General features: G+C 65.8%; 33 protein-coding genes and 1 pseudogene. 19 read left to right on the forward strand and 15 right to left on the reverse strand.

The window, feature by feature from the left end; genetic code table 11:
* Positions 1-109 precede the first annotated feature (109 nt).
* From ccoP to ccoN, 4 genes are read right to left on the reverse strand one after another with little or no spacing between them, the layout of a single operon-like run.
* Positions 110-1,051: a cytochrome-c oxidase, cbb3-type subunit III gene (gene ccoP, locus DMX06_RS22290; protein ID WP_110739383.1), complete on the reverse strand. Its 942-nt coding sequence runs from the start codon at positions 1,049-1,051 to the stop codon at positions 110-112.
* Complete coding sequence (locus tag DMX06_RS22295; RefSeq protein ID WP_023632287.1) at positions 1,048-1,242, reverse strand: cbb3-type cytochrome oxidase subunit 3; 195 nt, start codon at positions 1,240-1,242, stop codon at positions 1,048-1,050. Before DMX06_RS22295 ends, ccoP begins: the two co-directional genes overlap by 4 nt.
* A gap of 5 nt (positions 1,243-1,247) precedes the next feature.
* Positions 1,248-1,856: a cytochrome-c oxidase, cbb3-type subunit II gene (ccoO, locus tag DMX06_RS22300; protein ID WP_110739384.1), complete on the reverse strand. Its 609-nt coding sequence runs from the start codon at positions 1,854-1,856 to the stop codon at positions 1,248-1,250.
* Between the two features lie 13 nt (positions 1,857-1,869).
* The gene (ccoN, locus tag DMX06_RS22305) at positions 1,870-3,294 is read right to left on the reverse strand and encodes a cytochrome-c oxidase, cbb3-type subunit I (protein ID WP_050706570.1); all 1,425 of its coding nucleotides are present in this window, start codon (positions 3,292-3,294) and stop codon (positions 1,870-1,872) included.
* 49 nt (positions 3,295-3,343) lie between these two features.
* On the opposite strand from ccoN, the gene DMX06_RS22310 reads away from it, so the two are divergent.
* The gene (locus DMX06_RS22310; RefSeq protein WP_110739410.1) at positions 3,344-4,036 is read left to right on the forward strand and encodes an alpha/beta family hydrolase; all 693 of its coding nucleotides are present in this window, start codon (positions 3,344-3,346) and stop codon (positions 4,034-4,036) included.
* A 102-nt stretch (positions 4,037-4,138) separates the two neighbouring features.
* On the opposite strand, the gene ppnP is transcribed toward DMX06_RS22310, so the two are convergent.
* Together ppnP and DMX06_RS22325 are read right to left on the reverse strand one after the other, a co-directional pair.
* Positions 4,139-4,423 (reverse strand): pyrimidine/purine nucleoside phosphorylase, encoded by a 285-nt coding sequence (gene ppnP / locus DMX06_RS22320; protein ID WP_038705716.1) that lies wholly within the window; start codon positions 4,421-4,423, stop codon positions 4,139-4,141.
* A 73-nt stretch (positions 4,424-4,496) separates the two neighbouring features.
* Positions 4,497-5,048 carry an exonuclease domain-containing protein gene (locus tag DMX06_RS22325; RefSeq protein WP_110739385.1) on the reverse strand — a complete coding sequence of 184 codons (552 nt, stop codon included), beginning with the start codon at positions 5,046-5,048 and terminating at the stop codon, positions 4,497-4,499.
* Positions 5,049-5,236: 188 nt separating this feature from the next.
* Here DMX06_RS22325 and DMX06_RS22330 point away from each other — a divergent pair, with 188 nt between their 5' ends.
* On the forward strand, positions 5,237-6,037 hold the full coding sequence (locus DMX06_RS22330) for a substrate-binding periplasmic protein (protein ID WP_110739386.1): 801 nt from the start codon (positions 5,237-5,239) through the stop codon (positions 6,035-6,037).
* 187 nt (positions 6,038-6,224) lie between these two features.
* Here the strand turns inward: DMX06_RS22330 and DMX06_RS22340 are convergent, their stop codons facing one another.
* Positions 6,225-6,752: an RNA polymerase factor sigma-70 gene (locus tag DMX06_RS22340; RefSeq protein WP_110739387.1), complete on the reverse strand. Its 528-nt coding sequence runs from the start codon at positions 6,750-6,752 to the stop codon at positions 6,225-6,227.
* Positions 6,753-7,071: 319 nt separating this feature from the next.
* Between DMX06_RS22340 and DMX06_RS22345 the strand changes: the two genes are divergently transcribed.
* The 3 genes from DMX06_RS22345 to DMX06_RS22355 all read left to right on the forward strand — a co-directional run bounded on the left by DMX06_RS22345 (position 7,072) and on the right by DMX06_RS22355 (position 25,117).
* A complete protein-coding gene (locus tag DMX06_RS22345) occupies positions 7,072-20,019 on the forward strand; it encodes a non-ribosomal peptide synthetase (RefSeq protein ID WP_110739388.1) in 12,948 nt (4,315 codons plus the stop codon).
* A gap of 150 nt (positions 20,020-20,169) precedes the next feature.
* Positions 20,170-24,807, forward strand: a complete 4,638-nt coding sequence (locus DMX06_RS22350) for an RHS repeat-associated core domain-containing protein (protein ID WP_110739389.1) — start codon at positions 20,170-20,172, stop codon at positions 24,805-24,807.
* Positions 24,808-24,820: 13 nt separating this feature from the next.
* Complete coding sequence (locus DMX06_RS22355; RefSeq protein WP_110739390.1) at positions 24,821-25,117, forward strand: hypothetical protein; 297 nt, start codon at positions 24,821-24,823, stop codon at positions 25,115-25,117.
* Between the two features lie 101 nt (positions 25,118-25,218).
* On the opposite strand, the gene dsbG is transcribed toward DMX06_RS22355, so the two are convergent.
* Genes dsbG through dsbD form a run of 3 tightly spaced genes read right to left on the reverse strand, consistent with a single transcriptional unit; the run spans position 25,219 to position 28,527 of the window.
* Positions 25,219-25,977 carry a thiol:disulfide interchange protein DsbG gene (gene dsbG / locus DMX06_RS22360; RefSeq protein WP_110739391.1) on the reverse strand — a complete coding sequence of 253 codons (759 nt, stop codon included), beginning with the start codon at positions 25,975-25,977 and terminating at the stop codon, positions 25,219-25,221.
* A gap of 1 nt (position 25,978) precedes the next feature.
* A complete protein-coding gene (locus DMX06_RS22365) occupies positions 25,979-26,809 on the reverse strand; it encodes a TlpA family protein disulfide reductase (RefSeq protein ID WP_110739392.1) in 831 nt (276 codons plus the stop codon).
* A complete protein-coding gene (gene dsbD, locus DMX06_RS22370) occupies positions 26,809-28,527 on the reverse strand; it encodes a protein-disulfide reductase DsbD (RefSeq protein ID WP_110739393.1) in 1,719 nt (572 codons plus the stop codon). The genes DMX06_RS22365 and dsbD overlap by 1 nt, the downstream gene beginning before the upstream one ends.
* A 237-nt stretch (positions 28,528-28,764) precedes the next feature.
* Here dsbD and DMX06_RS22375 point away from each other — a divergent pair, with 237 nt between their 5' ends.
* The 3 genes from DMX06_RS22375 (at position 28,765) to DMX06_RS22385 (ending at position 32,393) form a co-directional block, all read left to right on the forward strand.
* Positions 28,765-29,448, forward strand: a complete 684-nt coding sequence (locus DMX06_RS22375) for a response regulator (RefSeq protein WP_110739394.1) — start codon at positions 28,765-28,767, stop codon at positions 29,446-29,448.
* Positions 29,445-30,764, forward strand: coding sequence for an ATP-binding protein (locus tag DMX06_RS22380; RefSeq protein WP_110739395.1), 1,320 nt, complete (start codon positions 29,445-29,447; stop codon positions 30,762-30,764). The genes DMX06_RS22375 and DMX06_RS22380 overlap by 4 nt, the downstream gene beginning before the upstream one ends.
* Positions 30,765-30,992: 228 nt before the next feature.
* Positions 30,993-32,393 (forward strand): aspartate aminotransferase family protein, encoded by a 1,401-nt coding sequence (locus DMX06_RS22385; RefSeq protein ID WP_110739396.1) that lies wholly within the window; start codon positions 30,993-30,995, stop codon positions 32,391-32,393.
* Positions 32,394-32,561: 168 nt separating this feature from the next.
* Here the strand turns inward: DMX06_RS22385 and DMX06_RS22390 are convergent, their stop codons facing one another.
* Positions 32,562-33,494, reverse strand: coding sequence for a siderophore-interacting protein (locus DMX06_RS22390; protein WP_110739397.1), 933 nt, complete (start codon positions 33,492-33,494; stop codon positions 32,562-32,564).
* 135 nt (positions 33,495-33,629) lie between these two features.
* Here DMX06_RS22390 and pvdP point away from each other — a divergent pair, with 135 nt between their 5' ends.
* Positions 33,630-35,252, forward strand: a complete 1,623-nt coding sequence (pvdP, locus tag DMX06_RS22395; RefSeq protein ID WP_110739398.1) for a pyoverdine maturation tyrosinase PvdP — start codon at positions 33,630-33,632, stop codon at positions 35,250-35,252.
* Between the two features lie 92 nt (positions 35,253-35,344).
* Here pvdP and DMX06_RS22400 read toward each other — a convergent pair whose 3' ends face one another.
* Genes DMX06_RS22400 through DMX06_RS22410 form a run of 3 tightly spaced genes read right to left on the reverse strand, consistent with a single transcriptional unit; the run spans position 35,345 to position 39,893 of the window.
* Complete coding sequence (locus DMX06_RS22400) at positions 35,345-36,748, reverse strand: efflux transporter outer membrane subunit (protein ID WP_110739399.1); 1,404 nt, start codon at positions 36,746-36,748, stop codon at positions 35,345-35,347.
* A gap of 3 nt (positions 36,749-36,751) precedes the next feature.
* Positions 36,752-38,713: a MacB family efflux pump subunit gene (locus tag DMX06_RS22405; protein WP_110739400.1), complete on the reverse strand. Its 1,962-nt coding sequence runs from the start codon at positions 38,711-38,713 to the stop codon at positions 36,752-36,754.
* A gap of 1 nt (position 38,714) precedes the next feature.
* Positions 38,715-39,893, reverse strand: coding sequence for an efflux RND transporter periplasmic adaptor subunit (locus DMX06_RS22410; RefSeq protein ID WP_110739401.1), 1,179 nt, complete (start codon positions 39,891-39,893; stop codon positions 38,715-38,717).
* A 212-nt stretch (positions 39,894-40,105) separates the two neighbouring features.
* Here DMX06_RS22410 and DMX06_RS22415 point away from each other — a divergent pair, with 212 nt between their 5' ends.
* From DMX06_RS22415 to DMX06_RS22435, 5 genes and pseudogenes are all read left to right on the forward strand, one after another.
* Entirely contained in the window at positions 40,106-40,582 is a 477-nt protein-coding gene (locus DMX06_RS22415) for a sigma-70 family RNA polymerase sigma factor (protein ID WP_110739402.1), read from the forward strand.
* A 171-nt stretch (positions 40,583-40,753) separates the two neighbouring features.
* Positions 40,754-41,239, forward strand: a complete 486-nt coding sequence (locus DMX06_RS22420) for a histidine kinase (protein ID WP_110739403.1) — start codon at positions 40,754-40,756, stop codon at positions 41,237-41,239.
* Between the two features lie 53 nt (positions 41,240-41,292).
* Complete coding sequence (locus DMX06_RS22425; RefSeq protein ID WP_110739404.1) at positions 41,293-42,618, forward strand: MFS transporter; 1,326 nt, start codon at positions 41,293-41,295, stop codon at positions 42,616-42,618.
* Positions 42,602-42,895 (forward strand): annotated as a pseudogene (locus tag DMX06_RS22430) (type II TA system antitoxin MqsA family protein); the annotation flags it as partial. The gene DMX06_RS22425 and the pseudogene DMX06_RS22430, both read left to right, overlap by 17 nt.
* A 149-nt stretch (positions 42,896-43,044) precedes the next feature.
* Positions 43,045-44,694: a hypothetical protein gene (locus DMX06_RS22435; RefSeq protein ID WP_146232231.1), complete on the forward strand. Its 1,650-nt coding sequence runs from the start codon at positions 43,045-43,047 to the stop codon at positions 44,692-44,694.
* 70 nt (positions 44,695-44,764) lie between these two features.
* Here DMX06_RS22435 and DMX06_RS22440 read toward each other — a convergent pair whose 3' ends face one another.
* A complete protein-coding gene (locus DMX06_RS22440) occupies positions 44,765-46,429 on the reverse strand; it encodes an electron transfer flavoprotein-ubiquinone oxidoreductase (RefSeq protein ID WP_110739407.1) in 1,665 nt (554 codons plus the stop codon).
* A 543-nt stretch (positions 46,430-46,972) separates the two neighbouring features.
* Here DMX06_RS22440 and DMX06_RS22445 point away from each other — a divergent pair.
* The 5 genes from DMX06_RS22445 to DMX06_RS22465 all read left to right on the forward strand — a co-directional run bounded on the left by DMX06_RS22445 (position 46,973) and on the right by DMX06_RS22465 (position 50,730).
* Positions 46,973-47,722, forward strand: a complete 750-nt coding sequence (locus DMX06_RS22445; protein ID WP_028692905.1) for an electron transfer flavoprotein subunit beta/FixA family protein — start codon at positions 46,973-46,975, stop codon at positions 47,720-47,722.
* Positions 47,723-48,652 (forward strand): electron transfer flavoprotein subunit alpha/FixB family protein, encoded by a 930-nt coding sequence (locus tag DMX06_RS22450; protein ID WP_110739408.1) that lies wholly within the window; start codon positions 47,723-47,725, stop codon positions 48,650-48,652.
* 87 nt (positions 48,653-48,739) lie between these two features.
* Positions 48,740-49,561 carry a substrate-binding periplasmic protein gene (locus DMX06_RS22455; protein WP_110739409.1) on the forward strand — a complete coding sequence of 274 codons (822 nt, stop codon included), beginning with the start codon at positions 48,740-48,742 and terminating at the stop codon, positions 49,559-49,561.
* Between the two features lie 9 nt (positions 49,562-49,570).
* Positions 49,571-49,924 carry a DUF4398 domain-containing protein gene (locus tag DMX06_RS22460; protein WP_050704797.1) on the forward strand — a complete coding sequence of 118 codons (354 nt, stop codon included), beginning with the start codon at positions 49,571-49,573 and terminating at the stop codon, positions 49,922-49,924.
* The gene (locus DMX06_RS22465; RefSeq protein ID WP_028692909.1) at positions 49,921-50,730 is read left to right on the forward strand and encodes an OmpA family protein; all 810 of its coding nucleotides are present in this window, start codon (positions 49,921-49,923) and stop codon (positions 50,728-50,730) included. The genes DMX06_RS22460 and DMX06_RS22465 overlap by 4 nt, the downstream gene beginning before the upstream one ends.
* Positions 50,731-51,099: the final 369 nt, after the last annotated feature.

The raw sequence follows: 51,099 nt of genomic DNA on the forward strand, positions 1-51,099 counted from the left end.
AGGGGGGAGAAGGGATCGTGGGAGCGGGCTTGCCCCGCGATGGCGCCGGCCCGGGCGATGAGGTCGTCAGGCCTGGCGCTATCGCGGGACAAGCCCGCTCCCACGAGTGTTACTTGGCAGTCACTGTTTCAGCGGCCTGCTCCTGCGACAGGCTATACACATAGGCCGCCAGCAGATGGACCTTGTCGTTGCCCTGGATGTCGTGCTGCGCCGGCATCTGGCCCTGACGGCCATAACGGATGGTCTGCTGCAACTGGGCGAAGCTCGAGCCGTAGATGAACGCCTGCGGATGGGTCAGGTTCGGCGCGCCCATGGCCGGGGTGCCCTTGCCTTCAGGCCCGTGGCAGGCCACGCAGTTGGTGGCGAAGATTTCCTGGCCCTTGGCCGGGTCGGCCTTGACGCCTTCGGGCAGGCTGCGGCCATCGAGGTTGGTCAGCACGAAGGCCGCCACATCGGCCACGCCCTGCTCGCCGATCACCGTGGCCCAGCCCGGCATGATGCCGTGGCGGCCGTTCATGATCGAGGCCTTGATGGTCTCCGGCTCGCCGCCCCAGCGCCAGTCGCTGTCGGTCAGGTTGGGGAAGCCGTAGGAGCCCTTGGCGTCGGAGCCGTGGCACACCGAGCAGTTGGAGGCGAACAGCCGGCTGCCCATTTTCAGTGCCTGCGGGTCCTTGGCCACTTCCTCCACCGGCATGGCGGCGTACTTGGCGAAGATCGGGCCGAACTTGGCGTCGGCCTTGTCCATCTCTTTTTGCCACTCGTCCACCTGGGTCCAGCCATTCTCGTAGCCAGGCAGGATGCCTTTCCAGTTGCCCAGGCCCGGGTAGAGGATCAGGTAGCCGACCGAGAACACCAGGGTGCCGACGAACAGCCAGAACCACCATTTCGGCAGCGGGTTGTCGTACTCCTCGATGCCGTCGAAGCTGTGGCCCATGGTCTGGTCGGTGGTGTCGCTGCTCTGGCCCTTGCGGGTGGCGAGCAGCAGCCAGGTCAGGCCGATCAGGCTGCCGATGGTCAGTACGCTGATGTACGTACTCCAGAAGGTGGTCATTGCCGGGTACTCCTCATTGCAGCAGGTTCCTGCCCGGCGGGGGGCAGGCGGTCGTCGACGAAGGGCAGCAGGCGCGCTTCGGCGAAATCACGGTCGCGGCGACGGTTGAACACCCAGAGCGACAGGCCGATGAAGGCGATCATCACCACCAGGGTGCCCAGGCCGCGGATCATGCCGATGTCCATTTCCATCGCACTCACCTCTTGTTCTTGATCGCGGTGCCGAGCACCTGCAGGTAGGCCACCAGCGCGTCCATCTCGGTCTTGCCCTTGACCGCGTCCTTGGCACCGGCGATGTCGTCGTCGGTGTACGGCACGCCGAGGCCGCGCAGGACGCGCATCTTGACGTCGGTGTGGCTGTTGTCGACCTGCGCGGCCACCAGCCACGGATACGACGGCATCTTCGATTCCGGCACCACGTTGCGCGGGTTGTACAGGTGCGCGCGGTGCCAGTCGTCCGAGTAGCGGCCGCCGACGCGGGCCAGGTCCGGGCCGGTACGCTTGGAACCCCACAGGAACGGGTGGTCCCACACGCTCTCGCCGGCCACCGAATAATGGCCATAACGCTCGGTTTCGGCGCGGAACGGCCGGACCATCTGCGAGTGGCAGCCCACGCAGCCTTCGCGGATGTAGATGTCGCGGCCTTCGAGCTGCAGGGCGGTATAGGGCTTCATGCCCTCGACCGGCTTGTTGGTGACGTCCTGGAAGAACAGCGGGACGATCTGGGTCAGGCCGCCGATGCTGACGGCGAACACCATCAGCAGGGCCATCAGGCCTATGTTTTTCTCAACGACTTCATGGTTCATCAGGCTCTACTCCTCAAGCCAGCTGGGCGTTGGCGGTGGCTTGCTCGGCGGCCGGGGCGCGCACGGTACGCCAGGTGTTCCAGGCCATCAGGAACATGCCGCTGAGGAAGATCACGCCGCCGACGAAGCGCACGACGAAGCCTGGGTGGCTGGCCACCAGGGTTTCGACGAACGAGTAGGTCAGCGTGCCGTCGCTGTTGACCGCGCGCCACATCAGGCCCTGGGCGATGCCGTTGACCCACATCGAGGCGATGTAGAGCACGGTGCCGATGGTGGCCAGCCAGAAGTGCGCGTTGATCAGCCCGAGGCTGTACATGCGTTCCTTGCCGAACACTTTCGGGATGGTGTGGTACAGCGCGCCGATCGAGATCATCGCCACCCAGCCGAGGGCGCCGGCGTGCACGTGGCCGATGGTCCAGTCGGTGTAGTGGGACAGGGCGTTGACCGTCTTGATGGCCATCATCGGGCCTTCGAAGGTGGACATGCCGTAGAACGCCAGCGAGACGACCAGGAAGCGCAGGATCGGGTCGCTGCGCAGCTTATGCCAGGCGCCCGAGAGGGTCATCATGCCGTTGATCATGCCACCCCAGCTCGGCGCCAGGAGGATCAGCGACATGATCATGCCCAGCGATTGCGCCCAGTCCGGTAGCGCGGTGTAGTGCAGGTGGTGGGGGCCGGCCCAGATGTACAGGGTGATCAGCGCCCAGAAATGCACGATCGACAGGCGATACGAGTACACCGGACGCTCGGCCTGCTTGGGCACGTAGTAGTACATCATCCCCAGGAAGCCGGCGGTCAGGAAGAAGCCCACGGCGTTATGGCCGTACCACCACTGCACCATGGCATCGGTGGCGCCGGCATACAGTGAGTAGGACTTGGTCAGGCTGACCGGCACTTCCAGGTTGTTGACGATGTGCAGGATCGCCACGGTGAGGATGAAGGCGCCGAAGAACCAGTTGCCCACGTAGATGTGCTTGGTGTTGCGCTTCATCAGCGTACCGAAGAACACCACGGCATAGGCCACCCAGACGATGGTGATCAGGATGTCGATCGGCCATTCCAGTTCGGCGTATTCCTTGGTGCTGGTGTAGCCCAGCGGCAGGCTGATCGCCGCCAGCAGGATCACCAGCTGCCAGCCCCAGAAGGTGAACGCGGCCAGGCGAGGCGCGAACAGGGTGGTCTGGCAGGTGCGTTGCACCGAATAATAGGAGGTGGCGAACAGGGCACAGCCGCCGAAGGCGAAGATCACCGCGTTGGTGTGCAAGGGTCGCAGGCGGCCGAAGCTGGTCCACGGCAGGTCGAGGTTGAAGGCGGGCCAGGCGAGCTGGGCGGCAATGAAGACGCCGAGCCCCATCCCGACGATGCCCCACACCACCGTCATGATGGCGAATTGGCGGACCACCTGATAGTTGTAGGCGGTACTGCTGGTTGTGTTCATGTATGGGTTCCCATCCACGGTTATAGGCAGGCTAAACAGCGAGGCAAGCATGATTAATGGGCAAAGTGCCGGTATTGACGGGGATCAATGGGCGAAGATCGAAAATGTCCCAGGCTTGCGCTGCGATCCTCCGAAAATGGCAGAGGATCGCGGCATTTCCAGTTGCCTGATCCTGGCCCACGGCGCCGGTGCGCCAATGGACAGCGGGTTCATGGAGGACATGGCGCAAAGGCTGGCGGGGCAAGGGGTAGGGGTGGTGCGCTTCGAATTTCCCTACATGGCCGAGCGGCGTTTAAACGGTGGCAAGCGACCGCCCAATCCGCAGAAGGTGTTGCTCGAATGCTGGCGGACTGTATACGACCAGATGCGACAATTAGTCGCAGGGCGATTGGCCATTGGCGGCAAGTCCATGGGCGGGCGCATGGCCAGCCTGCTGGCGGACGAACTGGGCGCCGATGCGCTGGTGTGCCTGGGGTATCCGTTCTATGCGGTGGGCAAGCCTGAGAAGCCGCGGGTGGAGCACCTGGCCGGGCTACGCACGCGAACGTTGATCGTGCAGGGCGAGCGGGATGCCCTGGGCAATCGTGAGGCGGTGGCGGGGTATGAGCTGTCGCCGGCGATCGAGGTGAACTGGCTGGCGGCGGCCGATCATGACCTCAAGCCGTTGAAGGCGTCGGGGTTCAGCCATGAGCAGCACATGCAGGCGGCGGCGCAGCGGGTGGCGGCTTTCCTGAAAGATTGATGCAGCCTTCTTCGCGGGTAAACCCGCTCCCACAGGGACGGTGCAATGCTCGAACCCTGTGGGAGCGGGTTTACCCGCGAAGAGGCCGGTGCAGGCTATCGCTTAGTCGCGATACTCGCACAGGTAAGCGGTATCCACGGCCACCTTCAGCTGGAACTTGCTGTCGGCGGCCACGTTGAACTTGTCGCCAGCGTTGAAGGTTTCCCAGTTGTCGCTGCCCGGCAGCTTCACGCTCAGGGCGCCGGAGACCACGTGCATGATCTCGCGCTTGGCAGTGCCGAACTCGTATTCGCCCGGGGCCATCACGCCCACGGTGGCCGGACCTTCCTTGCCTTCGAAGGCGATCGACTTGACGGTGCCATCGAAGTACTCATTGACCTTGAACATCGGGCGACTCCTGAAAAAGGACTGAAAAAAGGGCTGGCCAGTATGCCCAAGGCCCGCCCCTGCGTCATCTGTTTCAGGCGCTGCCCGGCGGCAGGCTCAGGGGCAGCAGGCGCGCGGTGTTGCGGGCGTCTTCCAGGGCCCGGTGCTGTTGCCCGGCGAACTGCAGGCCGGCCAGTTGCAGGGCGCTGTTCAGGCCTGCCGGGCGCTGCAGGTGGCGGGCCTTGGCGAAGCGCTGCTTGAGGTTGATGTGCGGTAGTTGCTCCAGCAGGCTGCGCACATGGTGCGCCTGCCATTCCTGCAGCAGCTGCTTGCGGTCGTAGTCGCCCCAGCTGACCCAGGCCTGCAGCTGCGCCTGGTGGTGGTCCAGCCAGCGTTCGAACGCGGCCCAGACCTCGGGGAAGGGCGCAGCGGCATCGACCTCGGCCTGGCCGATGTGGGTCAGCTCGCGACAGAAGGGGGTCAGCTGCGGCCGCCGCCGAGGCCGCACGAAGCGCTGGAAGTGGTCGACCTCGCGCCCATCGCGGGTGACCAGGCTTGCGCCGATTTCAATGATTTCCATCTCCGTGACCGGCCAGCCGCCGTCGTCGGTGGTGGCTTCCAGGTCGATCACCAACCAGTGACCCATGCCAGGCTCCCTATCAATGCAGAAAAACCGGCGCGCTTGCCGGGGCGCGTGCGCAGGCCAGTAGAGCGTAGCCAAACTCGAGGCCCACGACATCCCCTGGCACTTTGGCATATTCGGCGGTTGTGCCCGTGCGGGAAAACGCCTAGCTTAGGCGCATTCAGGCCCTTACCCGTGATGAGTGTCCCGACTTGATTCCACTGCCCAGTGCCAAGCTGTCGTCCTCCCTGTTGCTGTTCGCGACGGTTTTGCTGAGTGCCGGGGCGCAGGCCGAGGTGGTGCGGGAAGTGAAGATCGGGGCGGCGCATTTCCCGCCCTATACGGTGCGTCCGGAACAGGGAGCCGATACCGGCCTGCTGCCGCAGCTGGTGGAGTCGCTCAACCGCTCGCAGTCCCTGTACCGTTTCGTCCTGGTGCCTACCTCGATTCCCCGGCGTTTCGGCGATTTCCAGCAGGGTCGCACCGACATGGCGATCTTCGAGAATCCGCAGTGGGGCTGGCAGGAGATCGAGTACAAGGCGGTGGACATGGGACTGGAGGATGCCGAGATCTTCGTCAGCCGTCAGCAGGCCGGGCGTGACCAGCATTACTTCGACGACCTCGAGGGCAAGCGACTGGCGCTGTTCAATGGCTACCACTATGCCTTTGCCGATTTCAACGCGGACCCGGCCTGGTTGAAGAAGCGCTATCGCGCCACGCTGACCTATTCCCACGACAGCAACCTGAACATGGTCGAGCGCGGGCGTGCCGACATCGCCCTGGTCACCCGCTCGTACCTCAGCGACTTCCTCCAGCGCAACCCGGACAGCGCCGGCCAGTTGTTGGCGTCGCAACGGGTCGACCAGGTCTACCATCACTACGCGCTGCTACGCCCCGGGGCTTCCATCAGCCCCGAGGCCTTCGCCGGCCTGTTGCGTCGGTTGCGGGAGAATGGCGAGCTGCTGCGCATCTTCCAGCCCTACAAGATCACCGTCGAAGCACCGCACGACTAAATTTCGGCGAAGTTGCCGCGTATTCAGTAATGAGCGTGCAGGATTCTGCAGTGCCCGAGGCAAAGGCGTGCTCCTGTGGGAGCGGCTTCAGCCGCGAACACCGGCGCAGCCGGTGCCAGGCGCCGCGTTGGATTCTTCGCGGGTAAACCCGCTCCCACAGGGTCCAGCAGAATCGATGGAGAACAGCTCAGCCCAGGCGACTGCTCTTGCGGCAATGGATCAGCGCATCGCGGATCATGAAGTTGACCAGCGTCGGCGACACCCCCAGCTCCTTGGCGATGTCCTTCTGTGGCACGCCATGCAGGCGGTACATCTCGAAGGCGTAGCGGGTGCGCTTGGGCAGCTCGTCGAGGGCGTCGGCGATGTGTTCAAGGGTGGCGAGATTGAGGTGGGTGGCCTCGGGCGAGGCGTTCTGGATGACCACGTTCATCCCTTCCTCTTCGCTACCGGTGTACTTCAGCTCCATGGCCTGCTTGCGGTAGTGATCGATGGCCAGGTTGCGCACGATCTGGAACAGGTAGCTGAGCTGGGCCTTGAAGGAAGAGGTGATCTGCGGGGCGGCACTGAGCCTGAAGAAGGCGTCCTGCACCACATCCTCGGCGCGGGAGCGGCAACCGGTGATGCGCGCCGCGATCTTCACCAGGATGCTGCGGTTGTCGACGAATGCCTGGAGTAATGGTGAATCGCACTTACTTGTGGATAGTTGTTCCGCCATGGAAATCACCTTGTCTCGAAGAGGAGTGGGAGCGCACCCCTGAGGGAGGCTTCCTACGACGTGCGACAAACTATGCGTAATGATAATGATTGTCAAATACGAAAGTTAATGAGTTTTGATCAATTTTGGTTCTAAGCTCCAGGCTGTGAACTGCTTCACTCCATCCCTCTGCGCCCGGCCTTCCCGGGCCGTCCGACGGGCCTAATTTCTTCCCCGGCCCATCCGTTCCCCTGTGTACATCTCGGCTGCCGAACACTGCCCGCCTGTCGTGCGCGGGCCAGTCAGGCGCGACTCACCCAGACACTGGCAGGAACATTCCATGACGGACGCCTTCGAACTCCCGCACTCGCTGGTCCAGGCCCTGGCGCAGCGCGCCGCCCAGACCCCTGAGCGCATTGCCTTGCGCTTCCTGGCCGACGCGCCCGGCGAGCAGGCGGTGCTCAGCTACCGGGACCTCGACCAGCGCGCGCGGACCATCGCCGCGGCGTTGCAGGCCCGGGCCGGGTTCGGCGAGCGCGCCGTGCTGCTGTTCCCCAGCGGCCCGGACTATGTCGCGGCCTTCTTCGGCTGCCTGTATGCCGGGGTGATCGCCGTGCCGGCGTATCCGCCGGAGTCTTCGCGTCAGCATCACCAGGAGCGCCTGCTGTCGATCATCGACGACGCCGAGCCGCGCCTGCTGCTGACGGTAGAAGCGCTGTGTGACAGTTTGCAGGGCCTCGAAGCCCTGGCAGGGGCCAACGCCCCGGGCCTGCTGGCAGTGGATCGCCTGGACCCGCAGTTGGCCGGGCAGTGGCGCGAGCCTGAGCTCAAAGGCAATGACATCGCCTTCCTGCAGTACACCTCCGGCTCCACCGCGCTGCCCAAGGGCGTGCAGGTCAGCCATGGCAACCTGGTGGCCAACGAGCAACTGATCCGCCAGGGCTTCGGCATCGACCTGAACCCGGACGACGTGATCGTCAGCTGGCTGCCGCTGTACCACGACATGGGCCTGATCGGCGGCCTGTTGCAGCCGATCTTCAGTGGCGTGCCCTGCGTGCTGATGTCGCCGGGCTACTTCCTCGCCCGGCCGCTGCGCTGGCTGCAGGCGATCAGCGAATACGGCGGCACCATCAGCGGCGGCCCGGACTTCGCCTACCGCCTGTGCAGCGAGCGGGTCAGCGAGGCCGCAATCGCCGGCCTGGACCTGAGCCGCTGGCGCGTGGCCTATTCCGGTTCCGAGCCGATCCGCCAGGACAGCCTCGACACCTTCGCCGAAAAGTTTGCCGCCTGCGGCTTCGACGCCAGCAGCTTCTTCGCCAGCTACGGCCTGGCCGAGGCCACCCTGTTCGTCAGCGGCAGCCGCCGTGGCCAGGGCATCGGCGCCCTGGAGCTGGATGCCGAGGCCTTCGCCGCCAACCGTGCCGAGCCGGGCAAGGGCAGCGTGCTTATGAGCTGTGGCTATCCGCAGCCGGGCCACGCGGTGCGCATCGTCGAGCCGCAACAGCTGCAGGTGCTGGCTGACAACCAGGTGGGCGAGATCTGGGCCGGTGGCCCGAGCATCGCCCTGGGTTATTGGCGCAACCCCGAGGCCAGCGCCCGTACCTTCGTCGAGATGGACGGCCAGACCTGGCTGCGTACCGGCGACCTGGGCTTCATGCGCGATGGCGAGGTGTTCGTCACCGGGCGCCTGAAGGACATGCTCATCGTCCGCGGCCAGAACATCTACCCGCAGGATCTGGAAAAGACCCTGGAGCGCGAGCTCGAGGTGCTGCGCAAGGGCCGGGTGGCGGTGTTCGCGGTCGACGACCAGGGCGAGGAGGGCATCGGCGTGGCGGTGGAGATCAGCCGCAACGTGCAGAAGGCGCACACGCCCGAGGCGCTGATCAACACCCTGCGCCGGGTCATCGCCGATGCCTGCCGCCAGGCGCCGGCCGTGGTCCTGCTGCTCAACCCCGGCGCGCTGCCCAAGACCTCCAGCGGCAAGCTGCAGCGCTCGGCCTGCCGTCTGCGCATGAACGACGGCAGCCTGGATATCTACGCGCGGTTCCCGACGGCGCAAACGGCGCAGGAAAATGGCGTGGCCGCTGACGACCTGCAGGCACGGATCGCCGGCATCTGGCGTGAGCTGCTCAAGGTCGAATCGGTGGCGGCGGACGATCACTTCCTGCTGCTGGGCGGCAACTCCATCGCCGCCACCCAGGTGACCGCGCGCCTGGGCGACGAGCTGGGCCTGCAACTGAGCCTGCGCATCCTGTTCGAAGCACCGACCCTGGCCGAGTACAGCGCCGCCGTGGCGGCCATCCTCGCCGAAGGCGGCAGCGCCGCCGGCGTCATCCACAACCAGGACCGCGACCAGGCATTGCCGCAGTCCCTGGCGCAGAATCGCCTGTGGCTGTTGTGGCAACTGGAGCCGCAGTCCGCCGCCTACAACATCCCCGCCGGCCTGCACCTGCGCGGCGAGCTGGACGAAGCGGCGCTGCAGGCGAGCTTCCAGGCCCTGGTCGCCCGCCACGAATCCTTGCGCACGCTGTTCGACGAGGTCGATGGCCTGGCCGTGCAGCGCATCCTGCCGGAGCAGTCGTTCACCCTGCGCCATCTGGACCTCGAAGGGCTGTCGCCCGCCGAGGTGGCCGCGCGCCGTGAGGACGAGGCGCAGCAGCCGTTCGACCTGCGCCAGGGCCCGCTGCTGCGGGTGACCCTGGCGCGCCTGGACGACGAAGAGCACCAGCTGTGGGTGACCCTGCACCACATCGTCGCCGACGGCTGGTCGCTGAATATCCTGCTGGATGAGTTCGCCCGCCTGTACGCCGCCCAAGGCCAGGCCGTGCAACTGCCCGAACTGACGCTGGGCTACGCCGACTACGGCCAGTGGCAGCGCCAGTGGCTGGCCGACGGCGAGAGCGCCCGTCAGCTCGACTACTGGAAGAACACATTAGGTGACGAACTGCCGGTGCTCGACCTGTGCACCGACCAGCCTCGCGCCAGCCAGCAGCACACCTGCGCCGCGCGCCACAGCCTCAAGGTGCCGGCGGCGCTGACCAGCGCCCTCAAGGACCTGGCCCGCGACCAGCAGGCCAGTCTGTTCATGGTCCTGCTGGCCGGCTGGCAGGCCCTGCTGCACCGCTACAGCGGCCAGGGCGACATCCGCGTCGGCGTGCCCAACGCCAACCGACCACGTCTGGAAACCCAGGGCATGGTGGGCTTTTTCATCAACACCCAGGTGCTGCGCGCCGAGCTCGACGGCCGCCTGCCGTTCACCGGCCTGCTGGCCCAGGCGCGCCAGGCCACCCTGGAGGCCCAGGCCCATCAGGACCTGCCGTTCGAGCAACTGCTCGAAGCGCTGCCGCAGGCCCGTGAACAGGGCTTGTTCCAGGTCATGTTCAACCACCAGCAGCGTGATCTTTCGGCCCTGCGCCGTTTGCCCGGCCTGCTGGCCGAAGAGCTGCCGTGGCACAGCCGCGAGGCCAAGTTCGACCTGCAGCTGCACAGCGAGGAAGACCACCAGGGCCGCCTGACGCTGGCCTTCGACTACGCCGCCGGATTGTTCGAGGCGGCCACCGTCAAGCGCCTGGCCAGCCATCTGCTGGCCTTGCTCGAGCAGGTCTGCGCCGAGCCGCAGCTAGCCCTCGGCGAGGTGCGCCTGCTCGACGAGCAGGGCCGCGGGCAACTGCTCGGCTGGGGGCAGGCACCGATGGCGAGCGCGCCGCGGCTGTTGGTCGAGCAACTCAATGAACAGGCCCGCCTGACCCCCGAACGCACCGCGCTGGTGTGGGAGGGCGGCCAGCTCAGCTATGCCGAGCTGCACCAGCAGGCCAACCGCCTGGCCCACTACCTGCGCGACAAGGGCGTCGGCCCGGACACCTGCGTGGCCATCGCCCTCGAGCGTTCGCCGCAACTGCTGGTCGGCCTGCTGGCCATTCTCAAGGCCGGCGGCGCCTATGTGCCGCTGGACACCGACTACCCGGCCGAGCGCCTGGCCTACATGCTGGCCGACTGCAAGGCCGGCCTGCTGCTCAGCCACGCCAGCCTGCTCGACAAGTTGCCGCAGGTGGACGGCGTCAGCGCCATCGCCCTCGACCAGTTGCACCTGGACAGCTGGCCAAGCCAGGCCCCTGGCCTGCACCTGCACGGCGACAACCTTGCCTACGTGATCTACACCTCCGGCTCCACCGGCCAGCCCAAGGGCGTGGGCAACACCCACGCGGCCCTGGCCGAACGCCTGCAGTGGATGCAAGCCACCTACGCGCTGGACGCCAGCGATGTGCTGATGCAGAAAGCGCCGATCAGCTTCGACGTGTCGGTGTGGGAGTGCTTCTGGCCGTTGGTCACCGGTTGCCAGCTGGTGCTGGCCGGCCCCGGCGAGCACCGTGACCCGCAGCGTATCGCCCAGCTGATCCAGCAACACGGGGTGACCACGCTGCACTTCGTGCCGCCGCTGCTGCAGGTCTTTGTCCAGGAGCCGCTGGCCGCCGGCTGCACCAGCCTGCGCCGGCTGTTCTCCGGTGGCGAGGCGCTGTCCGCGGCCTTGCGTGACCGCGTGCTGCAACTGCTGCCGCACGTGCAACTGCACAACCGCTACGGCCCGACCGAAACTGCCATCAACGTCACCCACTGGCACTGCCAGGCGAGTGACGGCGAGCGCTCGCCCATCGGCCGTCCGCTGGGTAACGTGCTGTGCCGGGTGCTGGACGACGAATTCGAGTTGAGCGCGCCGGGCGTGCCCGGCGAGCTGTGCCTGGGGGGCGCGGGCCTGGCCCGTGGCTACCTCGGCCGCCCGGGGCTGACCGCCGAGCGTTTCGTGCCCCAGCCCGATGGCGACGGCGCGCGCCTGTACCGCAGTGGCGACCGTGCCCGCTGGCATGTGCAGAGCCAGGCCCTGGAGTACCTGGGCCGCCTCGACCAGCAGGTGAAGGTGCGCGGTTTCCGCGTCGAGCCCGAGGAAGTGCAGGCGGTGCTGCTGGCCCAGCTGGGTGTTGCCCAGGCCCTGGTGCTGATTCACCAGGACGCCGTTGGCGCCCAGCTGGTGGGTTACTACAGTGGCATCGAGCAGAGCGACGCGCTGCTGGCCGCGCTGGCCGAGCGCCTGCCGGCCTACATGGTGCCGGCGCAGCTCATTCACCTGGCGCAGATGCCCCTGGGGCCGAGCGGGAAGGTCGATCGCAAGGCGCTGCCGGCACCGGTCTGGCAGCAACGTGAACATGTCGAGCCGCAGAGCGCGCTGCAGCAGCAGGTTGCGGCGATCTGGCGCGAGGTGCTGAACCTGCCGCAGGTCGGCCTGCAGGACGATTTCTTCGCCCTCGGCGGCCACTCGCTGCTGGCCACCCAGATCGTCTCGCGCACCCGCCAGGCGCTGGATGTCGAGCTGCCGCTCAAGGCCCTGTTCGACGCCAGCGAACTGGGCGCGTTCTGCGCCGAGATCGCCCGCCTGCAGGACAGCGGCGAGCGCAACCGCCAAGGCGCCATCGCCCGCATCGACCGCCGCCAGGCCGTGCCGCTGTCGTACTCGCAGCAGCGCATGTGGTTCCTCTGGCAGATGGATCCGCACAGCCCCGCCTACAACGTCGGCGGCATGGCCCGCTTACAGGGGCCGCTGCATGTGGACGCCTTCGAACGTGCCCTGCAGGCGCTGATCGTGCGCCATGAAACCCTGCGCACCACCTTCCCCAGCATCGACGGCAAGCCCTACCAGTGCGTAGCCGACGACAGCCACCTGCAACTGCACTGGCACGACTACAGCGCCCTGGCCGATCAGGCCCGCCAACAACGGCTGCAGCAACTGGCCGACGACCAGGCGCACCAGCCGTTCGACCTGGAGCGCGGCCCGCTGCTGCGCGCTTGCCTGGTCAAGGCCGGCGAGCGCGAGCACTACTTCGTCCTGACCCTGCATCACATCGTCACCGAAGGCTGGGCCATGGACATCTTCGCCCGTGAACTGGGCGAGCTGTATGAAGCCTTCGTCGACGAGCGCGAGTCGCCACTGGCGCCGCTGCCGGTGCAGTACCTCGACTACAGCGTGTGGCAGCGCCAGTGGCTGGAAAGCGGCGAGGGCGCTCGCCAGTTGGCCTACTGGAAAGACCGCCTGGGCGACGAGCACCCGGTGCTGGCGCTGCCGGCCGACCGTCCGCGCCCGGCGGTGCAGAGCCACCGCGGCGAGCTCTACCGCTTCGACCTGGATCCTGCGCTGGTCAAGCGCGTGCATGCCTTCAACAGCCAGCGCGGCCTGACCCTGTTCATGACCATGACCGCCACCCTGGCCGCGCTGCTGCACCGCTACAGCGGCCAGCGCGACCTGCGCATCGGCGCGCCGGTGGCCAACCGCATCCGTCCGGAAAGCGAAGGGCTGATCGGCGCCTTCCTCAACACCCAGGTGCTGCGCTGCGAGCTGGACGGGCAGATGAGCGCCGGCGCGTTGCTCGACCAGGTGCGCCAGACCATCATCGACGGCCAGTCGCACCAGGACCTGCCGTTCGAGCAACTGGTCGAGGCCCTTCAGCCGCCGCGTTCGAGCGCCTACAACCCGCTGTTCCAGGTGATGTGCAACGTGCAGCGCTGGGCCTTCCAGCAGAGCCGTGAGCTGGTGGGCATGCAGGTGGACTACCTGCTCAACGACGCCAGCGCCACCAAGTTCGACCTGTACCTGGAGGTCACCGACCTCGACGGCCGCCTGGGCTGCTGCTTCACCTACAGCCGCGACCTGTTCGACGAACCGCGTATCGCCCGCATGGCCGAGCACTGGCAGCAGCTGCTGGTGGCGCTGATCGACGACCCGCAACAGCGCCTGTGCGAACTGCCGATGCTCGCCGAGGCCGAGCAGCAGGTGCTGATCGGCCAACTCCAGGGCGAGCAGGACTTCGAGCTGAACCAGACGCTGCACGGGCTGTTCGCCGCCCAGGCCGAGCGCACCCCGCAGGCCCTGGCCCTGACCTTTGCCGGCCAGCACCTGAGCTACGCCGAGCTCGACCAGCAGGCCAACCGCCTGGCCCGCGCCCTGCGCGAGCGTGGCGTCGGCCCGCAGGTGCGGGTGGGCCTGGCGCTGGAGCGCTCGCTGGAGATGGTGGTGGGCCTGCTGGCCATTCTCAAGGCCGGTGGCGCCTACGTGCCGCTGGACCCGGAATACCCGCTCGACCGCCTGCGCTACATGATCGAGGACAGCCGCCTTGGTCTGCTGATCGGTCAGCGCGACTTGCTCGACACCCTGGGCGAACTGCCGCCGGGTGTCGCGCGCTGGAGCCTGGAAGACGATGCCGCGAGCCTGTCCGCCTACAGCGATGCCGCCCTGGACAACCTCAACCTGTCGCAGCACCAGGCTTATCTGATCTACACCTCCGGCTCCACCGGCAAGCCCAAGGGCGTGGTGGTCAGCCACGGTGAAATCGCCATGCACTGCAAGGCGGTGATCGCCGAGTTCGGCATGCGCAGCGACGACTGCGAGCTGCATTTCTATTCGATCAACTTCGACGCCGCCAGCGAACGCCTGCTGGTGCCGCTGCTGTGCGGCGCCCGCGTGGTGCTGCGCGCCCAGGGCCAATGGGGCGCCGAGGAAATCTGCCAACTGGTACGCGAACAGCAGGTCAGCGTGCTCGGCTTCACCCCGAGCTACGGCAGCCAGTTGGCCCAGTACCTGGCCGGGCAGGGCGAGCAATTGCCGGTGCGCCTGGTGATCACCGGCGGCGAAGCGTTGACCGGCGAACACCTGCAGCGCATCCGCCAGGCGTTTGCTCCGCAACAATTCTTCAACGCCTACGGCCCGACCGAGACCGTGGTCATGCCGCTGGCGTGCCTGGCGCCGGACACGCTGCCCGTCGATGCCGGCAGCGTGCCGATCGGCCGGGTGATCGGCGCCCGCACCGCCTATATCCTCGACGACGACCTGGCCCTGTTGCCGCAGGGTGGCATCGGTGAGCTGTACGTGGGCGGCGCGGGCCTGGCCCAGGGTTACCACGACCGTCCGGGTCTGAGCGCCGAGCGCTTCGTCGCCGACCCGTTCAGCCATGACGGTGGCCGCCTGTACCGCACCGGCGACCTGGTGCGGCTGCGCGCCGATGGCCTGGTGGAATATGTCGGTCGTGCCGACCAGCAGGTGAAGATCCGCGGCTTCCGTATCGAGCTGGGCGAGATCGAGAGCCGACTGCAGGAGCACGCCGATGTTGAAGAGGCGGTGGTCCTGGCCCTCGACCTGCCGGGCGGCAAGCAGCTGGTGGGCTACCTGGTGTGCCCACAGGCGAGCGCCGACGGCGAGGCCCAGGCCCTGCTGCGCGAGGCGGTCAAGGCCGATGCCCGCCAGCACCTGCCGGACTACATGGTACCGGCGCACCTGGTGCTGCTCGACAGCCTGCCGCTGATGGGCAACGGCAAGCTCGACCGTCGCGCGCTGCCGGCGCCGGACCTGGAGCAGGCGCGCCAACACTACCAGGCCCCGGCCAACGAGCTGGAAAGCCAGCTGGCGCAGGTCTGGCGCGAAGTGCTCAACCTGCCGCGTATCGGCGTGCAGGACAACTTCTTCGAACTGGGCGGCGACTCGATCCTGTCGATCCAGGTGGTCAGCCGTGCCCGTCAGCTGGGGCTGCAGTTCACCCCGCGCGACCTGTTCCAGCACCAGACCATCCAGACCCTGGCGGCGGTGGTGACCCACAGCGCGACGCCGAGCAGCATCGAGCAGGGCGCGCGCGAGGGCCACAGCGGCCTGACGCCGATCCAGCACTGGTTCTTCGACAGCGAAGTGCCGCAACCGCAGCACTGGAACCAGGCGGTGCTGCTGCAGGCGCGCCAGCCATTGCAGGCTGAGGCGCTGGAGCAGGCCCTGGCCGCGCTGGTCGAGCACCATGACAGCCTGCGGCTGCGCTTCGACCAGGCCAACGGCCGCTGGCAGGGCGAGTACGCCCAGCCGAGCGCGCAGCCGTTGCTGTGGACCGCGACCGTGACCGACTTCGAAGACTGCCAGGCGCTCTATACCGATGTGCAGCGCAGCCTCGACCTTGCCGAGGGGCCGCTGCTGCGCGCCTTGCTGGTCAGCGATGACCAGGGCACCCAGCGTCTGCTGCTGGCGATCCATCACCTGGTTGTCGATGGCGTGTCCTGGCGCGTCCTGCTGGAAGACTTGCAGGCGCTGTACCGCGGTGAATCGCTGGCTGCCAAGACCCATGCCATGGGCGACTGGGCGGCACGCCTGGCCAGCTATGCCGGCAGCGATTCGCTGCGCGACGAACTGGACTGGTGGGAAGGCCAATTGGGTAGCGCCCGCCGCGAACTGCCCTGCGACCATCCCCAGGGCGGCAACCGGCACCGCCATGCCCGCAGCATCGCCATCGAACTGAACGTCGAACAGACCCGTCAGTTGCTGCAACAGGCGCCGGCGGCCTACCACACCCAGGTCAACGACCTGCTGCTGACCGCCCTGGCGCGCACCCTGTGCCAGTGGAGCGGCGACCAACAAGTGCTGGTGCAACTGGAAGGCCATGGCCGCGACGGCTTGTTCGAGGACATGGACCTGACCCGCAGCGTCGGTTGGTTCACCAACGCCTACCCGCTGAGCCTGAGCCCGCAGATGGGCGAGGGCGAGTCGGCCCGTGCCGATTCGATCAAGCGCATCAAGGAGCAGCTGCGCCAGGTACCGCACAAGGGGCTGGGCTATGGCGTGCTGCGCTACCTGGCCGACCAGGCCGGGCGCGAGCGCATGGCCGCGTTGCCCCAGGCACGCATCACCTTCAACTACCTGGGCCAGTTCGACCAGCAGTTCGACCAGGCGGCGCTGTTCCAGCCGCTGGATGCCCCCGCGGGCCTGGCCCATGACCTCGACGCGCCGCTGCCGAACTGGCTGAGCGTCGATGGGCAGGTGTACGGTGGCGCGCTGCAACTGCGCTGGAGCTTCAGCGCCGAGCGCTACGACGAAGCGACCATTGCCCGCCTGGCCGAAGCCTACCGCCAGGAACTGCTGGCCCTGGTCGGCCACTGCCTGGTGGACGGCAACGGCAGCTTCACGCCGTCGGACTTCCCGCTCGCGCAACTGACCCAGGAGCAGATCGACGCGCTGCCGATCCCGGCCGCCGAGATCGAGGACGTCTACCCGCTGACGCCGATGCAGGAAGGCCTGTTGCTGCACACCCTGCTCGAGCCGGGCACCGGCATCTACTACATGCAGGACCGCTACCGCATCAACAGTGCCCTCGACCCCGAGCGCTTCGCCCAGGCCTGGCAGGCCGTGGTGGCGCGCCACGAGGCGTTGCGTGCGTCGTTCAGCTGGAACGCCGGCGAAGCGATGCTGCAGATCATCCACAAGCCGGGCAAGACCCCGGTGGACTACCAGGACTGGCGCGGCCTCGACGAGACCGCCCAGGAAGCGCGCCTGCAGGCCCTGCACAAGCAGGAACGCGAGGCTGGCTTCGAACTGCTGCGCGAAGCGCCGTTCCACCTGCGCCTGGTGCGCGTGGACGACGCACGCTACTGGTTCATGATGAGCAACCACCACATTCTCATCGATGCCTGGTGCCGCTCGCTGCTGATGAACGACTTCTTCGAGATCTACCAGGCCCTGGGCGAAGGGCGCCAGGCCCAGTTGCCGGTGCCGCCGCGCTACCGCGACTACATCGGCTGGCTGCAGCGCCAGGACCTCGACGAGGCGCGCCAGTGGTGGCAGGCCAACCTGGCCGGCTTCGAACGGGCCACGGCGATCCCCAGCGACCGACCGCTGCGCCACGATCACGCCGGTGACGGCATGGTAGTGGGTGATTGCTACACCCGCCTCGAAGTGAGCGAGGGCGCGCGCCTGCGCGAACTGGCCCAGGCCCACCAGCTGACGGTCAACACCTTCGCCCAGGCGGCCTGGGCGCTGACCCTGGCGCGCTACAGCGGCGACCGCGACGTGGTGTTCGGCGTCACCGTGGCCGGGCGCCCGGTGAGCCTGCCGCAGATGCAGCGCACGGTCGGTCTGTTCATCAACAGCATCGCCCTGCGCGTGCAGATGCCGCAGCCCGGCGAGCGGCGCAGCGTGCGTGAATGGCTGCAAGGCCTGCTCGACCGCAACATGCAGTTGCGCGAGTACGAGTACCTGCCGCTGGTGGCGATCCAGGAGTGCAGCGAGCTGCCCAAGGGACAGCCACTGTTCGACAGCCTGTTCGTGTTCGAGAATGCCCCGGTGGAGACCGCCGTGCTCGACCACGCCCAGCACCTGGACGCCAGCTCCGACTCGGGCCGCACCCACACCAACTTCCCGCTGACCGCGGTGTGCTACCCGGGCGATGACCTGGGCCTGCACCTGTCGTTCGACCAGCGCTACTTCGACTACCCGACCGTCGAGCGCCTGCTCGCCGAGTTCAAGCGCCTGCTGCTGGCGCTGGTCGAGGGCTTCGATGGCGAGGTGGATGAGCTGGCACTGCTGGGCGCCGACGAGCAGCGCTTCCTGCTCGAGGACTGCAACCGCACCGAGCATAGCTACGCCCTGGAGCAGAGTTACGTCGAGCTGTTCGAGGCGCGGGTCGCCGCGCACCCGCAGCGCACCGTCGCCCGCTGCCTGGAGGCGTCCTACGACTATGCAGGGCTGAACGTGGCGGCCAACCGCCTCGGCCATGCTCTGGTCGAGGCCGGCGTGGCCATCGACCAGCCGGTGGCGCTGCTGGCCGAGCGCGGCCTGGCGCTGCTGGGCATGATTGTCGGCAGCTTCAAGGCCGGCGCCGGCTACCTGCCGCTGGATCCGGGCCTGCCGTCGGCGCGCCTGCAACGCATCGTCGAGCTCAGCCGCACGCCGGTGCTGGTGTGCAGCGCGGCCTGCGCCGAGCAGGCGAGCCAGCTGCTCGACGAAGTGGCGGTCGCGGCGCGGCCGAAGCTGCTGGTCTGGGAAAAGGTGCAGGCGAGCAACGTGGCCAGCCACAACCCTGGCATCCACAGCGCGCCGGACAACCTTGCCTACGTGATCTACACCTCTGGCTCTACCGGCCTGCCCAAGGGCGTGATGGTCGAGCAGCGCGGCATGCTCAACAACCAGCTGAGCAAGGTGCCGTACCTGGCCCTGGACGAGCAGGACGTGATCGCCCAGACCGCCTCGCAGAGCTTCGACATCTCGGTGTGGCAGTTCCTCGCAGCGCCGCTGTTCGGGGCCAAGGTGCAGATCGTGCCGAACGCCATCGCCCACGACCCGCAGGGCCTGCTGAACCATGTGCAGGCCGCCGGCATCACCGTGCTGGAAAGCGTGCCGTCGCTGATCCAGGGCATGCTGGCCAACGACCATCAGGCTCTGGACGGCCTGCGCTGGATGCTGCCGACCGGTGAGGCGATGCCGCCCGAGCTGGCCGCGCAGTGGCTGCAGCGCTATCCGGCCATCGGCCTGGTCAACGCCTATGGCCCGGCGGAGTGTTCGGATGACGTGGCGTTCTTCCGCGTCGATGCCGCTTCGACCCAGGGCAGCTACCTGCCGATCGGCACGCCGACCGACAACAACCGCCTGTACCTGCTCGGCGAGGACCAGACCCTGGTGCCACTGGGCGCGGTGGGCGAGCTGTGCGTCGCCGGAACGGGCGTGGGCCGTGGCTATGTCGGCGACCCGCTGCGCACGGCGCAGGCTTTCATCCCGCACCCGTACGGTGCGCCGGGCGAGCGCCTGTACCGCACCGGCGACCTGGCTCGCCGTCGTCCGGACGGCGTGCTGGAGTACGTGGGGCGTATCGACCACCAGGTGAAGATCCGCGGCTACCGCATCGAACTGGGCGAGATCGAGGCACGCCTGCACGAGCAAACCGAACTGCGCGATGCCGCGGTGGGCGTGCAGGAAGGCGTCAACGGCAAGCACCTGGTCGGTTACCTGGTGGCGCACCAGGGCGTCCCCGCCGACGCCGCGCTGCTCGACCAGCTCAAGCAGCGTCTGCGCGCCGAACTGCCGGAGTACATGGTGCCGCTGCACTGGGGCTGGTTCGACAGCCTGCCGCACAACGCCAACGGCAAGCTCGACCGCAAGGCGCTGCCGGCCATCGAGATCGGCGGCCAGCACAGCCAGGCTTACCTTGCGCCGCGCGACGAGCTGGAGCAGACCCTCGCCGGCATCTGGGCCGATGTGCTCAAGGCCGAACGGGTGGGCGTGTGCGACAACTTCTTCGAGTTGGGCGGACATTCGCTGCTGGCGACGCAGATCGCCTCGCGGGTGCAGAAGGCCCTGCAGTTGAACGTGCCGCTGCGGGCGATGTTCGAGTGCAGCACGGTGCAAGAGCTGGCGGACTATGTGCGCGGGCTGCAGGACAGCGCGCTGGATGACGCCAAGGTCGATCGGTTGAGCGACCTGATGGCGGAGCTGGAGGCGTTGTAGCCGCATTGCCTTCAGCGCAGGGCTTGTCTGTTCCCACAGGATCAGGCAAGCCCTGCGCTGAGGCGCCTAAGTGGCGCCGGGCCACCATGTAATCCTCACCCTTGCCGGTGCTAGGCTGCGCACTCAGTTCGCAAGGATTCCACTGGTTTCATGGACGATAGCCTGCATGCCGCCCGCATGGGTGATCTCATTCTTCATCCCCCGCTGATGGCCGAGTTGGTCAGTGGCCTGGTCGAGGCCGCCGTCTATGCGGCGGCGGTCGCCGCGGTCGGTGCCGCCATTGGTGGCGCGGTGGTCGCGGTGGTCGGTACCGGTGGTGCCGCCGCCGTGCTCACGCCGCTGATCGCCGGGGCCCTGGTCAGTGCTGCCGCCATGCTGCCGGCCGGTGAAGACAAGAGCATTGGCGACCATATCAGCGACTTCAGCAACTGGGTCGGCAATTCGCTGTTTCCGCCCGAGCCGTACGGCTCGATCAGCAGTGGCTCGCACAATACCCGCATCAACGGCATCCTCGCGGCGCGCGCCGCCGGGGTGAGTGGTGGCCCGGTCGAGGCGCCGGGCCCAGCCGATGAACCGTCGATCCTCGAAAACATCGGGGCCTACGCCATGGTTGGCGCCTCGATGGTATTGCCGGTGGTCGGCCTGGCGCAGGAGATCAACAGCATCTTCAACCCGCCGGTGACCACGCCAGCCGCGCCCGGATCGATTCCCAAGCCCGAGGACAAGGCGGTCTGCAGCAAGCACCCTCCAATGCCCGAACAGTTCATTGCCCAGGGCTCGGACAAGGTGTTCATCAATGGCCAGCCGGCAGCGCGGGTCGGAGACAAGACCACCTGCGACGGGCCGATCGGCATGACCTATTCGCCCAATGTGCGCATCGGTGGCGGCACCACCACCGTGCGCGACATCCACGACGGCAAGAGCGCTGCGGCGAAGATCATTGGCCTGATTGCCGGGATGCTCATCAGTCGCCGGGGCATGCTCAAGGGGCGCCGCTGCGGGGTGGGCAACCCGGTGGCTCCAGCCATGGGCAGCAAATTCCAGGATGGCCCCGAGGATGTGGATTTCAAACTCGCGGCGCTGGTCCCGATCACTTGGGCGCGGCGCTATGACAGCAACGACCGACGTAGCGATGGCCTGTTCGGCATAGGTTGGAGTGTGCCCTACGAAGTGCGCCTGGAGCGTGTCGCGCACCCTGAGGGGGGCGAGTTGTGGATCTACGTCGATGATGAGGGCGTCAGGCTGGAGCTCGGGCGTCTGCAGGTCGGCAGTGCCTTCGTCAGCATTCTCGATGGCCTGGCGTTTTTTCATCAGGACAACGGCTTCACCATCGTCGAGGACATCAACAGCGGGTTGTACCAGGTGTTTCATACCGATCCACTGGACAGTCGGCGGTCGCGCCTGGTCAAGGTCGGTGATCGCAACCTCAATTGCCTGGAGCTGTTCTACGACGAACAAGGCCGATTGCAGTTCCTCGGCGACAGCTCGGCCCGGATCTTCATCGAACTGCGCTTTGCCGACGGGCAACCGCGCCGGGTAGCCGAGATCCACAGACTGTACTTGCGGGCCGGTCAGGCCTTTGCCGTCGAGCAGCGTGAATGCCTGGTGCAGTATCGCTACACCTCGGCAGGGCAATTGGAGGTTGTCGCCGATGCCGAAGGGCAATTGCTGAGGCAGTTCACCTACACCGATCAAGGGTTGCTGGCCAGCCATACGCTGCCCATGGGGGCTTCGCGGTACTACGAGTGGGCCCGCTTCACGCCACCGCCGGCGCGCCAAGCGTGCAGCCTGGATGGCACGCCTTACGCCATGCCGGCGCTGTTGGAGCCACAGCCTGAGCATGAATGGCGCGTGGTTCGGCACTGGGGCAGCGACGGCGAGGACTATCGCTTCGTCTATGACCTGGAGCATGGCCATACCCAGGTCACCGATGGCTTGGGGCGTGAGGAGCACTATCACTGGGGCGCGCTGAACGAAGTGCACACCTACATCGATGCGCTGGGACATTGCTGGCGGCACGACTATGTCGATGGCCTGTTGCGGCGCACCCTCGATCCACAAGGTGGCGAGTGGTCCTATAGCTACGATGCGCTCGGGCGCGTGGTTGCCACTGCCGACCCGTTGGGGCGTTGTGAAAGCATCGGCTACACCGAGCATTGGGCCTTGCCCATCCGCGTCCTCGACGGAGCAGGGCATGAGCGTCGTTATACCTATGATCATCGGGGCAACCTGTTGTCCGAGGTCGATCCACTTGGCCAACGGACACGTTATGACCACGATCATCAGGGGCGAATGGTGCGTAGTGTCGACGCCATAGGTAAGGAACGTTCGTTCAATTGGAACGAGCGTGGCCAGCTGACTGCCTTACGCGATTGCTCGGGGCAACAGACTCACTATCGTTACGACCCGCGAGGGCACCTGAGCGAGGTGCGCAATGCCGAGGGCGGCACCACACGCTATCGTTTCAATGCGCGTGGCCATCTGCAGCAGCGCGAATTGGCCGATGGCCGGGTCGAGCACTATCAGGTCGATGCGGCCGGGCAGTTGGCCCGCCATGTCGACCCAGCGCAGCGCATGACCCAATGGCAATACGACGGCAGCGGTCGACTGCTGCAGCGCACCGATGCGTTGGGGCACACTGTGCGGTTGCACTGGGATGCCTATGGCCGCTTGCAGCAGTTGGAAAACGAGAACGGCGAGCACTATCGCTTCCAGTGGGATGCGCTAGACCGGTTGGTTGGTCAGCGTAACCTCGATGGTGGCGGTTTCAGTCTGCTTTATGATGCCCTGGATGCGATCACCCAACGCACCGTGCATCCATGCCGCGAAGCGGAGCCCGTGTTGCCGGGCAGCCCGGATGAGCCCGAAGTGTTTGCACAGGTTCACCACCATGAACACGATGCGGTCGGTCGTCTGCTGTGCAAGCGGACCGACGATGGCGAGACGACCTACCGCTACGATGCTGCTGACAATCTGCTGGCGATCCATTTCACTCACCGTAGTGGGCAGGTCCAGCAGTTGGACTTCACCTACGACGCCCTGGGGCGATTGCTGAGCGAAAGCCAGGGTCCAGGGCAACTCGGTTACACCTATGATCCCCTCGGTAACCTGCAGACCTTGACGCTGCCTGACTCCCGCCGGATCAACTACCTGCGCTATGGCAGCGGACATCTGCACCAGATCAATCTCGACGGGCGAGTGATCAGCGATTTCGAGCGCGATGCGTTACATGACGAGGTCGTGCGCAGCCAAGGCGCTCTGTTGACCCGAACCCACTACGACAGCACTCGGCGCCTGGTGCGCAAGGCCGTGGAATACCAGGGGGGCGGCTTGGCGAGCCTGCCGCTGTTGCAAAAGGACTATCAGTACGATGGCGCAAACAACCTTGTCGGCGAAGTCCTGACCCAGACCCAGCGCACCGGCAGTGGCACGGGCGCTGAACTGGAGCACCTGATCGGGCGCTTCCATGGCAGTGCAGGTGGACGCGGTAGCTACCAGGGACGTGTCGGCTATGACCACGGGCCCACCGCACGTATACATGGCGCGTCACGTCAGTTGCCTGAACAGTTGCCGATGCTCGAGCATTTCAGTTACGACCCGGCCGGCAATCTGCTGGAGGGGTACCAGGTCAATGGACGGGTGCGCCATGATAGGGTCAAGCGCTTTGAAGACCGGCGCTACCGTTACGATCGCTTCGGCCGGCTTGTGCTGAAACGCAGTGGCAAGCGTCTGATCCAGCGCTTCGAGTACGATGCCGAGCATCGGCTGGTGTGCGTCAAGCAGCAACGTGGGCCGCTGTGCGAGCGCATCGAGTTCGCCTACGACCCCTTGGGCAGGCGAGTCGAAAAACGTGTGTACCGCGATGGGCTCGAAACTCCAGTCAGCCTTACCCGGTTCTGCTGGCACGGCCTTCGCCTGTTGCAGGAAGTGCAGGACAGCAAGCCGAGCCTCTATCTGTATGCCGACGCCGTCAACCATGAACCGCTGGCCAGGGTCGACGGTCCGCCTGGCCATGAGCAGGTTTTCCACTTCCATGTCAATGTGGCCGGGCTGGCGGAGCAGCTTACGGACGAGCATGGAGCGAGCGTCTGGCAGGGCGTTTTCCAGGCATGGGGCCGCAGCACTGAGGAATGGCATGCGCCGGGGCAGGCCAGCCAACAGAACCTGCGCTTGCAGGGGCAATATCTGGATCGGGAGACAGGCCTGCACTACAACACGTTCAGGTTCTACGACCCTGATATAGGCCGATTCACCCAGCAAGACCCGATAGGGTTGCAAGGCGGGTTGAATCTTTATGCCTATGCACCCAATCCGTTGATGTGGGTCGACCCACTGGGGTTGAGGAAGTGCGGCGGCAACTTCAGAACGGCCGATGCCGCGGCCCGGGCGGCACTCAACAAGTACAATCCGATGTCCATCTTCAAGAATCGTGAGTACGGCGGGATCATCTTCCAGGGCCGAGACGGTAGCTATGGCTTCACCCGGGGGCGTTTGGGCAGCGGCAGGACGGCGCCTTCATACAACACCTCTGCGCGCGGGATGCCCAGAGGGGCCACCCCGGTGGGTCAGTATCATACCCATGGGGCTTATGCCGATAGCGGTTTCAACCGCACCAACAAGGCTGGGGATGCCTGGGACAGTGATGCGTTTTCGCCGGCTGATATCAGGATTCATAATGCGGCCAGCCAGAACATCCCTGGGTTTACCAACTACCTGGGCACGCCCAGTGGCAGCTTCCTGAAAATCTTTGGCCAGGTCAGCGGGCCTGGCGATGCGGTGCCTCTCTGAGGCGGAGAATGCAATGGCAAGCCTGGTCAGACTCGACAAAAAATATACTCCGTTCCTGCTCAAGGCGATTGAGGCGGTTGGCAGGAGCGATTTCGTCACCTCGGGCCAATATGACATGGAGAAATTCAACCTCAGCTTCGAGGATGCCGTGCATGAGCGGGATGGGGTGCGCTACTACACCATCAGTTTTTTTGCCGAAGAGGTCACGGCACAGAACTGGATGACAGCGACAGTCGCCGAGGTGGGAGGGCTGCACGTGGATTTGGATGTAGCAACCCGGCAGGTCATTCGCGTGTACGGTGATCGATGATTTCAAGGATCGGTTAAATAGCCGACCAGGCTGGGGGCGGCAAACGAGGATGTGGCTTGCCGCCCGGCACGATTTGAAGCGACGTGCAGGACAATGGCAGCTCAGCGTTTGCCAAGGATCTTCCCGAGCATCTCCGGCCGCGGCGCGCCTTGCTGGCTCTGCAACTGCCCCTGCTCATCCTGATAGAAGATCGCCGGGGTTGCGGCCAGGCCCAGTTCCTCCATCAGCGCCAGATTCGCCTCGAGCTTCTTCTGAACCGCCTCCGGCACTTTGTCCAGCGCCTTGAGTGTGCTGGCCTTGCCGGCCTTCTCGTGCTCCTGCAGGGCCTTGGCCGGGTCCTTGGCGGCCAGCAGCGCGGCGGACTTGCCTGGGCTGTCCTCGCGGATGATGCCGACCATGATGTGGCGCAACTGCACCTTGCCCGACTCGACCCAAGGCCGGGCCTGCTGCCAGAACATGTTGCAATAGGGGCAGTTGGGATCGCTGAACAGGTAGACGGTGCGTGGTGCGTCCACCTTGCCGTCCTGGATCCAGGCGGTCTTTTCCATCTTCGCCCAGACCGCCTTGCTCATAGGTGCGTACACCAGCTTTTCCAGCGGCTCGGCGCTGAGGTCCTTACCTTGTTCGTCGAACAGGCTGCCCACCAGCACGTGCTTGCCGTCAGGCGTCAGGTACAGGGCGATGCCGTTGTTGTGGTACTCGGCGGCATAGCCGCGCAGGCCGTTGGGAGCGTCGAAGCTGCCCTTGATCACGGCGCCCTTGGCCTGCAGTTGCTGGATCGGCTTGGGTAGCTCTTCGGCATTCAGCAGGGGAGCGGCGAGCAGGGTGAGGGTCAGGGGCAGCAGCGCATTCAGTCGCATATCAGTTTCCTTGTGGGGCGGACGCATCGGCGCGTTCGAAGGGTTCCAGGGCGTGGCGCAGGCTGGCGCGCGACAGTTCGCCCAGGTGGCTGCCGACCAGCCGCCCTTCGGCGTTGTAGAACAGGGTGGTGGGCAGGGCCATCGAACCGACCTTGCGGGCCAGCTCGCCGGTGCCGTCGAACAGCACGTGGGAAAGGGTCAGGCCGGTGGTGGCCATGAAGGTGCTGACGTTCTCAGGGGTCTCCCGCTGGTTGACGAACAGGAAGGTCACGTGGGGGTAGTCGTCCTCTGCCTGTTGCAGCACCGGCATCTCGCGTCGGCAGGGCGGGCACCAGGTGGCCCAGATGTTGATCACCAGTGGCCGTCCGCGGTAGCTGTGCAGGGCCACCGCCTGGCCGCGGTTGTCGCGCAGGCTCATGTCCGGCAGCTCGGTGCCCTTGCTGTACAGGTGGCTGGCCAGGCTGCCCAGGCCCCAGAACAGCGCGCCGCTGAACAACGCCCAGCCCAGTGGGCGGCGCAAGCCGGGGCGTCGCCAGCCCTGCCACAGGGTACCGAGGACGATGCCCAGCAGGCCGCCCCAGAGCAGGAAACCGCCGTCGCGGATATCGATGACCTGCAGCGGGTCGTCGCGGTACATCGGCCAGTAGGCCAGGACGAAGCCCAGGCGGGCGAACAGCAACCCCAGAAGGAACAGGTTGAACAGCGCCGACTCCGGATTCTCGCCGCCGCGCCTGGCCACCCGCCAGCCGACCAGGCTGGCGATGCCCAGCGCCGCGAGCAGCAGCAGGTGGTTCAGGGCCATGGTCAGCGGCCCGAGGGTGACGGTCAGCATCAGCCTTGGCTCCTGGTCTGGGCCCAGTGTTGCAGGAACCCGGCGGCGTCGATCTCGCCGGTGATGCGGCGGGCGCGGCGCTCGTCGCCTTCCGGGCCGATCCAGACCAGGCTGGGCGGGCCAGGTACCTGGTAGCGCTGCAGCAGTTCGCGGCTGGCCGGAGAGTCTGCGGTCACATCCAAACGCAGCAGGTGCACGCCGACCAGGCTAGCCTGGACATCGCCACGGCCGAACACCTGCTTTTCCATGACCTTGCACGACACGCACCAGTCGGCATAGTAGTCCACCAGCACCCATTGGCCGCGGGCCTTGGCGGCGTCGAGCTCACGCTGCAGGTCGGCCGGCGCACTCACGGTGACGAAGGTGTCGTGTGCGCTGGCCGGGGCTGGCGCCGTGCTCTTGCCGGCAAAGGGCTGCAGGGGCTGCCACAGGTCGTTGCCCCCGGCCGCGGCGCCCACCAGCAGCAGGCCGCCCCACAGGGCGCCGAGCAGGGGAATGGCGCGCAAGGCGGGCAGGCGCTGCAGGGCCGGCCAGGCGGCCCAGCCCAGGGCGATCAGCCAGGCGCCGGCCAGGGCCAGCACCAGCGTTTGTGCCAGCAGGCCACGCACGGTGTACAGGGCCATGGCCAGGAACACGAAGCCGAACAAGCCCTTGACCAGGTTCATCCAGGCACCCGGGCGCGGCAGGTAGCGGTTGCCCAGGGTCACCAGCAACAGCAGGGGGACGCCCATGCCCAACCCGAGGGTGAACAGCACCAGCGCGCCTTGCAGCACGTCGCCGCTCTGGGCGATGAACAGCAGGGCACCGGCCAGTGGCGCTGTCATGCATGGGCCCAACAGCAGGCCCGACAGGGCGCCCAGCAACGCCGCGCCGTACAGGTTGCCGCCACGGGTGCCTTGCCCGGCGCGGTCGAGGCGGTCACGCAGGGCGGCCGGCAATTGCAGTTCGAAGGCGCCGAACATGGGCAGGGCCAGGAGCACGAACAGGCCGGCCAGGCTGCCCAGCAGCCAGGGCTGTTGCAGCCAGGCCTGGAGGCTTGCGCCCAGCAGCGCGGCGATCACGCCGAGGGCGGCATAGACCAGCGCCATGCTCAGCACATAGACGCCGGCCAGCCACCAGCCGCGCCGGGCGCTGGCGCCGTTGCCCAGGACCAGGCCGGCGAGGATCGGCAGCATCGGCAGCGAGCAGGGGGTGAAGGCCAGTAGCAGGCCCAGGCCGAAGAACGCAAGCAGGCTCCAGGCCAGGCTGTCCTGTTGCAGGGTACCGGCCAGGGCCTGGTCGCTGGCCTGGTCGGTTGCGGTGGCTGGCGCTGCGCCACCGCCGAGGGCGATCGGCGTGGTCTGCGGCGGGTAGCACAGGCCGGCGTCGGCGCAGCCTTGCCAGCCCAGGCGCAGCTCACCGCTGGCGCCAGCCGGCAGCAGCAGTTCCAGTTCGGTGCGGTAGACCGCGCTGTCGCCGAAGAACTCGTCGTGATGGTTCTCGGCCTGGGGCAGCGACGGGTGCTGTTCGGGGGGCAGGCCGTCGAACTTCAGGCGCTTCTGGTAGAGGTAGTAGCCGTCCTTGATCTGGAAATGCAGGCGCATCTGGCCGTTTTCCAGGCGGTCGTGGGTCAGGACGAAGGCTTCGTTCACCGGCAGGAAGTCCGGCTTGACCGCAAAGGGGTTGGCCTGGAGGGGGCCGGCGAGCAGGAATGTCAGGAAGAGCAGGAGAACACGCATGTCGACGCCTTGGCAGAGCTTTGAAGAGGGCCATGCTGGCCTTGGCTTATTAACTGAAGGTTAAGTTGGTCTTAGGACCGGCGACAACGCAGCATGAGCGCAAAAAACGCCGCGAATTATGGTCGTTATTTGTGAAACACCACACTGGCAGCCCGACGATATCCTCCAAACCCGTTCATAATCCCCCCTTAATCGCCACCCTGTGCAATGCCAGCTTCCCCACCCAGGAGATCCCTTATGCACGTTCTGCTCTGCGAGGACGACGACCTGATCGCCAGCGGCATCTGCGCTGGCCTCTCGGCCCAGGGCCTGACTGTGGACCGGGTGGCCAGCGCCTCGCAGGCCCGTCAGATGCTCGGGACCGCGAAGTTCGACGTGATGATCCTCGACCTGGGCCTGCCCGACGAGGACGGCCTCAAGCTGCTGCGCCGCCTGCGCCAGCAGGGCGAGAGCTTGCCGGTGCTGGTGCTCACCGCCCGCGACGCGGTCACCGACCGAGTCGACGGCCTGCAGGCCGGTGCCGACGATTATCTGCTCAAGCCCTTCGACCTGCGCGAACTGGCCGCCCGCCTGCATACCCTGCTGCGTCGTGTGGCCGGGCGTGCGGTGAACGTCATCGAGCACGGCCCGCTGCGCTACGACCCCAGCAGTTGCGCGGCGACCCTGGCCGGCCAGCCGGTGGACCTGTCGCGCCGCGAGCAGGCGCTGCTGCAGGCATTGCTGCAGAACCCGGGGCGGGTGCTGTCCAGCGAGCAATTGAAGGACTGCGTCTACGGTTTCAGCGACGAGGTCGAAAGCAACGCGCTGAACGTGCATATCCACCACCTGCGGCGCAAACTGGGCAACAGCATCGTCGAGACCGTGCGCGGGCTCGGCTACCGCCTGGGGCCGGCCCAGGCACCGGAGGAGCGCGCGTCATGAGCCTGCGGGTTCGCCTTTCACTGATCCTCGGCAGCGTGTTCATCGTCATCTGGGTGTTGGCCGCCGCGTGGATGCTGCGCGACCTGCGCCAGCAGATGATGTTCTCCCTCGACCAGCGCCTGGTGGCGTCGGCGCGCATGGTCGCGGGGCTGATCGACCAGTTGCCGCAACCGCTGACTGCCAAGGGCCAGGATGCACACTTTTCCGCCGACCAGTTCAGCGTGCCGGACGGCATGGCCTGCCAGGTCAGCTCGTTGCGCGGCGAGATCCTCGCCAGCAACCACAAGCACGACGGCGCCATGGATGACGAGCGCAGCGGCTTCCGTGACCAGACCATCGATGGCGCCTCCTGGCGTACGTTTACCTACAATCATGGCGATGTGCGCATCACCACTGCCGACCGTCACCAGGAGCGTGAGGCGCTGAACCAGTCGATCCTGCTGGCGGCCTCGGCGCCGGTGCTGATGGCCTTGCTGGGTAGCCTGGGGTTGCTGTGGATCGGCTTGGGCAAGGGGCTGGAGCCGCTCAACCGCATGCGTGATGCCTTGCGCAGGCGCCGTGCCGACAGTGTCGAGCCGTTGCAGGTGTCCGGCCTGCCCAGCGAACTGCAACCGCTGCTCGACACCCAGAACCAGCTGTTCCTGCGCATCGCCCAGACCATCGAGCGCGAACGCCGCCTGACCGATGACGCCGCTCACGAACTGCGCAGCCCGCTGACGGCCATCAAGACCCACCTGCAGGTGGCGCGGATGACTGACGGTGCCGTGCGCGAGCAGGCGCTGGAGCACGCCGAGCAGGGCACCGACCGCATGCACCGCACGTTGGAACAGTTGTTGATGCTGGCGCGGGTCGAGGGCAGTCTTTCGTTCGATGACGGCGTGCAGTGCAGCGCCGAGCAGGTTGCCCGACAGGCCATCGAGGATGCAGGCGGCGACAACCGGCGCATCCACCTGCGCTTGCCTGAGGCGGCGGCCAAGGTCTACCTGAGCATGCCGGCGCCGCTGGCGGTGGTGGCACTGCGCAACCTGCTGGACAACGCCCTGCGCCACGGTGGCGATGCCGCCGTGGAGCTTGAGGTACAGGCACAGGACGGGCAGGTGGACTTCCTGGTGCGCGACCATGGCCCGGGCATTGCCCAGGAAGATCTCGAGCACTTGACCGAACGCTTCTGGCGCAACGGCCAGAGCGGCGGCTGTGGCTTGGGTCTGGCGATCGTCCAGGCCATCGTGCAGCGCTGTGCCGGCAGCCTGCGGTTCGACAGCCGGGCCGATGGCTTACGGGTGTGCCTGCAAGTGCCGGCGCGTTCGGATAGTTGAGTTCGGCGTTGTGCCCATCGCGGGGCAAGTCCGCTCCCTCGCAGCTTGATGCATGAGCCCGTGGGAGCGGGCTTGCCCCGCGACAGAGGTCGTACATCCACAACAAATCCCTCGACAACCGCTAAATCCGCACCTCGCTGAAGCGTTTTTCAAACGATAAGAACCCGACACACATCCGGTTACAGGGCGCGTGGCGGGCACATTCGCTTGCTTGCGAGGTTTATTCCGATGTCGACCGCTTCCAGCCTTGCCCAGGTGCTGCCGGCCACTGCGCCGCGCCCCCTGTACGAATTCGAGGATTCGCCCCTGCTGCTGCGCCAGCAACAGCAGGAATCCAATGCCCGCAGCTACCCGCGGCGCATCCCCCTGGCGCTCAAGCGCGCCCGTGGCCTGTATGTCGAGGACGTCGAGGGCCGTCAGTTCATCGACTGTCTGGCCGGTGCCGGTACCCTGGCCCTGGGGCACAACCATCCGGTGGTGATCGACGCGATCCAGCGTGTGCTGGCCGACGAGCTGCCACTGCACACCCTGGACCTGACCACGCCGGTCAAGGACCAGTTCGTCCAGGACCTGTTCGCCCTGCTCCCCGAGGGCCTGCGCCGGGAGGCGAAGATCCAGTTCTGTGGCCCGACCGGCACCGACGCGGTCGAGGCGGCGCTCAAGCTGGTGCGCACGGTCACCGGGCGCAGCACCGTGCTGGCGTTCCAGGGGGCCTACCATGGCATGACCCAAGGCGCGCTGAGCCTGATGGGCAGCCTGGGACCGAAAAAGCCGCTCGGCGCACTATTGAACAATGGCGTGCAGTTCCTGCCGTATCCCTATGACTATCGCTGCCCGTTCGGCCTTGGCGGCGAGGCGGGCGTGCGCGCCAACCTGCACTACCTGGAAAACCTGCTGAGCGACCCGGAGGCCGGCGTGGCCCTGCCGGCGGCGGTGATCGTCGAGGTGGTGCAGGGCGAAGGTGGTGTGATCCCCGCTGATATAGAGTGGCTGCGCGGGCTGCGCCGGATCACCGAGCAGGCAGGAGTGGCGCTGATCGTCGATGAGATCCAGAGCGGCTTCGCCCGTACCGGCAAGATGTTCGCCTTCGAGCACGCCGGCATCGTGCCCGACGTGGTTACCCTGTCCAAGGCCATTGGCGGCAGCCTGCCGCTGGCAGTGATGGTCTATCGCGATTGGCTCGACCAGTGGTCGCCGGGTGCCCATGCCGGTACTTTCCGTGGTAACCAGATGGCCATGGCTGCGGGCTCGGCGGTGATGAAGTACCTGGTGGAGCACCGCCTGTGCGAGCACGCCGAGGCCATGGGCCAGCGTCTGCGCGGACACTTGCAACGGTTGCAGCAGGACTATCCGCAGCTCGGCGACATCCGTGGCCGTGGCTTGATGCTCGGTGTGGAACTGGTGGATCCGGCAGGCAAGCACGATGTCCAAGGCCATCCGCCGGCCTGCCGCAAGCTGGCGCCGAAGGTGCAGCGCGAATGCCTGCGCCGTGGCCTGATCCTCGAACTGGGTGGTCGCCATGGTGCGGTGGTACGCTTCCTGCCGCCGCTGATCATCAGCGCCGAGCAGATCGACGAGGTGGCGGCAAGGTTTGCCGAGGCCGTCGCGGCGGCGGTATCGGCTGGCTGAGCCTCCAAGTCCGGACGCAGCTCCTGTGTAGGAGCGGCCTCGCCGAGGCGTCGGACCGGCCGGAAAGGGCTGCGTAGCAGCCCCAGGATTTCATCGTTGATGCAACGATCGTAGGGGCCGCTTCGCGGCCCTTTCGCGGCGCAAGGCCGCTCCTACAGGACGCAGGTACTAGTCGAAGGTACGCCCGGCGCGCCAGTAGCCCATCAGCGTCAGGCTTTCCCTCGGCAACCCGCGTTCCTTGATCAGGTATCGACGGATATCCATCACAGTTCCCGATTCCCCGGCGATCCAGGCATGGAAGTCGCCGTGCTCGCCGCTGGCCTGTTCCCACAGGATACGCTCGTCGATGTCCACGTCTTCCAGCTCGACCACCGACGCGCCGCGCACCGCCGGCAGGCTGGCCAATTCGCGCACCGCGTGCTGCATGCCCTGGCCGTGCTCGCTGCGCAGCAGGTCGCGCGGCAGCCAGTGCAGGCGGGTGGCCGGGCTGTGGCGCAGGTCGAGGCAGTCGGCCTCCAGCGGCACTTCGATAAAGGCCTCCACCAGCAGATCCGGCGCGTTCCTGGCCAACTGCTCGAGGATGCCGGCGATGGCCGGCAGGGCGGTTTCGTCTCCGATCAGCAGGATGCGCCGGGCACTGTGCGGCGGCTTCCACTCGTAGCCGCCGGGGTCGCCGGCATAGGCCAGGTTGGGCGCGACCATCTGCAGGCGGTCACCCAGGCGGGCATGGGTGGCCCAGGCCGCGGCCGGGCCATTGGCACCGTGCAGGACGAAGTCCACATCCACCTCGAGGGCTTCGCGGCGCAGGGCGCGGATGGTGTAGGTACGCATTGGTGGCATGTCCTGCGCTGCCAGCTCGCGCCGGGCCTGTTGCCATTGCTCGTGCTTGGGCAGGCTCGGCGGTGCCCCGGCGGGCGTCGGGAACAACAGCTTGACGCGCTGGTCGGGGGCCAGGGTGGTCATCTGCGCCACGTCCTTGCCAGTGAAGACGAAGCGGCTCAGCGACGGGCTCAGGGGTTCGATGGCCTTGAGGTCAAGGTCGAAGACCCGGTAGGGCGTGGCCTTGACCGGTTGGGTCAGGCGATCGTGCAGGGAGGTCATGGGTATGCCTCTGTTGGCGGGAGATACCCATCAGACGAGCACGCCGGGTGGTTAATTAGACGGCTAAATTTCCCCGGCCCGTCTACGTCCTAGCTTGGATAGAAGTCGCGGCACGCGAAGACGGATTGAGGCGCAATGACAATTTCCCGACGAGGATTCATCGCTGGCCTGGCTGTGGCGGGGGCCACAGGCACGGCGGCCTATTACGCGCACAAGCAACTGACCCACGACCCTGAAGACGATATCGTCACGCCAGGCGAAGCCAGCGTGGAACTGGCCGACTATGCCGGGCAGGTCCTGGCGGACCAGCTGCGCGGCGTGTGGGAGATCCGCTTCGAGGGTACCGAACGAGGACTGGAGGGGCTGCCTCAACAGAGCGTCGAGATGTTCCTCGACGTCGCCACCAAAGGTCGTGGCCTGCGCGGATTTGTCGATACCAACGAGGGACTGCGCGGTACCGCGCAGCCTGTCTACCGGGTGCTCGGTGACCTGGTCGGTGCCAGCAGCACCGAAGTGCGTTGGCGCCTGGTCAATCAGCACGGCGGGCCGAGCTATGAGTGCGTAGCGACTCTCGACGAGGTCTGGGCCGAGTTCGCCAATGCCGGCAGCGGTACGTTGAGCGGGCGCGTGCAGCGCCTGGATCGACCGCTGACCTTGCCGGTGCCCGATAGCCGCTTTGTCGCGGTCAAGCGGCTGTTCCCCGAGGCCCGCGAGCGTCTGCCTTATACCCCTGAAATGCGCGAGTGGGTGGTCGGCGCTGAGCATCGCCTGTTCCACCAGCTCTGGCACGCCACTCGCGACCAGTGGCATAAGCTGCCGGAGAAAAAGCAGGATGCCTTGCGTGGCCTTGGCTGGCAGCCGGGGCCACGGGACCGTGAGCGCGATGCCCGTGGCCCGCGCAAGCACCGCAATGGCTCGGGTATCGATTTCCTGTTCATGCACCGGCACATGCTGATGTATGCGCGCACCTTGCAGGACCTGCCTTCCTGGCAGCGCTTCCCGCTTCCGCAGCCGAGCGTCGAGTTCGATCGAGCAGGTTTCGCTCGATACTTCGATAACCACGACGGCCACTGCGTGCCGCCAGGCTGGCAGGCCCCGGGCGATGAGGCCTATGGACAGTGGGTCGGGGCGATCAAGGCCGGGGAAACCTATTGCAGTAACTTCCAGGTGTGGGAGTCGCAGTACCAGGACCCTGTGTACCTGTCGAAACTGACCCTGGGCGCCTTTGGCTCGGAACTGGAGATGAACCTGCACGACTGGCTGCACATGTGCTGGGCGTCGGTGCCGCGCGATCCCAACAATGGCGCGCCGGTGCCGTTCGCCCGCGACCAGGCGGATTTCGCCGCGCGCTGGTTCGAGCCTGAGAACGACTTCCTCGGTGATCCGTTTTCATCCCATGTGCACCCGGTGTTCTGGGGGTTTCACGGCTGGATCGACGATCGCATCGATGACTGGTTCCGTGCCCATGAGCGCCATCACCCCGGTCAGGTACGTCGCCTCGAAGTCAACGGCGTGCCCTGGTTCGCTCCCGGCCGCTGGGTGGAGGTCGATGATCCCTGGCTGGGCCCGGATACCCACGGCTGCAGCACGCAGCCGGGCATGCGCCCGGGCAAGTCGGTGGAGATGGACGTGGAGACCATGAAGTTGGCCCTGCGCATCACTTTCGGTGACGAGGACAAGCTCGAAAACCTGCTGCGCAAGGTGCCGCAACGGCCCTGGTATGCGCGGCACCTGTCAATGAAGAATATTGTCTCCTGAAGCGCCCCTGTAGGAGCGGGCTTGCCCCGCGAAAGCGCCAGACCTGAAAGCATCGTTGTCTGGTCTGGCGCTTTCGCGGGGCAAACCCGCTCCTACAGGTTTTGTGGGGCCTGCCAGCCTCCGCCCAGTGCCTTGTACAACGCCACGCTCCCGCGCAACTGCTCCAGGCGCAGCTGCGCTTGCTGGTCCTGGGCCTGGTACAGCGTGCGCTGGGTCTCGAGCACGGTGAGCAGGGTCTCGGCTCCGGCGGCGTAGCGCTGCTGGGCCAGGTCGAAGGCGATGAGTGCCTGTTCCACCTCCTGATCCTGCCAGCGGCGCTGGCGTTCTACGCCGGCAATGGCGTTCAGGGCTTTTTCCACATCCGAGAATCCGGCCAGGATGCTGGCGCGGTAAAGCTCCAGCAACTCCTGCTGTTCGGCGCTGGCCACGTCCCGTGCGGCGCTCAGGCGTCCGTTGTTGAAGATTGGTGCGGCGAGGCCGGCGGTGAGGGTGTAGTAGGGGCTGTCGAAGACGTCGGGCAATGTGCGCGCGCCACTGCCCAGGTTCGCGCCCAGTATCAGGCGCGGCAGCATCGCCGCCCGGGCCACCTGGACATTGGCGCTGGCCGCCGCCAGGCGCGCCTCGGCGGCGGCGATGTCCGGGCGGCGGCCGAGCAGCTCGCTGGGCACGCCGCTGCCGATGGCGGGCCACTGAACGTTGCCGATGGTCTCACGGCTGGTGGGCAGAGCCTGCACCGGGTCGCCCAGCAAGGTGGCAAGGACGATGCGGTTGTCCTGGCGGCGCTGTTCGAGCAGCGGTAGCTGGCGCTCCTGGGCGGCCACCAGGCTGCGCTGCTGGGCCAGTTCCAGGCGGGTGGCCGAGCCCGAGCGTTCACGGGTGTCGACCAGGCCCAGCACGTCACGGGCGTTGCTAAGGTTGAGGCGAGCGATGCGCAGTTGCTCGTCGAGCGCCAGGCCTTGCAGATAGCTGTCGGCCACGGCGCTGACCAGGGTCAGCTCCACGGTCTGGCGATCGAAGCGGCTGGCGTCGAGGCTGCGCAGGGCGCTGTCGCGGGTGGCGCGCAGGCCGCCCCAGAAGTCGATCTCGTAGCTGGCGCTCAGGCGAGTGCCGAACGAGGTGCTGGTGCGTTCGTTGCTGCTGGCGTCGAGCTGGTCGTTGCCCTCGCCGCGCAGCAGGCGCTGGCGGCTGCCGTCCAGGCCGAGCTGCACCTCGGGCAGCAACGGTGCGCCGGCGATCACGGCGTTGGCCTGGGCCTTGCGCACCCGTGCCGCGGCGGCTGCCAGGTCGTGGCTGTTGAGGCGGGCGCGCTCGACCAGTCGATCCAGCTCTGCGCTGGCGAAGGCGCGCCACCACTGACTGTCGGGCAGGCTCTGGGTCACGGCCGGCCCCTGCCAGGCAGGCGGCGTGTCGATGTTCGCCGCCGGTGGCGGCGGGCTGCTGCAGGCGGCCAGGCAAAGGCTCAGGGTCAACAGGCTGATGCGGCTGGGAATCGTCATGAACTATTCGCTGGTAAGGGCCTTGACCGGGTCGAGGCGGGCGGCCTTGCGGGCCGGCATGAAACCGAACACCACGCCGGTGATCACGGCGCAGGCGAAGGCGCCGAGGATGGCGGGCAGGGCGAAGGCCACGGCGATGTCGGCCAGCAACAGGCCGCCGCCGATGGCCAGGGCCAGGACGATGCCGGTCACGCCGCCGACCATCGACAGCATCACCGCCTCGGTGAGGAACTGGCGCAGGATGTCGCGCTGGCGCGCGCCGGTGGCCATGCGGATACCGATTTCGCGGGTGCGTTCGCGCACGGTCATGAGCATGATGTTCATCACGCCGATGCCGCCGACCAGCAGCGAGATCGCGGCAATCGCCCCGAGCATCAGCGACAGGCTGTTCTGGGTGCGGGCCTCGGCCTGGATCAGCGCGGCATCGTTGGTCAGGACGAAGTCATGCTTGCCCTGGTGGCGCTGCAGCATCAGGCGTTCGATCGCCTGCTCGGTTTCCTTCACCCGGCCGGAGTCCAGGGCGGCGATGGTCACGTACTCCGGGTCGCGGCTGCCGAACAGGCGAATGGAGGCAGCGGAGTAGGGCACCACCACGCGTTCGTCGCTGTCCTCGCTGCCGGAGCTGGCGCCCTTGCCCTGGAGCACGCCGATCACCTGGAACGGTACGTTGCCGATCAGCAGGTACTGGCCGAGCGGATTGCTCCCTGCGCCAAACATCTTCTCGCGCACTTTCTGGCCGATCACGGCCACGGCGGCGGCGTTGGCTTCGTCGGCCTCGCTGTAGAAGCTACCCTCGACCACCGGCCAGTTGAAGATCTCGGGGAATCCGGTGTTGTTGCCGCCGACATAGAACTGCTCACCCTTGTTGCCGTGGCGCACCATGAGCTTGTCACCGATCACCGGCATGACGCGCTTGACCTGCGGCAGCTCGCCAATGGCATCGACATCGTCGAGGGTGACGATGCCGGTCAGCTCCTCGGAGGAGTGCTTGCCGTTGAGGTAGAGGATGTTCGAGCCGAAGGCGGCCATCTGCGCCATGACCTGGCGCTTGCTGCCTTCGCCGACCGCCAGCATGACCACCACCGAGGCCACCCCGATGATGATGCCGAGCAGGGTCAGGGCGGTGCGGAAACGGTTGATCCACATCACCCGCCAGGCGGCCTGCAGGGACTCTATCAGTTCGCCTTTCCAGGCGCCGCGCTGGGTAGCGCCGAAGTCCAGGCGTTGGCGAAGGTCGTCGGCTTGCACCTGTCGGGGCGGGACATTGGCCGATGACGGGGTGGCCGAGTCACTGACCACCTCGCCATCGCGGACCTCGATGATCCGCTGGGCGCGGGCCGCGACCTCGCGATCATGGGTGATGAGGATGATCACATGGCCCTGGCTGGCCAGCTCGTCGAGCAGGGTCATCACCTCGGCGCCACTGTGGCTGTCGAGGGCGCCGGTGGGTTCGTCGGCGAGGATGATGTGCCCGCCGTTCATCAGCGCGCGGGCGATTGATACCCGCTGCTGCTGGCCGCCGGACAACTGGTGCGGACGGTTGCCGGTGCGGCTGGCCAGCCCCAGGCGCTCGAGCAGGGCGCGGGCGCGGGCATGGCGTTCGGCGGGCGGGGTGCCGGCGTAGATGGCCGGCATCTCGACGTTCTCCTGGGCCGAGCCCGAGGGAATCAGGTGGTAACCCTGGAACACGAAGCCAAAGGCTTCGCGGCGCAGCCAGGCCAGTTCGTCGCTGTCCAGCTCGGCCACGTCCCGGCCTGCGAAGCGGTAGTTGCCCGAGGTAGGGCGGTCGAGGCAGCCCAGGATGTTCATAAGGGTCGACTTGCCGGAGCCCGAGGCGCCGACGATGGCGACGAACTCGCCGGGGTGGATGCTCAGGCTGATGCCGCGCAGCACCTCGACCCTGGGCGAATCGACACCGCCGTAGACCTTGCGGATGTCGCACAGCTCGATCAGGGGGGTGGCCATCTCAACCCCCACTGGCGGCAGGTAGGCCGATGACCAGGCGCTCGCCTTCGTTCAATCCCTCGAGGATCTGTACCCGCAGGCGGTCGCTCAAGCCGGTGCGCACCTGCCGCGCTTCGACCTGGCCCTTGCCGTTCAGCACCTGGGCCAGGCGCAAGCCCTCTTCGGGAGTCTCGTCCAGCGCGGCCAATGGCACGCTGAGCACCTGGCTGGCCTGCCCGGCGACGAAGAACACCTGGGTGGTCATCTCTGCCATCAGGGCGCCGTCGGGGTTGTCCACGTCCAGCAGCACGGTGTATTGGACCACCTTGGTGCCCGTGGTACCGGCCGTGGTGCTGGCCGGGCTGCCCCCGCCCTGGCTGGATTGGTCCAGGGGCTTGGGCGGCACAGGGAGGATCTGCCGCACGGTGCTGGTCCAGCGCCGCTTGCCGCCGGCCAGGGTATTGAAGTAGGCGGTCATGCCCGGCTTGACCTTGCCGATGTCGGCTTCGGACACCTGGGCCCACACGGTCATTGGCGACAGCTTGGCGATGCGCAGGATCAGCGGTGTCTGCTGCTGGGCATTGAGGGTCTGGCCCTCGCGGGCGTCCACCGCCACCACGGTGCCGCTCATGGGGGCGTAGATCCGCGTGTAGCCCAGCTCCGCCTCGTCGCTGCGCAGGCTGGCCTGGGCCTGGCGGATCTGCGCCTGGTACATGTCGATGCGCGCCTGGGTCACCTTCAGTTGCGCTGCGGCCGTTTGCAGGTCTTCCTGGCGGCTGGCCCCGGCCGCGGCCAGATCCTGCTGGCGCTTGTACTGCTGCTGGGCGAGCAGATACTGCGCCCGCTGTTCGGCGAGCTGGGCCTTGAGATTCTCGATCGAGTAGCGCCCGGCATCGAGCTTGGCCTGCTGCGTGGACGGGTCGATCTCCACCAGCAGTTGGCCTTGGCGCACCTCGTCACCGGGCTCCACATGCAGCTTGCGGATCTGCCCCGAGGCCTGGGCGCCCACATCAACATAGCGGCGCGGCTGCAGGGTGCCCAAGGCGGTGACGCTGCTTTCAATGTCGGCGCGGATCACCGGCACGGTGCTGACCGGTGCGCCGCCGAGCGGCAGGACCTGCCAGGCCACCAGACTGCCGAGGCCGGCCAGGCCCAGGGCGCCGATCAGTACTCGGCGGCGGGTATTGGATGTGCGTGTCATGCGGGCTTCCAGCCGGAGGTAATGGCCGAGTGCCGCGATGGGGCGTGCGCTCGGGGGTCCCAGTTAAACGAATGATATCGATGACGATTTAGCGCAGAGAAGGGGCTGCGTGTTGCTGCGAATAATTATAATTTGTAAGATCGCACGCTGATATCATCCAGACCTCTGCTCTTGGCTCGCAATGCTGGAGCAGGGTGACGCCAGGTGCCGTCGTGGAACATTACTATCGCGAATTGGTGAGCTTCCTGTCCGCCCGACTCGGTAATCGCCAGTCGGCCGAAGACGTCGCCCACGATGCCTACATCCGGGTGCTGGAGCGCACGGAGGGCGAGCATATCGAACACCCGCGCGCTTTCCTCTATCGCACGGCCATGAACCTCGTGGTCGATCATCATCGTCGGCATCTGGTGCGTCAAGCCGAGCCGCTGGAGGTACTTGACAGCGACGAGCGCTGGCATACCCCCGCGTTGACCCAGAGCATGCAGCTCGACCAGCGCCTGGCGCTGATGCGCCAGGCGCTGGATGAATTGAGCGGGCCTTGCCGCGACAGCTTTCTGCTGCGCAAGCTCGATGGCCTGTCGCACCAGCAGATCGCCGAGCACCTGGGCATTTCTCGCAGCCTGGTGGAAAAGCACATCGTCAATGCCATGAAGCATTGCCGTGTGCGCATGCGCCAGTGGGAGTCCTGAGTGAGCCGCCTGCGGATGTGAAAATTCCGTGAGTGGGCGACTTGATTTCTCCCGGGTTCACGACAACTATCAATAAAGACCCCCCGTTCAGGCATCCCGCCTGACGTTGCCGTTGCCGGCGCAGTATGGTCATGGAGCTACCGTTACCACCCAACTGCCCAGGTCCGGACGATGCCTAACAAATCCATGCGCATCCTCATCGCCGACGAGCACCCCGGCCAGCGCTTGCAGCTGGAGAAAATGCTCAATGGCCTGGGTTATTACCGGATCGCCCCGGTGGAAAGTTTCGACGACCTGCAGCGCCTGGTGCACAGCGCTCTGGAACCCTTCAACCTGCTGGTGGGCAACATCGAGCTGGCCAGTCATGCCGGGGTCGACCTGGCGCGTTTTTGCCGGGTCAGCTCGCAGATCCAGCACGCGCTGCTGTACCACTCGCCACACCTGAAAGTGCCGGCCGTACCGCCGAGCGATCGCCACGCGGTCAGTATCAGCCTGCCTCATGCGCCCGACAGCGAGGCGCTGGAGTCCTTCATGGCGATCATCGACATGCCGGTGCTAGTCGGGCAGTTGCCCTTGCCGCCGGGGTTGGCGGGGGCGTCTGGTTATGCCCGGCGGCGTACCAACCTCGCGCAGACGGTGTTCTGCCGCAACCCCTGAACGGCGGGTGGATTTGCTATCCTCTGGCCTTTTGCCTCGCTGCGGAAGCTGCCATGACTGCCATCGATACCACCCGCCCGCCACGGTTCAGCCGTCGCGACCACCGGACCCTGGGGCTGGCCGCGCTGGGTGGCGCCCTGGAAATCTACGATTTCATCATCTTCGTGTTCTTCGCGCTGACCCTCAGCCAGCTGTTCTTCCCGCCCGAGATGCCGGAGTGGCTGCGCCTGCTGCAGAGCTTCGGGATATTCGTCACCGGCTACCTGGCCAGGCCACTGGGTGGCATCCTCATGGCCCATTTCGCCGACCACCTGGGGCGCAAGCGGGTGTTCAGCCTGAGCATCCTGATGATGGCGCTGCCCTGCCTGCTGATCGGGGTAATGCCGACCTACGCCGACATCGGCTACGCCGCGCCGCTGATCTTGCTGGCCTTGCGTATCCTGCAAGGGGCGGCGGTTGGCGGCGAGGTGCCCAGCGCCTGGACCTTCGTCGCCGAACATGCGCCACCCGGGCGTCGCGGCTATGCGCTGGGCTTCCTTCAGGCCGGGCTGACCTTCGGCTATTTGCTCGGGGCGCTGACCGCGACCCTGCTGGCGCAGCTGTTCACTCCCCAGGAGATCCTCGATTACGCCTGGCGCTATCCCTTCCTGCTTGGCGGCGTGTTTGGCGTGATCGGTGTCTGGCTGCGCCGCTGGTTGAGTGAAACTCCGGTGTTTCTGGCCCTGCGGGCGCAGCAGGAGCAGCCGGTGGCCTTTCCCCTGCGACGGGTGCTGGGCACACATCGACGGGCCCTGATGCCGGCGGCGCTGCTGACCTGTGTACTGACCTCGGCAGTGGTGGTGCTGGTGGTGATCACCCCGACCGTGATGCAACAGCGGTTTGGCATGACAGCCGGGTACACCTTCGCCCTGAGCAGCGTGGGTATCGTCTTTCTCAATATCGGCTGCGTATTGGCAGGGTTGCTGGTGGATCGTATCGGCGCCTGGCGGGCGCTGATGCTCTACTGCCTGCTGCTGCCGTTGGGCATCGGCGTCTTGTACGCCAGCCTGGTGGGCCAGTGGGGGCAGACCTGGGCTGCCTATGCATTGGCCGGCCTGTGCTGTGGCGTGGTGGGGGTGGTGCCGTCGGTGATGGTCGGGCTGTTCCCGGCCGAGATCCGGGTGTCGGGCATCTCCTTCACCTACAACGTCGCCTACGCCCTGTGGGCCAGCACCACGCCGCTGGCGCTGATTGCCCTGATGCCCTGGAGCCCATGGGTGTGTGTCGGCTTTTGTCTGGTCATGGGCATGGTCGGATTGCTGACGGCGCTCTATTTCGGGCGTCGTGAGTCGTTGGGGTTCGCTGTGCAGCCGTTGCCGCTCATGTGTGGTGACAAATGAGGCGGTGCTGAGCATGGCTGAGACAGACCGCCTCGGTGATCTGATGCTGGCCTTCAAACGGCAGGTCAATGCCGCCGCTGTCGACCCTGCCTTCATGGCCTGCGTTCGGCGCAAATTCGACCTCGATCAACGTGAGGCGGGCGAAATTTTTGGCGGCGGGGTCAATGCCTTTTCCCGTTACGAGAACGGCAAGACCCAACCACCGGTCGCACTGATCAAGCTGTTCAAGCTCCTTGACCGTCATCCGGAGTTGTTCGAGGAAGTCAGGACCGCCTGATACGCCCAGGCAGTTAACAGGTCCTACAGGCAGGGTAGGGATTTTGAGCGTCCGCAGCTCTGCTCCCCTACAGCGCCTTCGAGGCTGTGCACGTAATTTCGGCTGATCGTTGACGGACCCTTCCGTTCATACAGTCAGGAGAAATGTACATGTCCAGTTTCAGCATCACCTGGATGACACGGGCCGAGTTGCCTGCGTTTCCACCACAGATGAGCTTTTCGGCTGCGAATCCCGCCAGCACGAAACCGGATGATCAAGCCAGGACCCCGGTCATACGCTGGGGCCGTAGCCTTGCCTGTGTGCTGGAGTCCCGTCACCTTCACGATCAGGCCTGGGTGGTGGTCTACGGTGATGGCAGGCAATTGACTGGCGTACATCCGCTGCATGACTTTCGCCACATCAGCCGTATCCAACTGGCCGCCAACAGCCATGCCGTGCTGTTGACCGACAGCGCGCAGCGCCAGCAAACGGTCGAATTCACCCAACTGAAGGCACTGGATGGCAGTGGTGGTGCCGGGGCCCCCATGAACGGCCTACCCAGCGGTATCCCGTTCATGCTCACCAATGGTCATGATTACCTGATGGCGGACGAGGAGGGCGTGTGCCTCGCCGTGAATCCAGATCCCAAGGCCATGCAATGGCTCTACAAGGACGGGCAACTGGTGAATGTCACCACGGGGCAGGCCTTGGGGCTCGGAATCTGCGGCAAGACGAACGCTGCATCGGAAGATCGCTGGCGGTTATCGTCCAAGGGAGAGCTCGTCTATGGCGACGGCACCCGTACCTTGTGCAGTGCGTCGACCACGAACGAGGTCTGGCTGCAGCGACGAGATGAGGCGCCGCCGACCGCTGGCTGGCGGGTGCAATTGCCACAGCTTCCCAGGCGTAGCCAGGCACCGAGTATGGTCATCGACACGCTGAGTGTGTGTCTCGCTGTCTCCGCTGACTACAGCGCCGGAACAGGCGACTCCATTTCGTTCTCGATCAATGGCAGCCGGTACCGTCAGCCATTGGCCAGCAGCTTCGAGCGTGGGGCGCACTTCAAGGTCAAGGTCGACCTGGCCAAGATGTTCCAGCGCAGCGTGATCTATGCCGATGAGCTGCACTCGGTCGAAATCTACCAGGCCAGTGCCGGGGGTTACGGCCCTGCCTGGAAAATGCAGTCGCTGGACTTGAAGGTCAATGACCAGCTGAACAACCGCGTGGTAGGGAGCGACAACCGCTGGATCGAGGCCAGGGACGGCGTGGCATGGCAAGGCCGGGTGAACTGGCTGGACTGGCGCAAGGCCGATATCTCGGCGCCCCTGGACTTTGCCGGCTACACCTACCCGGTGCAGTTGCAGCAATGGCTGATCGATGTGCTGAAGTGGCGCAGTTACAAGCCTGAGACCATCGATGGCGTCTGCCAGCTGATCGGCGAGGATCGGGGGCAGATACTTGCCTATGAGCTTAAGAGCGGTAGATTGATCTATCTGCGCCCCAATACTGCCCAGGATGCCTACACATGGGTCTACACCCCGCAAAAAAGCATTCTGGTCAAATTCTGGGACCACTCACTCGATCGTACAAGTTACACCCGGCACAGTCAGCTTGGCGGTGGGCAGGCGGTGGTATGCGCCGGAGAAATGCGGATCGACCGCAAGACCACCAGCAATGCGGTGACTGACATCCTTGGCCTGGTCAACGACGCCTCCGGGCACTACAAGCCCGACGGCGGGCAGTGCCTGGGGCATGTCCTGGAGCGGCTCGAGCAGTTGGGGCTGGACACCGCACACACCGTGGTTTCGTACAAACGGTAGCGTCTGTGTGCCATGCAAAAGCCCCCGGGCCTCACGGCCAGGGGGCTTCTGCTTGCCGCAACGGCAGGGCTTACATGTTCGGGTAGTTCGGCCCGCCGGCGCCTTCAGGGGTGACCCAGGTGATGTTCTGGGCTGGGTCCTTGATGTCGCAGGTCTTGCAGTGCACGCAGTTCTGCGCGTTGATCTGGAAGCGCTTGTTGCCGTCTTCCTGAGTGACCACTTCGTACACGCCGGCCGGGCAGTAGCGCTGTGCCGGCTCGTCGTACAGTGGCAGGTTGCTGGCGATCGGGATGTTCGGATCGGTCAGCTTCAAGTGGCAGGGTTGTTCCTCTTCATGGTTGGTACTGGAGAGGAATACCGAGCTGAGCTTGTCGAAGCTGAGCTTGCCGTCCGGTTTGGGGTAGTCGATCCTTTTCGAGTCGGCGGCGAGCTTGAGGCAGGCGTAGTCCGGCTTGGTGTCATGCAGGGTGAACGGCAGCTTGCCGCCGAACCAGTTCTGGTCCACGTAGTTGAACGCGCCACCGAGCAACGGGCCGAACTTGTGCAGGGCCGGGCCGAAGTTGCGGCTGGCGAACAGCTCTTCATGCAGCCAGCTGGCCTTGAAGGCGCTGACATAGCCGTTTAGCTGGTCGCCGCCTTCGCTGCCGGCGATCAATGCGTCAGCCACCGCCTCGGCGGCGAGCATGCCGGATTTCATCGCGGTATGGCTGCCCTTGATCTTGGAGAAGTTCAAGGTGCCCAGGTCGCAGCCGATCAGCGCGCCGCCATTGAAGACCATCTTCGGCAGCGAGTTCAGGCCGCCTTTGCAGATGGCGCGGGCGCCGTAGCTGATGCGCTTGCCGCCTTCGAGGTACTGGGCCATCACCGGGTGGTGCTTGAGGCGCTGGAACTCGTCGAACGGCGACAGGTACGGGTTGGAGTACGACAGGTCGACGATCAGGCCGACCACCACCTGGTTGTTTTCCAGGTGATAAAGGAAGGAACCACCGGTGTTCTCGGCGCTCATCACGTCCAGCGGCCAGCCGGCGGTGTGCACCACCAGGCCCTGCTCGTGCTTGGCCGGGTCGATTTCCCAGATTTCCTTGAGACCGATGCCGTAGTGCTGGACGTCGGACTCGTTGTCCAGGTCGAAGCGCTTGATCAGCTGCTTGCCGATATGGCCACGGCAGCCTTCGGCGAACAGGGTGTACTTGGCGCGCAGCTCCATGCCCGGGGTGTACAGGCCGTCCTTCGGATGGCCTTCGCGGTCGACACCCAGGTCGCCGGTGACGATGCCGCGGACCACGCCGTTTTCATCGAACAGCGCTTCCTGTGCGGCGAAGCCCGGGTAGATCTCAACGCCCAGGTTCTCGGCCTGCTGGGCCAGCCAACGGCACAGGTTGCCCAGGGAGATGATGTAGTTGCCGTGGTTGTGCATGGTCTTGGGCACGAACAGGTCGGGGACCTTGGTCGAGCTGCCAGCATCCTTGAGCACATAGATGTCGTCGCGCTTCACCTCGGTGTTCAGCGGTGCGCCGAGTTCTTTCCAGTCAGGGAACAGTTCGTTCAGCGCACGCGGTTCGAACACCGCGCCGGAGAGGATGTGGGCGCCGACTTCGGAGCCTTTCTCGACCACGCAGACGCTGATCTCGCTACCGGCTTCGGCGGCCTTCTGCTTCAGGCGGCAGGCGGCGGACAGGCCCGCCGGGCCTGCGCCGACGATGACCACGTCGAATTCCATGTATTCGCGTTCCACAGGTTCTCTCCTACTCAAGGCTCATCGCGTTGCTTGTCTTTATATGGGTGTTCACGGTCACGTGCGGCGTGCAGAAGCTGTAGCTTCGCAGGTGATGGACTACACCGTTTTGTCTTGGCCGCGCATTATATCTACACCACTTGGCGGGTCCAATACAAACGTTTGTTTGAATTTGCCGGAGGCCCGTAGAATCGCAGGTGGGCGGCTGGACGCTGGCCAATTTGCCGTATTGACCGGATTGGGTGTTACGGTCAAGATACGAGCGCTTTCGCGTTCGCCGTAGGCTGACCGTCGGGCGCAGGTGCACCCCTAAAGACCAGGCGTGGAGCAGGGTTTACGGGCCGAATCAGGTTTTGTAGTGGAGTCTACACGCCACGACAGAAAATGACCCGCGGGTTTTACCCGCAAGGGTCGAAACAGGACTGATCGGTCAATTGAACTTTGTCGGCGCCGAAACGTTTTTAGAGGTGCCCTTGTACCCACGCGCATTCGCCGGGCAGTCCCCAGGCGATCTTCTTTTCACCGGAGAGTAACGAGGAATCCATGAAGGTTCTTGTAGCTGTCAAACGAGTGGTCGACTACAACGTCAAGGTTCGCGTCAAGGCGGACAACTCCGGCGTCGACCTTGCAAACGTCAAGATGTCCATGAACCCCTTCTGCGAAATCGCCGTGGAAGAAGCCGTCCGCCTGAAAGAGAAGGGTGTGGCGAGCGAAATCGTCGTCGTTTCCATCGGCCCGACCGCCGCCCAGGAGCAACTGCGTACCGCCCTGGCCCTGGGCGCCGACCGCGCCATTCTGGTCGAGGCCGCTGACGAACTGAACTCCCTGGCCGTGGCCAAGGCGCTCAAAGCCGTTGTCGACAAGGAGCAGCCACAGCTGGTCATCCTCGGCAAGCAGGCCATCGACAGCGACAACAACCAGACCGGCCAGATGCTCGCCGCGCTGACCGGTTTCGCCCAGGGCACCTTCGCCTCCAAGGTCGAAGTCGCCGGCGACAAGGTCAACGTCACCCGTGAAATCGATGGCGGCCTGCAGACCGTCGCGCTGAACCTGCCCGCCATCGTCACCACCGACCTGCGCCTGAACGAGCCGCGCTACGCGTCGTTGCCGAACATCATGAAGGCCAAGAAGAAGCCGCTGGAGACCATCACTCCAGACGCGCTGGGCGTGTCCATCGCCTCCACCAACAAGACCCTCAAGGTCGAAGCGCCTGCTGCCCGCAGCGCCGGTATCAAGGTCAAGTCGGTGGCCGAACTGGTCGAGAAGCTGAAGAACGAAGCGAAGGTAATCTAAATGACTATCCTGGTTGTCGCTGAACACGAGAACGGTGCCGTAGCCCCGGCCACCCTGAACACTGTCGCCGCCGCTGCCAAGATCGGTGGTGATATCCACGTGCTGGTCGCAGGCCAGAACGTCGGCGGCGTCGCCGAGTCCGCCGCCAAGATCGCCGGCGTAGCCAAGGTGCTGGTTGCCGATAACGCCGCCTACGCCCACGCCCTGCCGGAAAACGTCGCGCCGCTGCTGGTCGAACTGGCCAAGGGTTACAGCCACGTGCTGGCCCCGGCCACCACCAATGGCAAGAACATCCTGCCGCGCGTTGCCGCGCTGCTGGACGTCGACCAGATCTCCGAGATCATCGCGGTCGAATCCGCCGACACCTTCAAGCGTCCTATCTACGCTGGTAACGCCATTGCCACCGTGCAATCGAGCGCGGCGGTCAAGGTCATCACCGTGCGTACCACCGGCTTCGATGCCGTGGCCGCCGAAGGTGGTTCGGCCGCTGTCGAAACCGTCGCTGCCGCCCACGACGCCGGCAAGTCGGCCTTCGTAGGCGAAGAGCTGGCCAAGTCCGACCGCCCTGAACTGACTGCCGCCAAGATCGTCGTTTCCGGCGGTCGCGGCATGGGCAACGGTGACAACTTCAAGCACCTGTACGCCCTGGCCGACAAGCTCGGCGCCGCGGTCGGCGCCTCGCGCGCCGCGGTCGACGCAGGCTTCGTGCCGAACGACATGCAGGTCGGCCAGACCGGCAAGATCGTCGCGCCACAGCTGTACATCGCCGTCGGTATCTCCGGCGCGATCCAGCACCTGGCCGGCATGAAGGACTCGAAAGTGATCGTCGCGATCAACAAGGATGAGGAGGCGCCGATCTTCCAGGTCGCCGACTACGGTCTGGTCGCCGACCTGTTCGAAGCGGTGCCGGAGCTGGAAAAGCTGGTCTGATCCGCCTGCTTCACTTATAAAGAACCCGGCCCGCCCTTGGCGGTCCGGGTTTTTTCATGGATTTTTTCAGGGGCGGGGAGAGGTTGCATGGCGTTTCGCTGGAGCAAGGGTGGGCTGGCCTGCGCGCTGGCGCTGCTGTCGACGCAGGCCTTGGCGCTGGGCAAGTGCGAGCGCCTGGTGGCCACCGGGAGCCCGGATGCGCCGCCGTACTCCTGGCAGGACCCGCAGGACCCGAAACACCTGATCGGTGCCAATGTCGATCTGCTGCGCCAGGTGGCGGCCGAGCTTGGGGTGAAGGTCGAGGTGCTGTACGCAGGCAAGCGCGAGCAGGCCCTGGAAGAGGTGCGCAGCGGGCGCATGGACCTGCTGCTCGACACGCCGATGCAGGTCACCCAGCTGACAAGCCTGGATTACATCCATCCGGCCCTGCAGCTCAACGAATACCTGGTCTGGACCCGCCATGACGCCACCCTGGTGTTCGATGGCCCGGCAGACCTCGCCCAGTACCGCGGCGCGCTGTCCGAGAAGGCTCGCCTGACTCCGGCCTTCGACACCTTTGCCAAGGCCCAGCTCAAGCTGGAGTCGGCGCAGAACCTCACGCAGGCCTTCCAGAAGCTGGTGCTCGGCCAGGTCGACTATGTGCTGGCCGGGCGCTACTCGGGCATGGCCATGGCGCAGAGCCTGGGCGTGGGCAGCGACCTCATCGCCCGGGGCTTGCCGGTGGATCGTCCGGGGCTGTACCTGGCGGTCTCGCACAACTCAGCGTGCAACGACAGTTGGTTGCGCGGACAACTGGCGAAAAAACTGACAGAATTGCCGATCTCCGGGGCGAGCGAAGCTGTGCTGCAGCGCAATGTCGAGCGTTGGAAGGCGCAGATGCAGGCGTCGCAGGGTGCCCCCAAACAGTAGGAAGCGTGAGTGAGAATCCAACCCTTGATGCTCGCCCTGGCCGTGCTTGGCCTGGCTGGCTGTGCCAACGACCCGGCACCCAATGAACAGCTGCGCCTGTCGGAACAGGCGTTGGAGCAGGCCAAGGCGGTCGGCGCCAATGAACAGGTGCCGGAGTTCAAGCTGGCCGAAGACAAGCTGGCCCGGGCCAAGAGCAACATGCTCGGCGAAAGCCATCGCGATGCGCGCATGCGCGCCGAGCAGGCCGAGCTCGATGCGCGCCTGGCCGAGGCGCGGGTGCTGAACCAGAAGAGCGAGGAGCAGCTGCAGGCGATGCAGTCGCGGATCAAGCGTTTACGCAAGCAGTTGGAGGTGCAGCCATGAAGCGTCTCAAGCCCATGGCAGCCCTGGCCTTGTTGGCCCTGGTCGGTTTGCAGGGCTGCGCCAGCCAGCGCAGCGAGTCGGCATTGGACGACGCCAGTGCCGCTTTCCAGAAGGTCAAGGACGATTCCGATGTGCTGCGCAGCGCGCCACGCGATGTGATTCGCGCCGGCGAGTCGCTGGCGCGCGCGGAGCGTCTGGCAGGCTATGTCGGCACGGGTAGCGATGTCCGTCATTACGCCTACCTGAGCCAGCGCTACAGCGAGATTGCCAGCGAGCACGCCAAGCTGGCATTGAACCAGGAACGCCTGGCCAAGCTCGACCTGGAGCGACAGCGCCTGCAACTGGCACTGCGCGAGGCCAAGCTGGCCAGCGTCCAGCAGCAGGGCAAGTTCGTCGAGGCGCAGATTGTCGCGCTGGCATCGGAGCAGACCGACCGCGGGCTGGTGATGACCTTGGGCGATGTGCTGTTCGATACCGGCCAGGCTGATCTGAAGAACTCGGCCAGCCGTACTGTATTGAAGCTGGTGCAGTTCCTTCAGCTCAATCCGCGGCGCGTGGTACGGATCGAGGGTTATACCGATAGTACCGGTGCGGCGGAAGAGAACCTGAAACTGTCCCGTGATCGGGCGCAGTCGGTGGCCGATATGCTGGTTGATCTGGGGGTGGACGAGAAGCGGATCCAGGTCGAGGGTTATGGTGACCAGTATCCGGTTGAGGCCAATGCTTCGGAGCGGGGCAGGGCGCAGAATCGTCGGGTCGAGATCGTCTTCTCCGATGACAAGGGTAAACTCGCGCCAGCGCGTTGAATTCTGTTTTGATTGCGTGCAAGCCCGGTCCTGCAAGAAGTTATACATAACTTGTAGAAGCGGGCTTGCACACGATAGGGTTCATCCAGTCAATTCATAGCCAGCCGGCTAACTACCACTTCGCATTTCTTGATCTTGATCTTGATCTTGATCTTGATCTTGATCTTGCTGTTGCTTCTAAGTGCGCAATAGTTCAGGCGCCGCCAATTGCGACTTCAGTAGGCCGAGCGGAGTTCTTGCGAAGGGAGGTGACGGGCATGGATGCCCGTCAAGCGCTGCGCCCCAGGATGGGGCGTTCAGCGCGGTCCTCCCGGGAGCAAGAACGGAGCGAGGGGACCCCGGAGCGAAGCGTAGGGGCCGGATGAATGG

The sequence above is a fragment of the Pseudomonas mosselii genome, assembly GCF_003205295.1.
Lineage (GTDB): Bacteria > Pseudomonadota > Gammaproteobacteria > Pseudomonadales > Pseudomonadaceae > Aquipseudomonas > Aquipseudomonas mosselii_B.

Excerpts from the sequence above, each read along its gene's own strand:
- DMX06_RS22455 (WP_110739409.1), top strand. The coding sequence starts at position 48,740 with ATGGCGTTTCGCTGGAGCAAGGGTGGGCTGGCCTGCGCGCTGGCGCTG.
- DMX06_RS22425 (WP_110739404.1), top strand. The coding sequence starts at position 41,293 with ATGACTGCCATCGATACCACCCGCCCGCCACGGTTCAGCCGTCGCGAC.
- DMX06_RS22345 (WP_110739388.1), top strand. The coding sequence starts at position 7,072 with ATGACGGACGCCTTCGAACTCCCGCACTCGCTGGTCCAGGCCCTGGCG.
- DMX06_RS22310 (WP_110739410.1), top strand. The coding sequence starts at position 3,344 with ATGATTAATGGGCAAAGTGCCGGTATTGACGGGGATCAATGGGCGAAG.
- DMX06_RS22410 (WP_110739401.1), bottom strand. The coding sequence starts at position 39,893 with ATGACACGCACATCCAATACCCGCCGCCGAGTACTGATCGGCGCCCTG.
- DMX06_RS22295 (WP_023632287.1), bottom strand. The coding sequence starts at position 1,242 with ATGGAAATGGACATCGGCATGATCCGCGGCCTGGGCACCCTGGTGGTG.
- DMX06_RS22325 (WP_110739385.1), bottom strand. The coding sequence starts at position 5,048 with ATGGGTCACTGGTTGGTGATCGACCTGGAAGCCACCACCGACGACGGC.
- DMX06_RS22350 (WP_110739389.1), top strand. The coding sequence starts at position 20,170 with ATGGACGATAGCCTGCATGCCGCCCGCATGGGTGATCTCATTCTTCAT.
- DMX06_RS22375 (WP_110739394.1), top strand. The coding sequence starts at position 28,765 with ATGCACGTTCTGCTCTGCGAGGACGACGACCTGATCGCCAGCGGCATC.
- dsbD (WP_110739393.1), bottom strand. The coding sequence starts at position 28,527 with ATGCGTGTTCTCCTGCTCTTCCTGACATTCCTGCTCGCCGGCCCCCTC.
- dsbG (WP_110739391.1), bottom strand. The coding sequence starts at position 25,977 with ATGCGACTGAATGCGCTGCTGCCCCTGACCCTCACCCTGCTCGCCGCT.
- DMX06_RS22420 (WP_110739403.1), top strand. The coding sequence starts at position 40,754 with ATGCCTAACAAATCCATGCGCATCCTCATCGCCGACGAGCACCCCGGC.
- DMX06_RS22380 (WP_110739395.1), top strand. The coding sequence starts at position 29,445 with ATGAGCCTGCGGGTTCGCCTTTCACTGATCCTCGGCAGCGTGTTCATC.
- DMX06_RS22365 (WP_110739392.1), bottom strand. The coding sequence starts at position 26,809 with ATGCTGACCGTCACCCTCGGGCCGCTGACCATGGCCCTGAACCACCTG.
- ppnP (WP_038705716.1), bottom strand. The coding sequence starts at position 4,423 with ATGTTCAAGGTCAATGAGTACTTCGATGGCACCGTCAAGTCGATCGCC.
- DMX06_RS22465 (WP_028692909.1), top strand. The coding sequence starts at position 49,921 with ATGAAGCGTCTCAAGCCCATGGCAGCCCTGGCCTTGTTGGCCCTGGTC.
- DMX06_RS22400 (WP_110739399.1), bottom strand. The coding sequence starts at position 36,748 with ATGACGATTCCCAGCCGCATCAGCCTGTTGACCCTGAGCCTTTGCCTG.
- ccoN (WP_050706570.1), bottom strand. The coding sequence starts at position 3,294 with ATGAACACAACCAGCAGTACCGCCTACAACTATCAGGTGGTCCGCCAA.
- DMX06_RS22435 (WP_146232231.1), top strand. The coding sequence starts at position 43,045 with ATGTCCAGTTTCAGCATCACCTGGATGACACGGGCCGAGTTGCCTGCG.
- ccoO (WP_110739384.1), bottom strand. The coding sequence starts at position 1,856 with ATGAACCATGAAGTCGTTGAGAAAAACATAGGCCTGATGGCCCTGCTG.
- DMX06_RS22340 (WP_110739387.1), bottom strand. The coding sequence starts at position 6,752 with ATGGCGGAACAACTATCCACAAGTAAGTGCGATTCACCATTACTCCAG.
- ccoP (WP_110739383.1), bottom strand. The coding sequence starts at position 1,051 with ATGACCACCTTCTGGAGTACGTACATCAGCGTACTGACCATCGGCAGC.
- DMX06_RS22405 (WP_110739400.1), bottom strand. The coding sequence starts at position 38,713 with ATGGCCACCCCCCTGATCGAGCTGTGCGACATCCGCAAGGTCTACGGC.
- DMX06_RS22450 (WP_110739408.1), top strand. The coding sequence starts at position 47,723 with ATGACTATCCTGGTTGTCGCTGAACACGAGAACGGTGCCGTAGCCCCG.
- DMX06_RS22355 (WP_110739390.1), top strand. The coding sequence starts at position 24,821 with ATGGCAAGCCTGGTCAGACTCGACAAAAAATATACTCCGTTCCTGCTC.
- DMX06_RS22390 (WP_110739397.1), bottom strand. The coding sequence starts at position 33,494 with ATGACCTCCCTGCACGATCGCCTGACCCAACCGGTCAAGGCCACGCCC.
- DMX06_RS22445 (WP_028692905.1), top strand. The coding sequence starts at position 46,973 with ATGAAGGTTCTTGTAGCTGTCAAACGAGTGGTCGACTACAACGTCAAG.
- pvdP (WP_110739398.1), top strand. The coding sequence starts at position 33,630 with ATGACAATTTCCCGACGAGGATTCATCGCTGGCCTGGCTGTGGCGGGG.
- DMX06_RS22385 (WP_110739396.1), top strand. The coding sequence starts at position 30,993 with ATGTCGACCGCTTCCAGCCTTGCCCAGGTGCTGCCGGCCACTGCGCCG.